This is a genomic window from Mesorhizobium sp. WSM4837 (assembly GCF_055811435.1).
Genome location: NZ_JBVVQE010000042.1, coordinates 1 through 56,313 on the forward strand (window position 1 = coordinate 1; position 56,313 = coordinate 56,313).

General features: G+C 64.3%; 57 protein-coding genes, 1 tRNA gene and 1 pseudogene (1 of these 59 only partly in view). 23 read left to right on the top strand and 36 right to left on the bottom strand.

From position 1 onward, the window contains the following. Positions 1-154: 154 nt before the first annotated feature. Entirely contained in the window at positions 155-787 is a 633-nt protein-coding gene (locus AC0L3D_RS22645) for a LemA family protein (RefSeq protein ID WP_473645862.1), read from the bottom strand. Between the two features lie 161 nt (positions 788-948). On the opposite strand from AC0L3D_RS22645, the gene AC0L3D_RS22650 reads away from it, so the two are divergent. The 6 genes from AC0L3D_RS22650 (at position 949) to AC0L3D_RS22675 (ending at position 6,204) form a co-directional block, all read left to right on the top strand. Further along, positions 949-1,191 carry a hypothetical protein gene (locus AC0L3D_RS22650; RefSeq protein WP_128248090.1) on the top strand — a complete coding sequence of 81 codons (243 nt, stop codon included), beginning with the start codon at positions 949-951 and terminating at the stop codon, positions 1,189-1,191. 7 nt (positions 1,192-1,198) lie between these two features. After that, positions 1,199-2,083, top strand: coding sequence for a pyridoxal kinase PdxY (pdxY, locus tag AC0L3D_RS22655; RefSeq protein ID WP_473645864.1), 885 nt, complete (start codon positions 1,199-1,201; stop codon positions 2,081-2,083). Next, positions 2,080-2,835, top strand: a complete 756-nt coding sequence (locus tag AC0L3D_RS22660) for a DUF429 domain-containing protein (RefSeq protein ID WP_473645866.1) — start codon at positions 2,080-2,082, stop codon at positions 2,833-2,835. Before pdxY ends, AC0L3D_RS22660 begins: the two co-directional genes overlap by 4 nt. 154 nt (positions 2,836-2,989) lie before the next feature. After that, positions 2,990-3,634, top strand: coding sequence for a carbonic anhydrase (locus AC0L3D_RS22665; protein ID WP_473645868.1), 645 nt, complete (start codon positions 2,990-2,992; stop codon positions 3,632-3,634). Positions 3,635-3,643: 9 nt separating this feature from the next. Continuing rightward, positions 3,644-4,054, top strand: coding sequence for a nuclear transport factor 2 family protein (locus AC0L3D_RS22670; protein WP_128181364.1), 411 nt, complete (start codon positions 3,644-3,646; stop codon positions 4,052-4,054). 95 nt (positions 4,055-4,149) lie between these two features. Then, entirely contained in the window at positions 4,150-6,204 is a 2,055-nt protein-coding gene (locus AC0L3D_RS22675; RefSeq protein ID WP_473645870.1) for a M3 family metallopeptidase, read from the top strand. A gap of 85 nt (positions 6,205-6,289) precedes the next feature. On the opposite strand, the gene AC0L3D_RS22680 is transcribed toward AC0L3D_RS22675, so the two are convergent. Continuing rightward, positions 6,290-6,619: a DUF167 family protein gene (locus AC0L3D_RS22680; RefSeq protein ID WP_473476123.1), complete on the bottom strand. Its 330-nt coding sequence runs from the start codon at positions 6,617-6,619 to the stop codon at positions 6,290-6,292. Positions 6,620-6,629: 10 nt separating this feature from the next. After that, the gene (locus tag AC0L3D_RS22685) at positions 6,630-6,920 is read right to left on the bottom strand and encodes a YggT family protein (RefSeq protein ID WP_473630403.1); all 291 of its coding nucleotides are present in this window, start codon (positions 6,918-6,920) and stop codon (positions 6,630-6,632) included. Between the two features lie 161 nt (positions 6,921-7,081). Between AC0L3D_RS22685 and AC0L3D_RS22690 the strand changes: the two genes are divergently transcribed. The 6 genes from AC0L3D_RS22690 (at position 7,082) to AC0L3D_RS22715 (ending at position 13,622) form a co-directional block, all read left to right on the top strand. Next, positions 7,082-7,157, top strand: a tRNA-Ala gene (locus AC0L3D_RS22690). 520 nt (positions 7,158-7,677) lie between these two features. Continuing rightward, positions 7,678-8,592 (top strand): sugar phosphate isomerase/epimerase family protein, encoded by a 915-nt coding sequence (locus AC0L3D_RS22695; protein ID WP_473645872.1) that lies wholly within the window; start codon positions 7,678-7,680, stop codon positions 8,590-8,592. Positions 8,593-8,638: 46 nt separating this feature from the next. Further along, positions 8,639-9,673 (top strand): ABC transporter substrate-binding protein, encoded by a 1,035-nt coding sequence (locus AC0L3D_RS22700; RefSeq protein WP_473629155.1) that lies wholly within the window; start codon positions 8,639-8,641, stop codon positions 9,671-9,673. 208 nt (positions 9,674-9,881) lie between these two features. Next, entirely contained in the window at positions 9,882-11,420 is a 1,539-nt protein-coding gene (locus tag AC0L3D_RS22705) for a sugar ABC transporter ATP-binding protein (RefSeq protein WP_287281918.1), read from the top strand. Next, entirely contained in the window at positions 11,417-12,388 is a 972-nt protein-coding gene (locus AC0L3D_RS22710; protein ID WP_128181350.1) for an ABC transporter permease, read from the top strand. The genes AC0L3D_RS22705 and AC0L3D_RS22710 overlap by 4 nt, the downstream gene beginning before the upstream one ends. Positions 12,389-12,641: 253 nt before the next feature. Continuing rightward, positions 12,642-13,622, top strand: coding sequence for an ABC transporter permease (locus AC0L3D_RS22715; RefSeq protein ID WP_473629154.1), 981 nt, complete (start codon positions 12,642-12,644; stop codon positions 13,620-13,622). A gap of 42 nt (positions 13,623-13,664) precedes the next feature. Here the strand turns inward: AC0L3D_RS22715 and AC0L3D_RS22720 are convergent, their stop codons facing one another. From AC0L3D_RS22720 to AC0L3D_RS22820, 21 genes and pseudogenes are all read right to left on the bottom strand, one after another. Continuing rightward, positions 13,665-14,099 carry an FKBP-type peptidyl-prolyl cis-trans isomerase gene (locus tag AC0L3D_RS22720; RefSeq protein WP_473629153.1) on the bottom strand — a complete coding sequence of 145 codons (435 nt, stop codon included), beginning with the start codon at positions 14,097-14,099 and terminating at the stop codon, positions 13,665-13,667. Between the two features lie 320 nt (positions 14,100-14,419). Beyond that, positions 14,420-14,614: pseudogene (locus AC0L3D_RS22725) on the bottom strand (ATP-binding protein); the annotation flags it as partial. A 936-nt stretch (positions 14,615-15,550) separates the two neighbouring features. After that, complete coding sequence (locus AC0L3D_RS22730) at positions 15,551-16,357, bottom strand: cytochrome c oxidase subunit 3 (protein ID WP_473536414.1); 807 nt, start codon at positions 16,355-16,357, stop codon at positions 15,551-15,553. Beyond that, complete coding sequence (locus AC0L3D_RS22735) at positions 16,354-17,928, bottom strand: cytochrome c oxidase subunit I (RefSeq protein WP_473536415.1); 1,575 nt, start codon at positions 17,926-17,928, stop codon at positions 16,354-16,356. The genes AC0L3D_RS22730 and AC0L3D_RS22735 overlap by 4 nt, the downstream gene beginning before the upstream one ends. Continuing rightward, a complete protein-coding gene (coxB, locus tag AC0L3D_RS22740) occupies positions 17,925-18,749 on the bottom strand; it encodes a cytochrome c oxidase subunit II (protein WP_473645873.1) in 825 nt (274 codons plus the stop codon). The genes AC0L3D_RS22735 and coxB overlap by 4 nt, the downstream gene beginning before the upstream one ends. A 5-nt stretch (positions 18,750-18,754) precedes the next feature. Continuing rightward, positions 18,755-20,368, bottom strand: coding sequence for a GMC family oxidoreductase (locus tag AC0L3D_RS22745; RefSeq protein ID WP_023800498.1), 1,614 nt, complete (start codon positions 20,366-20,368; stop codon positions 18,755-18,757). Beyond that, complete coding sequence (locus AC0L3D_RS22750) at positions 20,365-20,913, bottom strand: sugar dehydrogenase complex small subunit (protein WP_023800499.1); 549 nt, start codon at positions 20,911-20,913, stop codon at positions 20,365-20,367. The genes AC0L3D_RS22745 and AC0L3D_RS22750 overlap by 4 nt, the downstream gene beginning before the upstream one ends. A 323-nt stretch (positions 20,914-21,236) precedes the next feature. Then, positions 21,237-22,367 carry a D-alanyl-D-alanine-carboxypeptidase/endopeptidase AmpH gene (ampH, locus tag AC0L3D_RS22755; protein ID WP_287260860.1) on the bottom strand — a complete coding sequence of 377 codons (1,131 nt, stop codon included), beginning with the start codon at positions 22,365-22,367 and terminating at the stop codon, positions 21,237-21,239. Between the two features lie 487 nt (positions 22,368-22,854). Next, positions 22,855-24,354, bottom strand: coding sequence for a helicase HerA domain-containing protein (locus AC0L3D_RS22760; protein WP_473645875.1), 1,500 nt, complete (start codon positions 24,352-24,354; stop codon positions 22,855-22,857). A 105-nt stretch (positions 24,355-24,459) separates the two neighbouring features. Beyond that, positions 24,460-25,692 (bottom strand): arsenite efflux MFS transporter ArsK, encoded by a 1,233-nt coding sequence (gene arsK / locus AC0L3D_RS22765; protein ID WP_473629150.1) that lies wholly within the window; start codon positions 25,690-25,692, stop codon positions 24,460-24,462. Next, positions 25,689-27,122 (bottom strand): NAD(P)-binding domain-containing protein, encoded by a 1,434-nt coding sequence (locus AC0L3D_RS22770; RefSeq protein ID WP_473645877.1) that lies wholly within the window; start codon positions 27,120-27,122, stop codon positions 25,689-25,691. The genes arsK and AC0L3D_RS22770 overlap by 4 nt, the downstream gene beginning before the upstream one ends. 51 nt (positions 27,123-27,173) lie before the next feature. Continuing rightward, on the bottom strand, positions 27,174-27,494 hold the full coding sequence (locus AC0L3D_RS22775; protein WP_023800502.1) for an ArsR/SmtB family transcription factor: 321 nt from the start codon (positions 27,492-27,494) through the stop codon (positions 27,174-27,176). Between the two features lie 131 nt (positions 27,495-27,625). Then, positions 27,626-28,354, bottom strand: a complete 729-nt coding sequence (arsH, locus tag AC0L3D_RS22780; RefSeq protein WP_473645879.1) for an arsenical resistance protein ArsH — start codon at positions 28,352-28,354, stop codon at positions 27,626-27,628. Beyond that, a complete protein-coding gene (arsC, locus tag AC0L3D_RS22785) occupies positions 28,347-28,769 on the bottom strand; it encodes an arsenate reductase (glutaredoxin) (protein ID WP_023800504.1) in 423 nt (140 codons plus the stop codon). Before arsC ends, arsH begins: the two co-directional genes overlap by 8 nt. Next, positions 28,766-29,455 carry an aquaporin gene (locus tag AC0L3D_RS22790; RefSeq protein ID WP_023800505.1) on the bottom strand — a complete coding sequence of 230 codons (690 nt, stop codon included), beginning with the start codon at positions 29,453-29,455 and terminating at the stop codon, positions 28,766-28,768. Before AC0L3D_RS22790 ends, arsC begins: the two co-directional genes overlap by 4 nt. A gap of 4 nt (positions 29,456-29,459) precedes the next feature. Beyond that, positions 29,460-29,966, bottom strand: a complete 507-nt coding sequence (locus AC0L3D_RS22795) for an arsenate reductase ArsC (RefSeq protein ID WP_023800506.1) — start codon at positions 29,964-29,966, stop codon at positions 29,460-29,462. Positions 29,967-29,982: 16 nt separating this feature from the next. Next, entirely contained in the window at positions 29,983-30,315 is a 333-nt protein-coding gene (locus tag AC0L3D_RS22800; protein WP_077380823.1) for an ArsR/SmtB family transcription factor, read from the bottom strand. A 278-nt stretch (positions 30,316-30,593) separates the two neighbouring features. Next, positions 30,594-31,577: a TonB family protein gene (locus tag AC0L3D_RS22805; protein ID WP_023800508.1), complete on the bottom strand. Its 984-nt coding sequence runs from the start codon at positions 31,575-31,577 to the stop codon at positions 30,594-30,596. After that, entirely contained in the window at positions 31,577-32,035 is a 459-nt protein-coding gene (gene exbD, locus AC0L3D_RS22810) for a TonB system transport protein ExbD (RefSeq protein WP_473645881.1), read from the bottom strand. Before exbD ends, AC0L3D_RS22805 begins: the two co-directional genes overlap by 1 nt. Positions 32,036-32,050: 15 nt before the next feature. Further along, positions 32,051-33,010 carry a tonB-system energizer ExbB gene (exbB, locus tag AC0L3D_RS22815; protein ID WP_287057689.1) on the bottom strand — a complete coding sequence of 320 codons (960 nt, stop codon included), beginning with the start codon at positions 33,008-33,010 and terminating at the stop codon, positions 32,051-32,053. 28 nt (positions 33,011-33,038) lie between these two features. Next, the gene (locus tag AC0L3D_RS22820) at positions 33,039-33,830 is read right to left on the bottom strand and encodes an ATP-binding cassette domain-containing protein (protein WP_473645883.1); all 792 of its coding nucleotides are present in this window, start codon (positions 33,828-33,830) and stop codon (positions 33,039-33,041) included. Between the two features lie 262 nt (positions 33,831-34,092). Here AC0L3D_RS22820 and AC0L3D_RS22825 point away from each other — a divergent pair, with 262 nt between their 5' ends. The 6 genes from AC0L3D_RS22825 to fhuB all read left to right on the top strand — a co-directional run bounded on the left by AC0L3D_RS22825 (position 34,093) and on the right by fhuB (position 39,162). Further along, on the top strand, positions 34,093-34,620 hold the full coding sequence (locus AC0L3D_RS22825) for a TonB-dependent receptor plug domain-containing protein (RefSeq protein ID WP_473645884.1): 528 nt from the start codon (positions 34,093-34,095) through the stop codon (positions 34,618-34,620). Positions 34,621-34,855: 235 nt separating this feature from the next. Next, entirely contained in the window at positions 34,856-35,083 is a 228-nt protein-coding gene (locus AC0L3D_RS22830) for a hypothetical protein (RefSeq protein WP_473629145.1), read from the top strand. 57 nt (positions 35,084-35,140) lie between these two features. Continuing rightward, on the top strand, positions 35,141-36,235 hold the full coding sequence (locus tag AC0L3D_RS22835; RefSeq protein WP_473645886.1) for a TonB-dependent siderophore receptor: 1,095 nt from the start codon (positions 35,141-35,143) through the stop codon (positions 36,233-36,235). Positions 36,236-36,242: 7 nt separating this feature from the next. After that, positions 36,243-36,953 carry an ABC transporter substrate-binding protein gene (locus tag AC0L3D_RS22840; RefSeq protein WP_473645888.1) on the top strand — a complete coding sequence of 237 codons (711 nt, stop codon included), beginning with the start codon at positions 36,243-36,245 and terminating at the stop codon, positions 36,951-36,953. Next, entirely contained in the window at positions 36,908-37,123 is a 216-nt protein-coding gene (locus tag AC0L3D_RS22845; protein WP_473645890.1) for a hypothetical protein, read from the top strand. The genes AC0L3D_RS22840 and AC0L3D_RS22845 overlap by 46 nt, the downstream gene beginning before the upstream one ends. Continuing rightward, on the top strand, positions 37,120-39,162 hold the full coding sequence (gene fhuB, locus AC0L3D_RS22850) for a Fe(3+)-hydroxamate ABC transporter permease FhuB (protein ID WP_473645892.1): 2,043 nt from the start codon (positions 37,120-37,122) through the stop codon (positions 39,160-39,162). Before AC0L3D_RS22845 ends, fhuB begins: the two co-directional genes overlap by 4 nt. A gap of 7 nt (positions 39,163-39,169) precedes the next feature. On the opposite strand, the gene AC0L3D_RS22855 is transcribed toward fhuB, so the two are convergent. The 3 genes from AC0L3D_RS22855 to AC0L3D_RS22865 form a co-directional block, all read right to left on the bottom strand. Next, complete coding sequence (locus AC0L3D_RS22855; RefSeq protein WP_023800515.1) at positions 39,170-40,114, bottom strand: LLM class flavin-dependent oxidoreductase; 945 nt, start codon at positions 40,112-40,114, stop codon at positions 39,170-39,172. Between the two features lie 131 nt (positions 40,115-40,245). Continuing rightward, positions 40,246-40,401 carry a hypothetical protein gene (locus AC0L3D_RS22860; RefSeq protein ID WP_023800516.1) on the bottom strand — a complete coding sequence of 52 codons (156 nt, stop codon included), beginning with the start codon at positions 40,399-40,401 and terminating at the stop codon, positions 40,246-40,248. A gap of 201 nt (positions 40,402-40,602) precedes the next feature. Further along, positions 40,603-40,995, bottom strand: coding sequence for a hypothetical protein (locus AC0L3D_RS22865; RefSeq protein WP_023800517.1), 393 nt, complete (start codon positions 40,993-40,995; stop codon positions 40,603-40,605). Positions 40,996-41,294: 299 nt separating this feature from the next. Between AC0L3D_RS22865 and AC0L3D_RS22870 the strand changes: the two genes are divergently transcribed. Continuing rightward, the gene (locus AC0L3D_RS22870) at positions 41,295-43,445 is read left to right on the top strand and encodes a DUF294 nucleotidyltransferase-like domain-containing protein (RefSeq protein ID WP_473476082.1); all 2,151 of its coding nucleotides are present in this window, start codon (positions 41,295-41,297) and stop codon (positions 43,443-43,445) included. 6 nt (positions 43,446-43,451) lie between these two features. Here the strand turns inward: AC0L3D_RS22870 and AC0L3D_RS22875 are convergent, their stop codons facing one another. Next, on the bottom strand, positions 43,452-44,084 hold the full coding sequence (locus tag AC0L3D_RS22875) for a hypothetical protein (protein WP_473629142.1): 633 nt from the start codon (positions 44,082-44,084) through the stop codon (positions 43,452-43,454). Positions 44,085-44,385: 301 nt separating this feature from the next. On the opposite strand from AC0L3D_RS22875, the gene AC0L3D_RS22880 reads away from it, so the two are divergent. From AC0L3D_RS22880 to AC0L3D_RS22895, 4 genes are all read left to right on the top strand, one after another. After that, positions 44,386-44,640: a DUF4212 domain-containing protein gene (locus AC0L3D_RS22880; protein ID WP_473476078.1), complete on the top strand. Its 255-nt coding sequence runs from the start codon at positions 44,386-44,388 to the stop codon at positions 44,638-44,640. 14 nt (positions 44,641-44,654) lie between these two features. Continuing rightward, positions 44,655-46,643 (top strand): sodium:solute symporter family protein, encoded by a 1,989-nt coding sequence (locus AC0L3D_RS22885; RefSeq protein ID WP_473476076.1) that lies wholly within the window; start codon positions 44,655-44,657, stop codon positions 46,641-46,643. A gap of 108 nt (positions 46,644-46,751) precedes the next feature. Further along, complete coding sequence (locus tag AC0L3D_RS22890) at positions 46,752-47,060, top strand: YggT family protein (RefSeq protein ID WP_128173652.1); 309 nt, start codon at positions 46,752-46,754, stop codon at positions 47,058-47,060. A 4-nt stretch (positions 47,061-47,064) separates the two neighbouring features. Beyond that, positions 47,065-47,385 (top strand): hypothetical protein, encoded by a 321-nt coding sequence (locus AC0L3D_RS22895; protein WP_091592307.1) that lies wholly within the window; start codon positions 47,065-47,067, stop codon positions 47,383-47,385. 20 nt (positions 47,386-47,405) lie between these two features. Here the strand turns inward: AC0L3D_RS22895 and AC0L3D_RS22900 are convergent, their stop codons facing one another. The 8 genes from AC0L3D_RS22900 to AC0L3D_RS22935 form a co-directional block, all read right to left on the bottom strand. Beyond that, positions 47,406-48,350, bottom strand: coding sequence for an ABC transporter permease (locus AC0L3D_RS22900; protein WP_023800524.1), 945 nt, complete (start codon positions 48,348-48,350; stop codon positions 47,406-47,408). Beyond that, positions 48,347-49,402 carry an ABC transporter permease gene (locus tag AC0L3D_RS22905; RefSeq protein WP_473476073.1) on the bottom strand — a complete coding sequence of 352 codons (1,056 nt, stop codon included), beginning with the start codon at positions 49,400-49,402 and terminating at the stop codon, positions 48,347-48,349. Before AC0L3D_RS22905 ends, AC0L3D_RS22900 begins: the two co-directional genes overlap by 4 nt. Further along, positions 49,402-50,913, bottom strand: coding sequence for an ABC transporter ATP-binding protein (locus AC0L3D_RS22910; protein ID WP_473629139.1), 1,512 nt, complete (start codon positions 50,911-50,913; stop codon positions 49,402-49,404). The genes AC0L3D_RS22905 and AC0L3D_RS22910 overlap by 1 nt, the downstream gene beginning before the upstream one ends. A gap of 191 nt (positions 50,914-51,104) precedes the next feature. Next, a complete protein-coding gene (locus AC0L3D_RS22915) occupies positions 51,105-52,136 on the bottom strand; it encodes a BMP family protein (RefSeq protein WP_473645894.1) in 1,032 nt (343 codons plus the stop codon). A gap of 164 nt (positions 52,137-52,300) precedes the next feature. After that, entirely contained in the window at positions 52,301-53,593 is a 1,293-nt protein-coding gene (locus tag AC0L3D_RS22920) for an NAD(P)/FAD-dependent oxidoreductase (protein WP_473629138.1), read from the bottom strand. Further along, positions 53,593-54,945, bottom strand: a complete 1,353-nt coding sequence (locus AC0L3D_RS22925; protein WP_473629137.1) for a glutamine synthetase family protein — start codon at positions 54,943-54,945, stop codon at positions 53,593-53,595. The genes AC0L3D_RS22920 and AC0L3D_RS22925 overlap by 1 nt, the downstream gene beginning before the upstream one ends. 37 nt (positions 54,946-54,982) lie before the next feature. After that, a complete protein-coding gene (locus AC0L3D_RS22930; RefSeq protein WP_128173658.1) occupies positions 54,983-56,266 on the bottom strand; it encodes a glycosyltransferase in 1,284 nt (427 codons plus the stop codon). Positions 56,267-56,283: 17 nt separating this feature from the next. Continuing rightward, positions 56,284-56,313, bottom strand: partial view of a GntR family transcriptional regulator gene (locus tag AC0L3D_RS22935; RefSeq protein ID WP_473524058.1) — the 3' end only. It continues 909 nt past the right edge of the window; 30 of the gene's 939 nt are visible here — the last part of the coding sequence; its start codon lies beyond the right edge, outside the window — the gene reads right to left on this strand; the stop codon is at positions 56,284-56,286.

Consider the following 56,313-nt stretch of genomic DNA (forward strand, 5'->3'; position numbering starts at 1 on the left):
CCCCGCCCCCCCCCCCCGCCCCCCACCCCCGGGCGGCGGGCTACACCCCACAGGCGGGGGGGGGGGGGCGGGCCCCCCCCGTTGATGGCAGCAGGACAGAGGGGGGCGCGACGGAGTGCAAGGCTGATAGGGACCACGCTCACCAGTTGCTCAATCACCCGCCCTGCTGCGTGCCGAAATCGACCTTCGGCGTCTGCATCTTGTCTTCCTCGATGGTGAAATTGGCGAATGGCTGATTGTCGCGGAACCACAGGGTCGCCCAAATCACCGACGGGAAGGTCCTCAGCGTCAGATTATACGCCCGCACCGCCTCGATATAGTCGCGGCGGGCGACCGAGATGCGGTTCTCGGTGCCTTCGAGCTGCGCCTGCAGCGCCAGAAAATTCTGGTTGGCCTTGAGGTCGGGATAATTCTCCACCACTGCCAGCAACCGCGACAGCGCGCTGGTCAGGCCGGCTTGACTGTCCTGGAATCTCTTGACCGCTTCCGGATCGCTCAGCGTCTCGGGCGTCACCGTCACCTGCGTCGCCTTGGCGCGCGCCTCGACCACGGCATCGAGCGTTTCCTTCTCATGCGCCGCATAGCCCTTGACCGTCTCGACCAGGTTGGGAATGAGATCGGCGCGGCGCTGGTACTGGTTCAGCACCTGGCTCCATGCGGCCTTGGCGTTTTCCTCCGCCGTCGGAATTGTGTTGTAGCCGCAGCCGGCCAGCAGCGGCAGCACGATCGCCATCATCAGCAAGGCTGGCAGGTTGCGGAAGACGAAAGGGGAGGAAAGGGCAGGCATGGAAAATCCCTCAACAAGACTGACGGGCGAAGCATTACCACAATCCGCGCGCAAGAACATGACCTCAACCTGGGGCGCTGCTGGTGCTTTGGCATTCACTCTAAGGCCCTGTGATTGACCGGGCGAACAGGTTAAAGTCGCTGCGAAAACAGGGCATAGCCATGGCGGGACGCCAGGACAGCGACGACGAATCGCGCCGCATCATCGAGCGCGTGGCAAGTGAAACCGACCCGGCCTCGTCCGTTGCGCGGACGGCCAAGGGCGCGCGCGATGACGTCACTGCTGCAGACGCCGACCGGGCGGACCCGATCGAATATTGGGGCACGCGCATTGGCCGGGCGCTGGGGCTCATTGTCGGCATTGGCCTGTTGATCTGGCTCGTGCTTTTCATCATCCAGGGTTAGGAACCTCGTGAGCACCGAAGAATCCGACGCGCCGCGCGCGGTCATCGTCATTTCCAGCCATGTCGCGCGCGGCTCGGTCGGCAACCGCGCCGCGGTCTTTGCGCTGGAGACGCTGGGCTTTCCGGTGTGGGCGGTGCCGACCGTCATCCTGCCCTGGCATCCGGGCCATGGACGGGCGACGCGCATCGTGCCGCCGCTCGATCAATTCACGGCGCTGATGGCCGATCTCGAGCGCGCGCCATGGCTCGGCGAGGTCGGCGCGGTTCTGTCCGGCTATCTCGGTGAAGGCGGCCAGGCCGACGCCGTCGCCTCGCTAGTCGGCGCGGTCAAGGCGAAGACGCCGGACGCCGTCTATATCTGCGACCCGGTGATGGGCGATTCGGGCGGGCTTTATGTGCCGGAGACGACCGCCATCGCCATGCGCGACCGGCTGATGCCGATCGCAGACATCGCCACGCCCAACCGCTACGAGCTGGAATGGATGGCGGGAGCGCCGCTGCCCGACCTCAAAGCGGTGATGGCGGCCGCCCTTCATGCCGGGCCGTCGACCATGCTGGTCACTTCGGCGCCGGCGATGATGGCCGGCGGCACCGGCAACCTGCTGCTCAACGGCAACCAGGCGCTGCTCGCCGAGCATCGCCTCATCGACAAGCCGCCCAATGGGCTCGGCGACCTGACGGCGGCCGTCTATCTGGCGCGCATCCTGTCCGGCCAGCCGGCCATCAAGGCACTGCAATCGACCACGGCGGCGGTCTACGAGATCCTGGCGCGCACCGCCAAGCGCGGCGGCGACGAATTGCAGCTCGAAACCGACGCACAGAGCCTGTCGCACCCGATGGCGATGGTGCAGCTTCGCCATCTCCTGCATCCGGGGCGGGACAAAAGAGCGTGACCGTTGTCGGTGTCGACGGCTGCAAGGCCGGCTGGATCGCCGTTCGCCGCGATCCGGGCGCAGCACCTTCGGCAGCCGTTTTTCCAAGCTTCGCAGCACTGCTCGACGCATTGCCGGCCGATGCGACAGTCGCCGTCGATATGCCGATCGGCCTGCCCGATGTTTCGCAAAAGGGCGGCCGCGGGCCTGAAGCTCTGGTGCGGCCGCTGCTTGGCAACAGGCAATCCAGTGTCTTCGCCATCCCCTCGCGTGCGGCGCTTTACGCGCATACGGATGGCTTCACCACGATCGAGGCCTGGCATGCCGCGCATCGCCAGGCAAGCGAAGTCGCCAAGGCGACGTCCGATCCGCCGCGCGGCGTCTCGATCCAGGCTTTTGGCATCTTTGCCAAGATCCGCGAGATCGATGCCGTGCTGATCGCGCGTCCCGAACTGCGCCGCCGCGTCTTCGAATCGCATCCGGAAGTCGCCCTCTGCCGGCTGAACGACGACCAGGCGATGCGCTTGCCGAAGAAGATCAAGGGCGCCGTCAACCCGGCCGGCATGGCGGAACGCAAGGCGCTGCTTTGCCGGCACGGTTATGTCAGGGGCTTTCTCGACCGGACGCCGCCGCCAGGCGCTGCTGCCGACGACTTTCTCGACGCCGCAGCGATGATGCTGATCGCCGGCCGCATCGCCAGCGGCGAGGCAAGGCCGTTTCCGGATCCGCCGCTCGCCGACCGTTTTGGCATCCCTGTGGCGATCTGGGCATGAATTTCTTCTCCCCGTCTATCGGCGAGCCAATCGCATTGGCGAATGGCAACCACGTCCTTCGCGATTCGGCATTGCTCGCCACCGGCTTTTGCCGCTAGAGCCTTCCTGACCTAAAGAGCTGCCGCCTAACCCCGAAAGGCTCCAGACGCCGCCAATGCCTCATCTCCCTGACCATCTGCTCACCGGCTACCGCAATTTCATGAGTGGCCGCTATCTCGCCGAAAGCGGACGCTATCGCTCGCTTGCTCGCGAGGGCCAGGCCCCCGAAACGATGATCATTGCTTGCTGCGACTCGCGCGCGGCACCCGAGGCGATCTTCGACGCTGGCCCCGGCGAACTCTTCGTGCTGCGCAATGTCGGCAATCTGGTGCCGCCCTATGCGCCCGACGACCAGTTCCACTCGACCTCGGCGGCGCTCGAGTTCGCCGTGCAGAGCCTCAAGGTGAAGAACATCGTGGTGATGGGCCATGGCCGCTGCGGCGGCATCCGCGCGGCACTCGACAGTACCGCCGCGCCGTTGTCGCCCGGCGACTTCATCGGCAAGTGGATGAGCCTGATTGCGCCGGCGGCCGAGACCGTTTCGTCCAGCACCTTCATGACGGCGACCGAGCGCCAGACCGCGCTCGAGCGCATTTCGATCCGCTATTCGATCGCCAATCTCAGGTCCTTTCCCTGCGTCTCGATCCTGGAAGGCAAGGGACGGCTGTCGCTGCACGGCGCCTGGTTCGACATCTCGACCGGCGAACTCTGGGTGATGAACAAGGACACCGGCGACTTCGAGCGGCCGGAGATGACGTAGGAGGGTTGCATGGCATGCCGTTCGATCGCTTTGGCCGCAGCGGCGCTGCTGTTTTCAGTCATATCCGCCGGCGCCGACGACGGCGCGCTCATCGGCCGCTGGTATGCGGCGCTACTGGTCGCCGATCGCACGGAACTGTCGGATCTGCTTGCCGACGACGTCCGGATAAAACTCGACGATCTCGGCGTCGTCCAGACCAAACAGGAGTTCATCGCCTCCATCGACGACTGGGAGGGCGCAGTCGCCGGGGCTGAAATCCGGCATCGGATCGAAAAGACCGAGGGCGGCGTCACCACTGTGATCGCCTGTTATGATTTCCCCAACAACGACGTGCTGATGCAGGAAACCTTCGCGATCGCCGACAACCGCATCACTGCCAGCTCGCAGGCGGCGATCGCAGAAAACTGCGACAGCTACTGACCAGTCGCGATATTGCGTGCGGCAAGCCAGCGCCTTACATCGATGACGATCCGCCTCATCGCGCCACGCAGCGAAGGCCCCTCACTTACGAAAGATTGCCCATGCCGTCCGCCGTCGACCTCGCCGCCCATCCGCTGACCACCTGGCAAGGGCCGCTCGGCCTGCCCGATTTCACCCGCATCGGCGACGGCGATTTTTCCGGGGTTTTCGATGCGGCATTGGCGGCGCATGAGGCCGAGATCGAGGCGATATCGGGCAATACCGAGACTCCGACCATCGAGAACACGCTTGCGGCACTCGAGCTTGGCGGCGAGGCGCTCGACCATGTCTCGTCGATCTTCTGGTGCCGGGCCGGCGCCCACACCAACGAGGCGATCCAGGCGCTGGAGCGCGACATCTCGCCAAAGATGTCGCGGCATTTCTCGGCGATCTCGATGAACGAGAGGCTGTTTGCCCGCATCGACGATCTCTACCAGCGCCGCGACTCCCTGAAGCTCGATGCCGAAACGCTGCGGGTGCTGGAAAAGACCTGGAAAAATTTCGTCCGCTCCGGCGCCAGGCTCGACGCCGCGGGCAAGAAGCGGCTGGCGGCGATCAATGAGGAACTATCGTCGCTCGGCACGAATTTCGGCCAGAACCTGCTTGCCGACGAGCGCGACTGGGCGCTGTTTCTTGACGAGGCCGACATTGCCGGCCTGCCGGAATTCCTGAAAAGCGCGATGGCCGAGGCCGCCGAGATGCGCGGCCAGAAGGGCCGCTATGCCGTCACCCTGTCGCGCTCGATCTACGAGCCGTTCTCGACCTTCTCCGAGCGCCGCGACCTGCGCGAAATTGCCTTTCGCGCCTTCACCATGCGCGGCCAGAACGGCGGCGCCACCGACAACACCGCCGTGGTGCGCGACATGCTGCGTCTGCGCGCCGAAAAGGCGAAGCTGCTCGGCTATGCTTCCTATGCCGCGCTGAAGCTCGACGACACCATGGCAAAGACGCCGGAGGCGGTGCATAAGCTGCTCGACCCGGTCTGGGAAAAGGCGCTGGAAAAGGCCGCAAGCGATCAGATCGAATTGCACCGGCTGGCGGCCGAGGCTGGCAGCAACGAAGAATTCGCCGCCTGGGACTGGCGCTTCTATCAGGAGAAGCTGCGCGCCGAGAAGTTTGCCTTCGACGAGTCCGAGCTGAAGCCCTATCTGCAGCTCGACCGCATCATCGACGCCTGTTTCGACGTGGCGACAAAATTGTTCGGCATCAGCTTCGAGGAGAAGCAAGGCATCGCCACCTGGCACCCGGACGCGCGCGTTTTCGTCGTCAGGAATGCCGACGGCAGCCAGCGCGGGCTGTTCCTGGCCGACTATTTCGCGCGGCCCTCAAAGCGCTCCGGCGCCTGGATGAGCGCGCTGAAATCCGGCTACAAGCTTGGCGATGGCTCCAGGCCGGTGATCTACAACATCATGAATTTCGCCAAGCCGCCGGAGGGCGAGGCAGCGCTTTTGTCGGTCGATGAGGCCAAAACCCTGTTCCACGAATTCGGTCATGCCCTGCATGGCATGCTGACCGAGGTCACCTGGCCATCGGTCGCGGGCACCTCGGTCAGCCGCGATTTCGTCGAACTGCCCTCGCAACTGTACGAGCACTGGCTGACGGTGCCGGCGGTGCTGGAAAAGCATGCGCTGCACGTGAAGACCGGCAAACCGATGCCGAAGGCACTGGTCGACAAGATGCTGGCGGCGCGCACCTTCGGCGCCGGCTTCGCCACGGTCGAGTTCACCGCCTCAGCACTGGTCGACATGGCCTACCACGCACGGCCGGACGCGCCGGACGAGCCGCTTCGTTTCGAATCCGAAACGCTCGAGAAGCTCAACATGCCCGACACCATCGCCATGCGCCACCGCACCCCGCATTTCGGCCACATCTTTGCCGGCGACGGCTATTCGGCCGGCTACTATTCCTACATGTGGTCGGAGGTGCTCGACGCTGACGCTTTCGCCGCCTTCGAGGAGACGGGCGACCCGTTCAATCCGGCGCTGGCCGAGCGGCTCAGGAAAAACATTTATGCCGCCGGCGGCTCGAAAGACCCGGAAGAGCTCTACACCGCCTTCCGCGGCAAGATGCCGTCGCCCGAAGCGATGATGGCCAAGCGCGGGCTGGTGTAGAGCGAGGGCCCACGGAGGACCAATCGCCAACCTCGGCGCCGCGGACCGACGATGTCTGATCAAAAGCACCTCGCCGCAGGCCACCTCACCGCGGCGCGCTTGGGCGGCCATCCAGCGCCTCGATGGCTTTCGCCAGCGCAGCTGGATCGCCTGATATGCGCAGCGTCTTCAGCCGCGCCGTGCCGCCGGCGACGACCGAGACGGCCGACCGCGGCACGCTCAGCGCCTTGGCAACAAGCCGTTCGAGCGCCTGGTTGGCGGCGCCGTTTTCCGGCACGGCACGGACGCGGGCCTTCAGATGGCTTCGCCCGTCTGCCGAGATCTCGATCCCTTCGAGCCTGTCCATCGCCGCTTTCGGCGTCAGCCGGACGAACAGGTCGACGCCGTCGTTACGCGGGCGAAACGGCCCGGTCATGGAACCGCCGTCAGACGAGTAGCGGCGCCACCGTGGTGAGCAGGAACTGCCGCAGGAAGAACAGGATCAGAAGCAGGATGATCGGCGAAATATCGATGCCGCCGAGATCGGGCAGGAAGCGGCGGATCGGCCGCAGCGCCGGCTCGGTCAGCCGGAACAGCATGTTGCTGACGCTATCGACGAACTGGTTGCGCGAGTTGACGACGTTGAAGGCGTAGAGCCAGGAGAAAATCGCCGAAGCGATGATGATCCACCAATAAATGTCAAGCGCCAGGACAATGGTCTGAATGAGGGCTATCATGCCGGTCTCCGATTGTTGCCGACATGTAGCCATTGCAGGCGGAGGCGGCAAGAGCCAGCTTCGCGGCACGGCAGGCCGGTGGCTGGCCGCCCGGCTTTTGGGCAAAACGCCGTCTTGACAGGAAACCGCCGCGCCCGATAAATGCGCCCATTCCGCTGGACGGGGCTGTAGCTCAGCTGGGAGAGCGCGTCGTTCGCAATGACGAGGTCAGGAGTTCGATCCTCCTCAGCTCCACCAGCGGAAATTTACTCCAGTAAAATCAAGAAGATAGCTGTAGCGGCGCACCCCGAACGCGCTCTGGCGGGCTTTGAGCTTGGGGCTTTTAAACCTGACCATCAAGCCATTCTCGCAGATCGGGGTCCTCGTGACCTTCAGGGATAGGCGGTCTCGTTCTGACGTACCAGATCACGCCAAATCCAACTGCCGCCCACGCGCCAGCAACCACGAATGTGATGATGTCAGTCACTTCAAACCCCTAAGCCCGACACATCATTAGCTCGACCGAAATCGCCCCACAAGAGCAGAATCAGGTCGTTGCGGGAGTGGGCTGGTGCCTAGCCAAGGGAAGTCCTGCTGTTGTCAGACGCCTAACTAAATCCAGCCGTTCCGCACGGCTGTCACAGCCGCTCACGATGGCCTGCTCTGCGACGATCCGATGGCATTCGTCAGACAGGTTTGCGCATTGCCGGCGGCGACACGGTTGAAGCGGCCTGCACAATCGGCATAGTAGGCCGGTCGTGAACCACGGGAGGGCCACATGAAGCTCGGATTGCTCACCGCACCGTTTGCCGACACCCCGCTTGGCGAGGTCGCCGACTGGGCAAGTTCTGCCGGCTTCGAGGCGCTGGAGATCGCCTGCTGGCCGAAATCCTCAGGCGCAGCCCGGCGCTATGCCGGCACCAGCCATATCGACGCCGCCTCGACCTCGACCTCGCAGGCCAAGGAAATCGCCGCCGCACTGGCGGAAGAGAACCTGTCGATCTCCGGCCTCGGCTTTTATCCCAATCCGCTGCATCCCGATGCCGCCCACCGCAAGGCCGTCGTCGATCATGCGAAGAAGGTGATCGTGCTGGCGAGCCATATGGGCGTGCCTGTCGTCAACACCTTCTGCGGCGGCGACGCCTCAAAAACCATCGACGCCAACTGGCAAGAGGCACTCAAACTGTGGCCCGATATCATCGCCCATGCGCGCGACAACGGCGTCAAGCTGGCTTTTGAGAACTGCCCGATGATCTTCAGCTACGACGAATGGCCGGGCGGCCACAACATCGCCTATTCGCCCTATATCTGGCGCCGCATCCTCGAGGCATGGGGCGGCGACGTCGGCATGAACTTCGACCCGTCGCATCTGGTCTGGCAGATGATCGACCAGGCCCGCTTCATCAGGGAATTCGGCCCGTACATGCTGCATGTCCATGCCAAGGACCTGATGATCGATCATGATGGCCTTTACGAGCGCGGTATCCTCTCGGCCGGCATGGGCTGGCAGGTGCCGCGCATGCCGGGGCTTGGCGATGTCGACTGGAATGTGATCTTCTCCGGCCTCTACCGCGCCGGCTACGACGGAGCCATCATCATCGAACACGAGGACCGGCGCTTTGAGGGAAGCGACGACGACGTCAAGCGCGGCTTTCTGCTCGCCCGCGACGTGCTGCGCCCCTTCGTGAAATGAGGCCCCTTTTCGAACTGAACTGAAAACAAGGTGGAGGAAGACTGAAATGAAAAAATATCTGGCAATGGTCCCGCTGCTTGCCGGCGCGGCGTTTCTGGCTTCGGTGGGCATCTCGTCCGCTGAAGCCAAATACACGATCGGCGTCTCCAACACGGTGCAGGGCAATGGCTGGCGCGAGGAGATGATCTGCGCCATCAAGGCGCAGGCGCTTGCCTCCGGCGAGGTCACCAAGCTCAACATCGCCCATCGCAACACCGACGCCGCCGGCCAGCTCGAGGATATCCGCAACCTGATCAGCGCCAAGGTCAACGCAATCGTCGTCAACCCGGCCGATCCCGCCGGCATCAAGTCAGCGCTTGAGGAAGCCACCAAGGCCGGCATCGTCGTCGTCGCCGTCGACCAGGCGGTCACCGAGCCTTCGGCCTACATCATCTCCAACAACCAGGAACAGTATGCCTATCTCGGCGCCAAATGGCTGTTCAAGCAGATCGGCGGCAAGGGCGACGTCGTCTATATGCGTGGCGCCGCCGGCGCCTCGGCCGACAGCGACCGCGACAAGGGTTTTAAGAAGGCGCTTGCCGAATTCCCCGACGTCAAGGTCGTGCATGAGGTCTTCACCGGCTGGCAGCAGGACCAGGGCAAGCAGCAGATCCTCGACTTCATCGCCACCGGATCGCCGTTCAACGGCATCTGGACCTCGGGCATCGACAATGTGATCGTCGATGCGCTGGTCGAGTCGCAGACGCCGCTGGTGCCGGTGGTCGGCGCCGACAATGCCGGCTTCGTCGGCCAGCTGAACTCGGTCGAAGGCCTTGTCGGCGCGGCGGTGACCAATCCTGGTTCGATCGGCGGCGCTGGCGTGACCCTGGCCCTGCAGATCCTGAACGGCAAGAAGCCGGCGGAGCAGACCGTTCTCGTCGAGCCGCAGCTGTGGGAGAACGCCACCGAAGAGGGCAAGGCCAAACTGAAGGGCGTCGCCGATCCGTCGCTGAGCCCGGAATGGCCGGTCTCGATCTCCATTCCGGAATGGACCACCTACACCAAGGAGCAGATCATCGCCTGCAAGGGCCCTGGCGAGTAATCGCTGCCGCGCTTCTGCCTTCTCCCCTTGTGGGAGAAGGTGGATCGGCGCGCAGCGCCGAGACGGATGAGGGGTGCTGGAAGGAATGAGAAGTTGGTGTTCCCTGGAACACCTCTCATCCGACCTCGCTTCGCGAGGCCACCTTCTCCCACAAGGGGAGAAGGCAGGATCGCCATTTTAGACAACTTGCAACGAGAGCAACGCGATTTTGACCACCAACCCTCTCCTGGACGCCACCGGCGTCGTCAAGACTTACGGCGCAGTGGTGGCGCTGCGCAACGCGTCGCTGTCAGTTCTGCCGGGTGAGGTTCACGCGCTGATGGGCGCCAACGGCGCCGGCAAATCGACGCTGGTCAAAATCCTGACCGGCGCCATCCGCGCCGATGCCGGACGTATCCTGATCCGCGGCGAGACGCGCGACGTGCGCTCGCCCGCCGATGCGCGCCGCGCCGGCCTGCTTCCCGTCTACCAGGAACCGTCGCTCATCCCCGATCTCGACGTCGCCTCCAACCTTCGCCTGACCGACACGCCGGTCGAGCCGTTCCGCGCTTGGGTGCGCGAACTCGGCATTCCCGACCTCGACATCCGCGACATCGCGCGCGACATCCCGCTGGCCGTGCTGCGCGTGCTCGATCTGGCGCGCGCGCTGGCGGTCGAGCCCGACGTTTTGCTGCTCGACGAGATGACCGCGGCACTGCCGGCGAACCTTGCCGAAAAGGTGCTTGAGGTCGTTCGCCGCCAAGGCGACAGCGGCCGTTCGGTGATCTTCATTTCCCACCGTTTCGTCGAGATATCGGCGCTTTGCGACCGCGCCACCGTGCTTCGCGACGGCGAGACTGTCGGCGTCGTCGACATCGAGCCGGGCGTCGAGGAGCGCATCGTCGAGATGATGCTCGGCGCCAGGATCGAAAAGACGCGCGTGACGGCGCGCCAGGCGGGCCAGGCCGCTTCGCCTGGGGATAGCCGTCCACGCCTCGGTGTGGCGAACCTTCGTGTCGGCACCAAGCTCAACGACGTCTCGTTCGATCTGGTGAACGGCGAAGTCGCGGGCGTCGTCGCGCTCGAGGGGCAAGGCCAGGACGAGCTGTTCGCCGCGCTTGCCGGCTCGATCCGGCCGTCCGGCGGCACCATCGAAGTGGACGGGCAGCCGGTGAAATTCGCGCATCCGGCCGATGCGATCCGCGCCGGCATCGCCTATGTGCCCGGCGACCGCACCGAAGCGCTGACCATGCAGCGCTCGGTGCGCGAAAACATCGCGCTCCCGTTCAGCGCCGCCTTGCGCAACTGGGGACCGATCAACATGGCGCAGGAACGCTCAAGGGTCGTCAGCGCGATCGAGCGTCTGCAGATCGACACCCGCGCCCAGCGCGAGGTGCAGCGCCTGTCCGGCGGCAACCAGCAGAAGGTGACGATCGCCCGCTGGATCGCCGCTGAAGCACAGACCATTCTCTGCTTCGACCCGACGCGCGGCATCGATGTCGGCACCAAGCAGGAGATTTACAAGCTGCTGCGCGAACTCGCCGACCAGGGCAAGTCGGTGCTGTTCTATACATCCGAACTCGAGGAGGTGCAGCGTGTCTGCGATCGCGTCATCGTCATCTTTGGCGGGCGCGTCGTCGATGTCTTCCCCGTCGAACTCGCCGACGAACCGGCACTGATGCGCGCCGCCTACGGCTTGCCGCGCGGCGCCAAGGTGGACGTCGGCATTCTTGCCGATATCCACTCGAGCCCGGTGGCGAAACCTTGACCCGCCTCGTCCGCCGTCAGGGCTGGGTCGCCGGCCTGCTCGTCCTGTTCGTGGTCCTGTTGGTGATCACCAGGCTCATCCAGCCGGGCTACGGCAGCGGCGATTTCGGCTCGCTGGTGCGCGCGGTGCTGCCCTACGCCTTTGCCGTGGCCGCCCAGACGATTGTCGTCATCGCCGGCGGCATCGACCTTTCCGTCGGCGCGATGATGGCGCTGACCAGCGTCACCGCCGCCACGATGATGGACGGCGCCAGCGAGGAATACGCGCTTTTCGTCGTGCCGTTCGTGCTGGCCATGGGGTTGGTGCTGGGCGCCGTCAACGGCATGCTGATCGTCGTCACCCGCGTGCCCGATATCGTCGTCACGCTGGCCACCCTCTTCGTCCTGCAGGGCGCGGCGCTGCTGGTGCTCGGCGCGCCCGGCGGCGCGGTCGCCGAATGGCTGCGGGCGACCATCGTCGGCACCGTCTCGATCCCGGGCTTGCCAGAAATCTCTGCCTGGATTCCGAAGGCGCTGGTGCTTCTGGTCGTCTGCCTGTGCATCATCTGGATACCCCTGAAGCGCTCAAAACTCGGCTTGTCGATCTACGCCATCGGCAGCAGCGAGCTCGCCGCATTTCGCAGCGGCGTGCCGGTCGCGCGCACCAGGATCATTGCCTATGCACTGTCGGGGCTTTTCGCTGCCATGGGCGGGCTGGCGCTGACCATGAGCACCGGCATCGGCGCCCCCATTCCCGGCCCCTATCTTCTGGCCAGCGTAGCGGCGGTCGTGCTCGGCGGCGTCGCACTTGGCGGCGGCAAGGGCGGACTGCTCGGCCCGATCGTCGCCGTCTTCGTGTTGCGGCTGGTGCGCACCGACCTGACGCTGCTGGCCATCGATCCCAACGTCACCGCAATCATCGAGGGCGCGATCATGGTCGCCGTCGTCATGTTCGGCGCCTTCATCACCATGCGGAGCCGCCAATCATGAGCAATGGCGTGAGGCTGGTTTATGGGGTCGGTGCTCGACGGCGCCCCCCTCTGTCCTGCCGGACATCTCCCCCACTTGGGGGGAGATCGGACGGCGCGACGGCTTTCGCCAATTGTCGGCGTTCCAAGAATAAGCGAGGCGCCGAAGCTGCCAATCTCCCCACCCGTGGGGGAGATGTCCGGCAGGACAGAGGCGGGCGCCGTAGAACGCCATCCTGTCCCGGCATCGCGCCACCCCAATCGCGAGCAACCTCATGAGCACAACCGCGATCCAACCCGTCCCCTTCGGCCGCCGCCTCAAGCGCTTCATGGCCGACCGGCCCTTGATCCCGCTGATCATCCTGCTGGTCCTCCTGGTGCTGGTGCTGCAGATCCTGCGCCCCGGCATCGTCAACGAGCGCTGGCTCGCCAACACCGTCAAATTCGCCATTCCGCTGGCAATTCTCGCCGGCTGCCAGACCATGACCATGCTGACCGGCGGCATCGATCTGTCGGTCGGGACCGTGGCGACGATGAGCGCCTTCATCATGGCGACGCAGGTCGTCAATCATGACCCGGCGGTGGCGATCCTCATCGCCTTGGTGCCGGCGGTGCTGATCGGCCTGGTCAACGGCATCGGCGTCGGCGTGTTTCGCGTGCACCCGCTGATCATGACGCTCGGCACCAGCCTGATCGGCACCGGCTGCCTGCAGGTCTATCAGCGCACCGTCATCGCTTCGGGCGCCAAGATTCCGCCCTTCCTGGCCTGGTTGGGCACTGGCCTCACCTATGGCGTGCCCAACGCGCTGCTGCTGTTCGTGCCCATCGCCGTCCTCATCGTCTTCACCTTGAACCGCACCGGCTTTGGCCGCCTGCTTTACGCAGTCGGCGACAATGAAGGGGCGGCACGCCTGTCCGGCGTCCGCTACTGGCAGGTCATCACAGCGCTCTACGTCATCTCCAGCGTGCTCGCCGGCATCACCGGGCTGCTCTATATAGGCCTGATCAAGGCGCCGTCGCTGTCGCTCGCCGAGCCGCTGGTGCTGCCTTCGGTAGCGGCCGCGGTGATCGGCGGAACCTCGATCTTCGGCGGCCGCGGCGGCTACACCGGCACGATCATCGGGGCGCTGATCCTCACCGTGCTGACGACCCTGCTGACCATCCTACAAATGCCGGAAGGCGCGCGGCGGATACTGTTCGGGCTGATCGTGCTGTTCGTGACGGCGGCGTATTTGCGGATTATTGAGGATCGGTAGGGGAAGCGCTGGAGCCGGGGCCTCTTTTGACCGAAGCATAGTCTACGCCGCCTGAACGATCTCGACCAGTTCAACGTCGAACACCAGATCCTTTCCGGCCAACGGATGATTGACGTCGAGCTTGACGCTGGCGTCGTCGACGCCGACGACCGTCACCTGCATGGGGCGCCCTTCGGGGGTTCTGGCCTGCAATCGAGTACCGATATCGAGGTTGAGGTTGTCCGGCACCCTGGCGCGGTCGACGGTCATGACCGCTTCGGGGCGGTGGAGGCCATAGGCAGCGTCGGCGGGAACGGTGACGGTGCTTTTCGCGCCTACCTCCATGCCCTCGACATGGGTCTCAAGGCCGGGGATCACTTGCCCTTCACCGAGCTTGAATTGCAGCGGTTCGCTGCCGGAAGAATCGAATTGAGTGCCGTCGGCTAGACGTCCAGTATAATTGATGCGCACGGTGTCGCCATTCTTGGCCTGTGTCATGGCAGTCATCCTTTGGGAGTTTTTGAGGGACCGGCCAGAGTTCTCGGTCCGTTTTCGATCATCTACGCACTAAGGTGCGCGGCGCGAAACTCTAAAACTAGGGGCTTGTCTGCCGATGTAAACCCACAATGCCGATTGAGCCCCCTGCGTAAAGACAGGTCGCGGAGGAGGACGGGGATCTGTTCGCCAAGGGCGCGCATTTTTCGAGCATGTCGTGGCGACAGAGATTGCGAAGACTCTGATCGGCCACCCACCCCGGCGGCTCTTGGCGCTTTGCTGATGTTGAGCGACGTCAGTTTTCGCCCAAATCGCATCAGCCTTCACACAGCCAAGCTCCCCTGCTCCACCTCCTCCGCATTAGGATCCCCCGGTGCAGTCGCCCAGGCCAATTCCACCAGCGTCACCGTCCGCCTTCCAACCCCGTCGAGCTGGCAGACGATCAGCCCCTGCTCCTCGATATAGGTCAGTAGGCGCCGGGCGCGGCGCAGCGAGTGCGAGCCATAGGCGCGGGCGATCGGCCAGCTTCTCGCGCCACGCGTCCGTGCCCTCTGGCGTGTCAAGTTCCTCGCCAGAGTCGACGCGCCGGTCGGGGGCGACAGGTGTCGTTGCATCGATAATCACCTTGGACGAAATGCCGTTCGGCACGCCGGCCGGGTCGAGCAAGTTTTCCGACAGGTTCGGAATGGTCACGATGCCGCCCGACGGGTTGACCTTCACCGAGATCGCCCACATGGACAGGCGCGGGTTTGCCGCTCTCGACGAAACGTTTGAGCTGGAACAGCATCGCGCCCCACAGCGTGTTGCACTTCTGGAAATGCCCCCCGCGGTGCGGCCAGCCGCCATGCTTGAGCGAGATCGCGCGTTCGCCCGTCCGGCATGTCCTCAAATACGTATTCCACCATGGTGCCGACCGAGTCGCCTGGACCCTGCGTGCAGGTCCACAGCACGCCCGACGCGTCGCTACGGTCAACGCGCCAGCTGAAGTCCGGCGCACCTTCATAGGACAGCGTCCATTCGCTCCCCACTTTGCCGTCGCCGGTCACCTGGCTCGTGTTCCCTCCGCGCAAGCCATGGCGAGTCGCTATGGCATCGTGCACGGAAGACGCCACCGCCTTTACGGCAAGTTCGTGATCAATTGAATGACCCTCTGCCATTGCGGCCCTCATCCTGAAACGCAACTTGCCTTTAGGCAAAACCACGGCCGCAATTCTTTTGCAACTACAGCTTGAGATGTGCTTGGTCATTGATGATCGAGGACGGGAGCTACTACACTACTTGATCCTGCAGGAAACTGATCGATCATGGAGTAAGGTCACTTCCGCCAGAGGCAGCTCTTCTGGGTGCTTTTAAGTTTGCTTCTATGCAACTTTGAACCGCGAAGGCCGCCCTCAGCCGGCTCCCAGATATGTTTCAGCAATGCCGATGCTAGTCGACGTCGCGTCGGTACGCTCCTAGCTGGCCCAAGCGTAGAAGACGGCGAACAGCAGAAGCCACACCGCATCGACAAAATGCCAGTACCAGGATGCCGCCGTCGTGATGAAGCCGCCGCCGCCGGCTGAGCGCGCGCGGATCACCCGATATGCGGCGATCGACAGCAACAAGATGCCGATAACGACGTGCAGGCCGTGGAAGCCAGTCGTAAGGAAGAAGATCGAGGGATAGACACCGTCGCGGAATCCCACCGAGGCGAGGCTGAATTCCCGAAGCTGAAGGCCGACGAACACGCCGCCGAGCGCGATCGCCACGGTAAGCCCGATAGCCGAAAGCTGCCATCGCTCTTTCAGAAGCCAGTCATGCGCCGCTGCGACGCAGACCCCCGACGCGAGGAGGATCACTGTGTTGAGAAGCGGGCCGCCCCAAGGGTCGTCGGGGCGCATCGGCGTAGGTGGCCATGAGTTGAACCCCGCGATCTCCGGATAGATCGCGTATCGTAGGTAGACGGCGAACAAGGCGGCGAAGAACGCTACCTCGGACGCGATTAAGGCGATGATCGCGATCCTCGGGCCAAAGGTGTTTTGCGGACCATTCGCACGCTCACCACTCGTCGCCCGCGACCACGCTGTCAGAGCGATGAACAATGGCAGAAGCCCCACCGCGATCACGAGCGGACCGAGTACCGCGATGCTGCCGGCCAGCGTGCCGAACAGCGACGGGTGGAAGAGCGCGAGACCGGCGCACGCTAGCAGGAACAGCGAGACAGCAATCGCGACAGGCCATCGGCCATCCGTGCCGCCGACCTCGGTGACAGTCTTGCTCACGCGCCTGCCTCCGCGCCCGCCGTGCCACGCGGACGCGCCATCTCGGGATCGTCATCCCATTCATGCGTGAAAGCCGGGCCCCACACATCGCGGGGGGCCGGCGCGCCACGCCGCAGCGAGACCGCAAGCATCACCAGGAACAGCAGCGTGGAGGCGAGCGCGAGCACAGCGCCGAGCGACGCAATCATATTCCAGCCCAAGAAACCGTCCGGATAATCCGCGATGCGCCGTGGCATTCCTGCCAGTCCGAGGAAATGCATCGGGAAAAACAGAAAGTTGGTACCGATGAAGAAGCACCAGAAATGCAACCGTCCAACCCACTCCGGGAACATGCGTCCGGTCATGCGCGGGAACCAGTAATAGAAGCCCGCGAAGATCGCATAGGTCGCGCCGAGGCTCAGCACATAGTGGAAATGCGCGACGACGTAGTAGGTGTTGTGCAGCACTTGATCCGCGCCGGCATTGGCAAGCACGATCCCCGTCGTGCCGCCGACCGTGAACATGATGATGAAGCCCAGCGCCCACAGCATCGGCACGGTGAGGCGGATCGACCCACCCCACATCGTGGCAATCCAGGCGAACACCTTGATGCCGGTTGGCACCGCTATTACCATCGAGGCCAGCGTGAAGAAGGCACGCGGCGCGAAGCCTACACCGACGGTGAACATATGGTGCGCCCAGACGATGAAACCCAGCGCCGCAATTGATGCCATCGCCAGCACCATGCCGGGATAACCGAAAATCTGGCGACCTGAGAACCGCGAGACGATCTGGCTGATGATGCCGAAGGCCGGCAGGATCATGATGTAGACCTCCGGATGGCCGAAGAACCAGAAGAGGTTCATGAACAGCATCGGGTCTCCGCCGCCGGCTGGATCGAAAAAGGCGCCGCCGAAATTGCGGTCGGCAAGCAGCATCGCCAGCGCGGCCGCCAGCACCGGCATGGCGAGAAGCAGCATGAGCGACGAAATCAGGATCGACCACACGAACAGCGGCATGCCGAACAGCGGCAAGCGATCCTCGCGCATGTTAAGGATGGTAGTGACGAAATTGATCGCGCTGATCACGGAAGAAATGCCGGCCAAGTGCAGCGCGAGGATCGTCATGTCGACCGACGGTCCGGGCTGGCCGTCTATGCCCGACAGCGGCGGATAGAGGCTCCAGCCGGTACCCGTTCCGTCGCCGACCAGCAGCGACCCGATCAGCATGATCAAGGACAGCGGCAGCAACCAGAAGCCGAGACTGTTCAGTCCCGGAAAGGCCATGTCGCGCGCACCGATCATCAGCGGGACGAACCAGTTGCCGAAGCCGCCGATCAACGCCGGCATCACCATGTAGAAGATCATGATTAGGCCATGCGCGGTGATCAGCGCGTTCCAGGACTGGCCGTTGACGACATAGTCCATGCCCGGCTGCGCCAGTTCGAGCCGCATGTAGCCCGAGATCGCGCCGCCCAGGGTCCCCGCCATGATCGCGAATCCGAGATAAAGCGTGCCGATCGCCTTATGGTCGGTGGTGAACAGCCAGGCCGCAATCGACCGGCACTCGGGCCTATGTTCGGTGGCGCTCATTTCGCCACCTGCGCTGATATAGCGGCGGCGCTGACGACCGGATATCGCGTTGCAGCGTCCCGCACCCAGGCGTCGAAATCAGGCTGCGCCATGGCCTCGATCGCGATCGGCATGAAGGAGTGATTCAGACCGCAGATCTGGTTGCACTGCCCGTAATAGACGCCCGGCTTCTCGACGCGTGTCCAGGTTTCGTTGAGGCGCCCGGGCATGGCGTAAATCTGTAGGCCCAGTGCCGGCATGAAGAAGGAGTGCACGACGTCCGACGATGTCACCTGTATGCGCACGACAGCGCCGACCGGGACAACCATGCGATTGTCGACCGCTAGCAGACGCGGTTCACCGGCCGGAACGGAGGCCGGCGGCAACATGATGGAATCGTATGCGAAGCCGCCATTGTCGGGATAGGAATAACGCCAGAACCACTGATGGCCGCTGGCCTTTATCGTCAACTGTGCGTCGGGAATATCGCTCTCATAGGCGAGCAGCTGGAGCGACGGGGCGGCGATCGCGCCCAGCACCAGCACCGGCGCGATCGTCCAGCCGAATTCCAGCCAGGGCATGCGCGTGACTTTTGACGCCGTGGGGTGCCGGCTCGCCCGGAAGCGCAAGAGCGCGAAACCGATCAGCATGGCGACGAGCGCGACGATGCAGACGCCGATCAGCAATATGTGGTCGTGCAGCGCAACGATCCGCTCCTTCGTCTCCGAGGCTGAGACGCCGAAACTTGTCTGCCAGTTCGCCGGCGCCTGCGCCAAGCCGTGCCGTGCGTCGAGCATCATTGCGGAGACAAAAAAGAGGAAAACAGTGCCCCGCCCGCGCATGACATTTACGCCTTCAGCAGGGAGATGAGATGCGCGCCGAGGCGCGCACTGAGCGCCGCAATGGTGAGCGTGGGCGCATTCGCCGTGATGGACGGGAAGACGGACGAGCCAACGATGTAGAGGTTTGGATGGTCGTGGCTCTTCAGGTCCCTGTCGACGACCGAGGTGAGCGGGTCATCTCCCATGCGTGTCGTGCCGCCCATGATCGCGCTGTCAGCGATCGGGCCGAGCTGCTTGATCTGCGTGGCACCGAGTGCAGCCATGAGCTTGTTCTGCACATCGCGCGCGACCGCCAGCCCGCGCGCCGTGTAATCGTCAGACTTGAAGGCGATGTTCGGCCGCGGAATGCCGATCCCGTCCATCTGATCGCTCAGCGTCACGCGATTGTCCGGATTGGGAAGCATTTCGGCAGAGCTGCCAATGATCAGCTCCCGCGCGACGTGCGAACGGACTGCCGCCTTCAGCGCATCGCCGCGCAGGCCCTGTTTGATGAAGGTCGTCGCAGCCTGGAACGGACCGACCGCCCGCGCCCAGCCCTCATTGGAAGGCGAGATGCCGATGGCCGCACGCTCGTTGCGGAAATCGCCGTCCCGAAGCTCGGCAATGCCACCGGTCGAGACCGGTCCGCGATAGGTGAACACGGGATCCCTGGTCAGTCCCTGAATGCCGACATCGATCTGCGACAGCAGATTGCGGCCGACCTGGTCGGAACTGTTCGCCACGCCCGTCGGCGCATTGTCTCCCGTCGAAAGCAGTAGCAGCTTTGGCGTCTCAATAGTATGCGCCGCGATGACCACAATTTTTCCGGTCGCGCTGCCCTCGCTGCGATCCGGGCGACGGTAACGCACTTCGGCAATGCGTTTGTCCGGACCGACGACTAGCTCGTGCACCACGGCCTGCGGCTCGACATGCGCGCTGGCGCGCTCCGCGATGGCGAGATGATGCGTCGCGTCGTACTTCGCCTGGATGGGGCAGATCGGCACGCAGCTCGCATTGCCGCAGCATTGCGGGCGGCCATCCCGCCACACCGAATTGCGCGCCTGTGGAAATGGCAACACCGAGTAGCCGAGCGCCTTGGCAGCGATGCCGACCTGCTTGTCGGCATAGGTCATGGGGATCGGTGGCATCGGAAACGACTTTGAGCGCGGCGCGCCGAAATCGGCGGTGTCGTCGCCCGCGACGCCGATCTCTTCCTCGGCGGCCTGATACCACGGCTCCATGTCGCCATAGGCGATAGGCCAATCGACGCCGACGCCGAACTTCGAGTGCATCTTGAAATCGTTTGGCCGGAACCGCGCGGCGAGCCCGCCCCAGTGCCACGTGGTGCCGCCGACGATCCTCGCCTGCTGTCCCCTAAAGGTGTCCGGCCCAGCCTCGACATAGTAGGCGGAGAAGTCGGATTCTTCCGGCTGCGGCGCATAGGGCTGGTCGGGGTAAGGCGAATTCTGGCCCTTCGCGGACGAGTACTGGAATCGTGTCACAGCGGTGCCGCGATCGACGCGCGGTCCCGCCTCGAGGAACAGCACGCTGAAGCCTGCTTTCGCGATAGCCGCGCCGGCAAGCGCCGCGGCTACGCCTGAACCGACAAACACGACATCGGCGGACGCCGGCGCGGTCATTCGGAAAACCGTCCGGGCGGCGGTGCGTTCGCCCACGCGCCAAAATTCGTGTCGCATCGCGTCGGCGGCTTGGTGTAACCGCAGGCATGCCAGACGAACGCATCGAGATAGGTAAGGACGCGTTCTTCCGAGCCGTGCATGATGCTACCCGTATACCAGGCTTGGATGAGCGATTCCGACAGCGGTTTCAGCCCCGCCGACGCAACCGCGCTGTCCCATTCTGTCTCGGGCTGTTCTGTCACGATCGCATGCAGTTTTCCGAGATCGGCGGCGTCAGCGGAGAATGCCTGCAGGAACAATTCCGGAAGCGTGGCGTCGCTCGGCGACATGCCCGTCAGTATGCCTGTCAATTCGCGAAACGCGCCGAGGTCGATCGCGCTGCTCAAGGCGACCTGGCTACGGGCCGCGGCGGGCAATCCGAAGAATGCGGCGAGCGTCGAGACGGCAATGAGAAGCTCGCGTCGCCGCACTGTTGCCGGCGCAGAATGATGCGGCGCCGGCTCACCTACCTGCTTGGGCAGACGCGCATCGTCACTGCCAGCCATCGGTACCCTCGAGGCGAGCCTCTGCTGAAACAACGAGGCCGCACGCTTATCTGAAGCTACGGCTCAATCTGAGCTTGGTCAATCGACCCTTTCAAGCTCAGAACAGTCGAGCCAGAGAGCTCCACATTTGAGATCAAAAGCGCCGCTTGGGCCTGACTTTGCACGCGGCGACCTATCATGCGGTGGTCGTCCTCAGGAGGGGATAGCTAAGCCGTCGGCCGGAAATAGCCGATGTCGAGCTTGCCTTGCCACCAAACACGCGGTCCGTCAGGCCCCTCCCCAGCGTTAATCATCGCGCACGTTCCCCCTGATCAGCGCGAAAATCAGCGTGGAGCGATCTCTGCGACGAGATCGTTCGTCGTCTTGACCCCCGCCATGAAGCCGGCGGCATTGAATTCGTTCATGACGAAGAAAGCGCCGACGCCGCGTGTCGGTGCAATCGCAACATAGAGAAACATCCCTTGCAGGCCGCCGCTCTTCTGGAGGATGAGCGGGCTATGCTCGGTGGGGAGCATGATGACCCATCCGAGACCCATGGCGTCCATCGGGCCGCCGTCATCCAGCCCCACCACCGACGCGAGCCCGTCCCGGTACAAAAAAGCCGCGTGGTTCAAAAGCCGCAGCTCGGCATCGGCCGCAGAAGGCTTGTTCTCGACATGCCAGTTCATCCAGCGCAGCAGGTCGTCCGCGGTCGAGTACAATCCACCGGCGCACTCCATGGCTGTGCTCGTCGGCACGATGGGCATGGCGCTGCCGTCGAAGTTATGGCCCTGCATCAGGCGCGGCTCGTCCTCCGGTCTTGCGTTGAAAACCGTGTCTTTCATGCCGAGAGGATCGAGGACACGCTCCCGAAGGAGCTCGGCATACGGCTTTCCAGAGACATTCGCGAGCGCCGCTCCAAGGAGGTCGTATCCGAAGTTCGAATAGAGAACGGCGGTGCCCGGCGCGAACAGCAGCGGATTGTCCTTGAGGGCGGCAATCTGCGCCTCTTTGGTGTTCGTAGAGAAGGGGTCGGAGGGGGGCGCCTCGGCCACTGGCACCTCCCGCGGAAGGCCGGAAGCTTGCGCGACGAGATCGATCAGGCGAAGGGCGCGGCCATCCTTCTCAGGGAGCGTGACGTCCCAGCCAAGGCGATCCTGCAGCCGGTCGGTGAGCTGTACCTTGCCGTCGATCGCCAGCGAGGAAAGCACACTGCCGCAGAACACCTTGCTCACGGATGCGATGCGGAACATTGTGTCGCCGTCGGGCACTTTTTCACTCCCGTCGGCAATCTTGCCGAAACCGGCCAGGGCCGTCTCGCCGTTGCGCACGGCGCCGAAGATCAGGCCAGGCACTTCGGTGGAGAGATACAGGATCGTACCGTTGAACTGCACCGCTTCCGTCAGCAGCTTGTCCTCGGTATGTCCATAAGAGGGAAGGGTGACGGCTGCGATTGCCGTCAAAGCGATGGCCATAAGTCGGCGCGATCGAGACAAACGCATTGCCGAAATCCTTTGAGGAAGCTGCAGAATAAAATCTTCGGAAAAAGGGCCGCCGCGTAGTATCTTACCATCTCTCCAGAAGCAGGAGATGTCAACAGAATGAACCGAAGGGGTAATCGGCGGCGGTAGCGTAGTTTCGGCGGCTATTTGCGCTACAGTCCTGCCGTATTTCTTGTCCTTCGTCAGTTGATCGGGGCTGATCTCTTCATTAGCAAACCGACTCGCGGGTAATTTAGAAGATATGTGAAGCGCCGTCGGCAGGAGGGAGTGCTGTAGCGTCGAACAATTTACAATAGGCGGATCTGCGTCGCGCCAATCGTCGGCGTATGATGAAGACCGGGCAGAAGAGCTGTGGCGGGCCAAGGCCCTAGCTGCGCAAAAAAGACTCGCCGCTGTACCTGCCGCTTGGCCATACATCGCCTTGATGCGTGGCATTTCCCTTGCGCGCTCGGCCGCCGCCTCACACAGCCAAACGCCCCTGCTCCACCCCCGCAGCACCGGGATCCCCCGGCGCCGTCGCCCAGGCCAGTTCGACCAGCGTTACTGTCCGCCTTCCAACCCCGTCGAGCTGGCAGACGATCAGGCCTTGCTCCTCGATATAAGTCAGCAGGCGCCGGGCGCGGCGCAGCGAGTGCGAGCCGTAGGCGCGGGCGATCGCCGCGTCGCTCGGGCAGGGCCAGCCCTCCTTCGCCGCGCGGGCGATCATCATGAACACGCCCTGCATATCCTCGGGCAGCAGCGAGGCGCGCGCCGAGACGTCTTGCCAGGCGTCATCCCCTGCCATGTCGGAGCCGAGGCCGGCGCGGGCGCGCGTCAGCATGCGGCGAAAGGCGGGCAGGTCCGGCACCACCGAGGCGAGGCCTTCTATCCGGCAGCGGACCACGAACTCCTGATAAAGCACGCCGATGACCCGGAAGCCCGCGTCGGGCTGCGCCAGAACGGCGTGCAGGACACGGTCGACGCGCTCACGCCGCTCCGCCAGATCCTCGGCGCTGATCGGCGGCTCCGACGGTTCGGGGCGGATTTCCAGCGCCGCCGACTTCGCCGCCATCAGCTGATCGAGAAGGTCCGGCGACGACCGGCGCTGCGGCCGGACAGTTTCCGGCGGCGGTGCTGCCAGGATGATGGCGCGGGCGTCCTCCAATGCCGCTTCCGGAAGCGGCATCAGCCGCGGGGTGCCGTTGCGCGGACTTGTATCGGTCGGGCCGATGCGCAAGCCGAGCGGACGGCGCGACAGCGCCGGGCCGAGCGCCATGAACTGGCCGCGCTCCAGGTCGCGAAAAGCCTCCGCCTGTCGCCGCTCCATGCCCAAAAGGTCGGCGGCGCGCGCCATGTCGATGTCGAGAAAGGTCCGCCCCATGAGGAAATTGGAAGCCTCGGCGGCGACGTTCTTGGCGAGCTTGGCCAGCCGCTGGGTTGCGATGATACCGGCAAGCCCGCGTTTGCGGCCACGGCACATCAAATTGGTCATAGCGCCGAGCGAGAGTTTGCGCGCCTCGTCGGAAACCTCGCCGGCCACTGCCGGCGCGAACAGCTGCGCCTCGTCCACCACCACCAGCATCGGATACCAGTGGTCGCGGGCGACCTCGAAAAGCCCGCCGAGGAAGGCGGCGGCGCGCCGCATCTGGTTCTCAGCGTCGAGCCCCTCGAGATTGAGAACCGTCGAGACGCGGTGGATGCGAGCCCGCTCGCCGGCGCTCTGCAGGCCGCGCTCGGTATGCTCCTCGGCGTCGATCACCAAATGGCCGAAACGGTCGCCCAGCGAGACGAAGTCGCCTTCCGGGTCGATGATGGTCTGCTGCACCCAGGGCGCACTCTGCTCCAGCAGCCGGCGCAGCAGATGGGATTTGCCGGAGCCCGAATTGCCCTGCACCAGCAGGCGCGTCGCCAGCAGCTCCTCAAGATCCAGTGCCGCCGGAGTGCCTGCGGTCGTGTGGCCCATCTCGATCGCAACGGTCATGTCTCGACTCTCCTTGAGGAGAGGGCTTATCAACCGCATCACAGCCCGTCGAGCGCCGATGGCCGGCGGCTCGGTGTTGCGCACAGCTCGACGCGGCGCGCGGCGTCAGTTCGTTGACGTAAGCATCACAGGCGCGAGGGGCTGCCGTCTGATCAGGATGATGGCGAAAAAAGCCAGTATGCCGAGCATGCCTGCTGCAGCGGTGAACCAGAGCGATGGCTGGACGCCCAAGCCTGCCATCGCCATCGCAAGGGCAAATGGCGCAAGGGCTGAAGAGAACTGACGCGCGGCCGTCACCCAGCCGAGCCGGGCGCCGTAGCGCTCCCGTCCGAACAGTTCCAGCGGCAGCGTGCCGCCGACGATGCTGGCGAGGCCCGAGCCCAATCCAAACAGGATGACGAAGGCGATGGCGCCGGCCACCGACGGTGTCGTCGCCAGCAGGACGACAAGGCCGAGCGGCAACAATGTCGCGCCGATCACCGCGAGCCAGGTCTGCGCAAGCCGGCCGCCGAACAGCATGTTGATCAGCCGGCTTGCCACCTGGGACGGGCCGAAAAGCGTGGTGACGACAAGCCCGGCGGAGCCAAGCCCGAGCGCCGCCGTCAGCGGCACCATGTGAACGAGGATCGACGACAGCACGAAACCCTCGATCGCGAAGCCGCCAAGCATGAGCAGAAACACTCTGCTGCGGTCGCGCGCGGTGAAGGCAACCGGTCCGCCCGCCGGGCCGGCGGCAGCAGGTGTCGCCGAAGCGTTTTTGTCCGCCCGACGCGACAGCCGCGCCAGCCAGGCATGGATGGGCAGGCAGATGGCGACATTGATGAACGCAAAGGCCAGATAGACCTCGCGCCAGCTCAGGTATTCGTGCAGTGCTGCCGTCAGCGGCCAGAACAGGGTGGAGGCGAAGCCGGCGATCAGCGTCAGATGGGTGATGCTGCGCTGCGCCCTGGCGCCGCCGATCTGGACGATCGCGACAAAAGCGGCGCTATAGAGCACGAAGGCGGACGCCAGCTCCATCGCCATCAGCGCCAGCACGAAGCTCACCCGGCCGGGTGCTATCGCGCAAGCGACAAGCGCTGCTGCGGCCGCAAGCGAGCCAAAGGCCATCACCCGGCCGGCGCCGAAACGATCGGCCCAGCGCCCGGCTGTCGGCGGAAACAGGCCACCCGCCAGCAGCGACGCCGACAGGGCGCCGAAAACCCATTGTTCCGGCCAGGCAAACTCGAGCGCGATCGACGGCACCAGGATGCTAAAACTGTAATAGAGCGTGCCGTAGCCGATGATCTGCGTCAGCCCCAACGCCCAGAGTGCGGCAGCCGGGATTTTCCGGTCGCTCATGGAGCGGCGATCTCGAGATCGTCGCTGCGCACTGCTGCGATCGCTTGCGTGCTGTCACAGCCGCACCCAGACTTGCCGCTCGCCTTTGCCTTGGCGTCTTCGGCACAGCAGGCATCGACAGCAGCCGGCGCCGGTCCGCCGCAGCAGCCCTGGGACAACGCGCCTGAAAGTGACACCGGCACCGTGCAGACGCCGGTTTTGGGCAACACCAGCTGCACGGCATCGGCGGCAGTCATGTCGCCGGCAAGCGCCGCGGCGACCGAGCGGACCTGCTCATAGCCGGTCAGCAGCAGGAACGTCGGCGCCCGGCCATAGCTTTTGACGCCGACCGTGTAGAAATCGGGCTCGGGGTGGCTGAGTTCGCGATGACCATGCGGCGGGACATCGCCGCAGGAGTGCTCGTTGGGATCAATGAGCGGCCCGAGCGCCTTGACGCCTTCGAGCCATGGATCGAGGTCCAGCCGCAGCTCCCGGGTCAAGGCGAGATCGGGGCGCTGCCCCGTCGCGGCGATGATCCGGTCGACGGGTCCGAGCGTGCGCAATCCGTCTTCTGTCTGGCCTTCGACCATCAGCCGGCCGTCGATCTCGCGAATGGCAACAATGGCAAAGCCCGTGACCAGCCGCACGCGTCCGCTCTCGGCAAGCTGCCGGACATCCGAGCCAAGTTCGCCGCGCGCCGGCAGGGCGTCGGCATCGCCGCCGCCGTAGATGCGGACAAGGTCGGTGCTGCGCGTCACCCATAGTGCCGAGGTGCCGGGCTCGGTTTGCGCGAGCTCCGCCAATTCCAGCAAGGCGTTGGCGGCGGAATGGCCGGCGCCGGCCACCAGTGTCGTGCGGCCCGCATAGAGGTGGCGGTCGCGGCCGAGAACATTTGGTATGCCGTAACCGATGCGATCGCCAAGTTCCGTCTCGCCTTCGGCCGGCAAGCCGCCGGCACCGAGCGGGTTCGGCGTCTGCCAGGTGCCGGACGCATCGATGACGGCACGAGCGCTGTCCCGGCGCGTGCCGTTCGCCGTTTCGACCAGCAGCATGAACGGCCGCGTCTCCCGCGCCTTGCTCAGAACCTTGTCGGCTCCCCAGCGGGAAATGGCGACAACGCGGGCACTGGTCTCCATCGACGGCGCAAGTTCGGCAAGCTTTGCCAGCGGCGCGAGATATTGGTCGACGATTTCATCCGCTGTGGGGAACGCCTCCGGCTCGGGCATTTGCCAGCCGTGGCTCTCGAGAAGTTTTCGGGCGACCGCATCGACACAATAGCGCCATGGCGTGAAAACCCGGACATGACCCCAATCCCGAAGGCTCGAGCCGACAGAAGAACCAGCCTCGTAAACCCTAACCGGAAGGCCACGGCTGACCAGTTGGGCGGCCGCCGCCAGGCCAACAGGTCCGCCGCCGATGATAGCGATCGGGAGATCGTTTTCAGAAACCATGACACCCCTTCTATGTTTCTAGGATTATAGAAATACCAGTCAAAAAAAGAGTTACGCAGCAGCCTCGCCGACAGCAGGGCCGCATGCGGCATCGGCACAACATTCATCGGCAAGAAAGCCAAGGAGATCGTTCATCACAGGGTAATTGGCACGGCAGATCAGCGTCGTTGCCTGACGTTCCTGGGTGACCAGGCCGGTCAGGATAAGCCGGTGGAGATGATGCGACAGGGTCGACGCAGCGATGCCGAGGGCTTCCTGCAGATAACCGACCGGTCGTCCTGTTTCGCCTGCCCGCACCAGCGTGCGATAAAGATTGAGCCGCGTCGGATTGCCGAGCGCTTCGAGCTGTTTTGCTGCTTGTTCGAGTTTCATGGAAATAACGTAGCGCCGAGACAGCGCCGCGTCAATATTATTTCGAAAATTTTCGAATTAATGCATGTCGCGCAAAAGTGTGCAGCGGTTTTGCGATAACGACATGCATAAAACAAGCAGACGCACCCCCCTCAAATCGACCGCTGATTGATCCGCTTGGCAACCGCTTCGGCGCTTTCGACGCGCTCGGAATAACGATCCGTGAGATAGGCGGACCGATCACGCAGGAGCAGCGTGAACTTCACCAGCTCCTCCATCACGTCGACGATCCTGTTATAGTATGGTGACGGCTTCATGCGGCCAGCCGCGTCGAACTCGTTGAAAGCCTTGGCTACCGACGACTGGTTGGGGATGGTGACCATCCGCATCCAGCGGCCGAGGAGACGAAGCTGGTTGACGGCGTTGAAACTCTGCGAGCCGCCCGACACCTGCATCACCGCCAGCGTGCGGCCCTGCGTCGTCCTGACGCCGCCGGCCGAGAGCGGCAGCCAGTCGATCTGCGCCTTCATCACTCCGGTCATCGAGCCATGCCGCTCGGGCGAGCACCAGACCTGCGCTTCCGACCAGATCGACAGGGCTCGCAGTTCCTGGACTTTGGCGTGCTCGGCCGAGGTCGAATCCGGCAGCGGCAGGCCGGACGGATTGTAGATGCGCACCTCGGCGCCGAGGCGGCGCAAAATGCGAGCCGCCTCCTCCGTCGCGAGCCGGGAGTAGGACCGCTCGCGCAGCGAGCCGTAGAGCATCAGCACGCGAGGTTTTTGGATCGACCGCGGCACATCGAGCAGCGCCTGCAGGTCGATCGGCCGGAACTGGTCTTCGTCGACGTTCGGAAGCGAGTCTTCGGGCACCAGGTCAGGCAACGCGCTTGCCCTGCGCGTCGATGACGACCTCGCCGTCTTCCTTGGTGAACGGCCCGATATCCGGATTAGGCAGGATGTCGAGAACCGCTTCGGACGGCCGTGCAAGCATGGTGCCGAGCGGCGTCACCACGATCGGCCGGTTGATCAGGATCGGATGCGCCAGCATGAAATCGACGATCTCGTCGTCGGTCCATTTGGGGTCACCGAGATTGAGTTCGGCGTAAGGCGTACCCTTCTCGCGCAGCAATTGGCGGGGCGTCATTCCCATCGCCTTGATCAGCTCGACCAGCCGTTCGCGCGACGGCGGGTCTTTCAGATATTCGATCACCTCAGGCTCTTCGCCGGACTGCCGGATGATGGCGAGCGTGTTGCGCGAGGTGCCGCAGTCGGGGTTGTGATAGATGGTGATGGTCATTTCGCGGCTCTCATCTGTCTGATTGGCTTGGGCTCAGCGAGCAGCCATCCTGCCAAGGCCATGGCAAGCAGCGCACCCAGCAGCTCGGCGACGATGAACGCCGGCAGGTCAACTGGACGGATGCCCGCGAAGGTGTTTGACACCGCCCGCGCAATGGCGACTGCCGGATTGGCGAACGAGGTCGAGGCCGTGAACCAATAGGCCGCGGTGATGTAGAGCCCGACCAGCCAGGGGATGGCATCCGAACGGAAGCGAAGGCCGGCCAGAATAGTGAAGACCAGGCCGAAAGCAGCCACCAACTCCGCAATCCATTGTCCGTTTCCGGTCCGCACAGTTTGCGAGATCTGCAGAATCGGCAGTTCGAACATGGCGTGCGCCAGCAGCGTTCCGGCGACGCCGCCGACAATCTGTGCGACGACATAGGCCAGTGCAGCGTTGGCTTCGATTTCGCGCCGCAGCGCAAAAACCAGCGTCACCGCCGGATTGAAATGCGCCCCGGAAATCGGTCCCAGTATAGTGATCAGCACCACCAGGATCGCTCCAGTCGGAAGCGTGTTGCCGAGCAAGGAGAGACCCACATCATCCGTCAGACGATCCGCCATGATGCCGGACCCGACGACCGTCGCGACGAGCATCGCCGTGCCGAGCGCTTCCGCGACGATGCGGCGGGACAGGTCTGCCGCCATGATATCAGCCGGCCTTCGGCAGATCGCGGCCGATTTCATCGAGCCGTTTCTGCAGGGCGAGCTTGTCGATGGTGTTCATCGGCAGGCTGACGAAGATCGAGATCCGGTTGTTGAGCATGCGATAGGCTTCGGCAAAGGCCAGATGCTTTTCGGCGTCGGTGCCGTTCACGGCGGCCGGGTCGGGCACGCCCCAATGCGCGGTCATCGGCTGTCCCGGCCAGACCGGGCAGGCTTCATTGGCCGCGTTGTCGCAGACGGTGAAAACGAAATTCATCTCGGGGGCGCCAGGAGCCGCGAATTCCTGCCAGTCTTTCGAGCGGGCGAAGGATGTGTCGTGGTTGAGGGTTTTCAACAGCTGGAGCGCGTAGGGATGGACCTCTCCCTTCGGGTGCGATCCGGCCGAATAGGCCCTGAACCTGCCGGCGCCGACACGGTTGAGGATCGCTTCGGCGAGGATCGACCGTGCCGAATTGCCGGTGCACAGGAAAAGCACGTTGTATGGGTCATTCATGGGGTGGTCCTCCCTTCTAGCAGTTGCAAGTCACGGCCTGAATGACCGGCTGGCAGAGCTCCGGCGCGCCGTTACAGCAATCCTCCATGAGATAGGCAAGCAGATCGCGAAAGCCGGTCATGTCGGCAACGTAGCGGATCGTCCGGCCGTCGCGCTCGGCGCGGACCAGGCCGGCATGGTCGAGAACCTTCAGATGCGCCGACATGGTGTTCTGCACCGCACCGAGGCGCGCGGCGATCTCGCCGGCGGGAACACCATCTGCGCCCGCCCGCACCAGCAGGCGAAACACTTCGAGCCTTGTGTCCTGGCCAAGCGCTGCCAATGCGAGAAGAGCGGTGTTCTTATCCATGTATCCTGGAATCCGGAATTATCGATGTATATGGCCGGCATGTGACAGTCAGATGACATAGGCAAGAGGCCGGCCACTTCTGAGCCGCTGCATTCTTCGGCTGATGTCACGGAATGGATCCCAGGGTCTGCGCCGCGTCGCTTCGCTCCTTGCTCCGCCCTGGGATGACGAAGTGGAGGATGATTCGGCTAATCCTAGAGGTTGGCGGTTTGCCACTGGACCGAATTGTCGACGTTCGCTGCCGGCCCAGACCTGTCAAAATCACTGTGCCGAGGAACTTAGTTGCGCAGGGCGAACGAGAATGGCGCGGTGCGGGTTATGCGGGAGCCGAGTTCCGGCGGCGGCTCCGGCACCGACGCGCCCTGTAATGCGCTGAGCGCCGCGCTATCGAGGTCTGGATCGCCAGAGGAACGAGCCAGCCGGGCGGACAGGACCCGGCCGGATCCGTCGATCGTGAAGGTCACGCTCGGACTGCCTTCAGCGCGCCGGGCCTTCGCCGCCCTTGGATAGTTTGTGTGCCGTCTTATCCATGCACGCAACCGCGAATTCCACCTGTCCGGACTCACGCCGGATCTCGCAGCCGCTGCTTTGGTCGATTTCGGGGCGGCCGCCCTGGCTGCGGATGTCGCAGCGACACTGGCCGTCGTCCGCGGCGGTGCGGCCTTTTCCTTTTTCGGACGCTTTTTGGCTTCTTTGACAGGCTTCTTCGCCTTGACCTCAGCCGGCTCCTTTACCTCAGTCTTTGCCTGTTTCTTTGGCTTGGCCTCGACGGGTTTGTCGACCGGTTTCGGCTGCGGCAGCGGAACGACCACTTCCGGCGTGACGGCTTCGGCAATTTCGGGCACGACCTCCTCGAGCGGCGGCTGGTCGACCCGTTCGGCCACTGTCGGCGGGGTCGGCTCGACCGTGTCGGCCGGAGCGGCCTCCGATGGCTCGGTGACCGGCTCGGCCTGCTCGACGGGTGGTTCGGGCGGAGGCTCCGTTTCGGTTATCTCGGGCTCCTCGGCCGGGCCCGGCTGATCGGGCGCTATCTCATCCGATATCGGTGCCGGCTCGGCCGGCGTGAGCGCCATTGGCGACAGCTCGATCACCTGCGCCTGCGGCGGCCCGCCATCGGGCTCGGCCGGGCGCCAGCTCTGCATCGCATAGCCGACCGCGGCATGCGCCATCAGGACCAGCGCAGCCGCGCCCGCCCACCAGGCGATCTCGCGCGCGCCGAAACGCCGCTGATCGGCCATCGGCAGGGCGGCCGCCGGCGACATTATTGGCCGGTTCCGACTTGCGGCGCCGCGGCATCGCCGGGCGCTGTCTCGAGGCCAACCAGCGCGATCTTCAGATAGCCGGCGCCGCGCAAAAGGTTGATCACCTCCATCAGCTCGCCGTAGCCGACCGCCTTGTCGGCGCGCAGGAAGATGCGCGTCTGCCTGTCGCCTTTTGTCCTGCCGACCAGCGCGGCGGCGAAGGCTGCGCGCGGCACGCTGTCGTTGCCGATCGCCAGGCTGAGATCGTTCTTCAGCGTCAGGAACAGCGGCGTCTCCGGTCGAGGCGCAGGCGTTGCGGTCGAGCCCGGCAGGTCGACATTGACATCCACGGTCGCCAGCGGCGCCGCGACCATGAAGATGATCAGCAGAACCAGGATCACGTCGATGAACGGCGTGACGTTGATCTCGTGATTTTCCTCGAGATCGCCGTCGATGTTCTCTCGAATTCTAGCCGCCATGGCGTCGCTCCGTGTTCATTCCGCGGCCATCTGCTTTGCCGGCGCGACCGTGCGGAAATCCAGATCCCGGCTGACCAGCCGCTCGACCCCTGCCGACGCATCGGCAAGGATCTGCCTGTAGCCGGCTATCGATCGCGCGAAGACGTTGTAGATGACCACCGCCGGGATCGCCGCGACAAGGCCCATCGCCGTGGCCAGCAAGGCTTCCGCAATGCCCGGGGCAACGACGGCGAGGTTGGTGGTCTGCGCCTGCGAGATGCCGATGAAGGCGTTCATGATGCCCCAGACGGTGCCGAACAGGCCGACGAAGGGCGCGGTCGAGCCGATTGTCGCCAGCACGCCGGTGCCGCGCGACATGCGCCGCGCCGCCGCCGCCTCGATGCGCGACAGGCGCGAGGTGACCCGTTCCTTCAGCCCGTCGCCGGACACATGGTCGAGCGAGCCGGCCGAAAGCGCGGTCTCTTCCTCGGCTGCCCGCACCAGCAGGGCGCCAGGACCGTTATTATGGCCAAGCGCGCGCCCGGCCTGGTTCAACGTCGCGGCATTGCCGATCGCTTGTGCCGCGCGGCGGGCGCGCAGCTTGCCGCCTAGGATCTCCAGCGATTTGGCCAGCCATATCGTCCAGGTGACGAAGGACGCAAAAGCCAACCCGATCATCACCGCTTTCACGACGATGTCGGCCGCCATGAACATGCCCCATGGCGACAGGTCACGCGGCAGGGTCAGGGACGTTGCCGTCGAAGGGCCAGTCTCGGTAGGCGTTGTCTCGATAGGTGTTGTCACGCCGGGCTGCGTCGCCGGTGGCGCGGCGGCGTCTGGCGCAGCCTGCCCAGGCACTGGAGCCGGCGCCTCGATCGCCGGGGCCGCGCCCGGTTGCTCCTGGGCGGCTGCCTCCGGTTGCTCCTGGGCGGCTGCGCCGCCGGCCGACAGGATGGCGGATGCGAGCAACGCCGCGAACAAACCATGTCTGGACAAGGGCTTCTTCCTTATTCTCACGGTGGCCTCATTGCACATAGCCGATGCGCTGGCCGGTGACGGGGTGCGCGAACACGCCCATCTCGACACCGAAAATTCCTTTGAGCACGTCGCCCTGCATGATCTGGTCCGGCGTGCCGCGCGTCAGCAGCCTGCCGTCCTTCAGCGCGATCAATTCGTCGCAGTAGCGCGCCGCCATGTTGGGATCGTGCAGCACGACGACGACGCACAGGTCGCGCTTGCGGCTGAGGTCCCTGACCAGCCCCAGCACCTCGACCTGATGGGCGATGTCGAGCGCCGAGATCGGCTCGTCGAGCAGCATGACGCCGGCATTCTGCGCCACCAGCATGGCCAGCCATGCGCGCTGGCGCTCGCCGCCGGATAATTCGTCGACCAGCCGGTCGGTGAAGTCAGCCATATCGGTCAGGACAAGCGCCTCCTCGACATGGCGCCTGTCCTCATGCCCGAAACGACCGAGCGCGCCATGCCAGGGATAGCGGCCGAGCGTCGCCAGTTCGCGCACCGTCAGGCCGGTCGCCGCCGGCGTCGTCTGCGGCAGATAGGCGAGCGCGCGCGCCAGTTCGCGCGCGCCCCACTGCACCAGCGGCCGCTGCGCGAAGGTTATGCCGCCCGAGCTTGCCGGCTGCTGGCGCGCCAGGAGCTTGGTCAGCGTCGACTTGCCCGAGCCGTTGTGCCCGATCAGCCCATAGACGCGCGAGCGTTGCAACTCGAGTGTAACCGGACCGAGCAGCGTCCGCTCGCCGACGGCGAACCGCACCGCTTCGACATGGAAGGCAGTCTGGGCATGAATTCCTGCCACGGTCTCGGCCTCACTCCAGCTTTGCGCGCATTTCGAAATCCGGTTTTCGGCAATCCGGTTTGCGGGCGCCGATGTCCGGTTGACTATGAAACATGAGTTTACTAGTCAACAATGAAGATGACTTTTGAGTCAACAAAATGTCGTGACGCGCCGGATTTGCGTCGAAACACGAAATGTGGAGCGCGCCGAGATGGTCGTTGGTTCAGGTCGCGGAAGAACTTAAAGCGAAGTGACTGCGCGCCGAAACCTGCTGGTCGCGGCGATGTCGCTGCCGGTGCTGCTTGGCGGCGGTCACGCCGTCGCGCAGGAGGCGACCACCACTCTCGACCCGATCAATATTCAGGAACGCGTCGAAAGCGCCTTTGGGACGGTCGACGGCTATGTCGCCACCCAGGGCTCCACCGCTACCAAGACCGAAACACCGCTGATCGAGACGCCGCAGTCGATATCGGTCATCACCAAAGACCAGATGGAAGCGCAGGCGGTGGACAGCCTGAACAGCGCGCTGCGGTATACGCCAGGCGCAACCGGCAATCTCTACGGCACCGACAATCGTGGCCACGGCTTGCAAATACGCGGCATTTCGAACTCCAGCGGCGTTTTCTACAAGGACGGGCTGCAGCTCAAGGAAAGCAATTTCACGCCTGTTCACGGCGCTCGATTCCTACGGTGCCGAACGCTACGAAATCCTGCGCGGGCCGGCATCGGTTCTTTACGGCTAGGCAAGTCCTGGCGGCATCATCAACTATGTCAGCAAGCGTCCGACCGAGGAGAACCTCCGCGAGGTTGAGCTCGGCGCCGGAAGCTTCGACCGCTATGAAGGAAAGTTCGACTTCAGCGGGGCTGTCAACGCCGACAAGTCGCTGCTGTTCCGCCTCACCGGCGCCGCCCACACCGGCGATACGCAGACAGACTTCGTCGAGGACGACCGCATCTTCATCGCGCCGGCGCTGACCTGGCAGCCCGATGCCGATACCAGCCTGACCATCCTCGCCAACTATCAGCGCGACCGGTCCGGCTGGGCGATGCAGTATCTGCCGGCATACGGCACGATCAGGCCGGGCAGGGACGGAAAATACCTGCCGAACAGCATGTTCGTCGGCGAACCGGGCTTCGACACCTACGACAACGACCAGGCGTCGATCGGTTACGAGTTGGATCACCGCCTCAACGAGACGTGGCAGGTTCGCCAGCATGTCCGCTACGTCTATCTGAAGACTATGAGGAAGGCGTCTTCGGCGGCGGGCTTCTGAAATGATGAGGGCGATTATTCCCGCTATGCCGATGCCGGCGGCAGCAGGCTCAGCGGCGTGACCATCGACAACCAGGCGCAGGCCGATTTCGACACTGGGCCGCTCGCCCACACGCTGCTTCTCGGCCTCGACTACAAGCGCTACACCTACCGCGACTATGCCGCCAGCAACGATATGACCGACGATGATTTCAACATATTCGACCCGGCCTATGGCTACCCGGTCGGCGAAATGACGCTCTATACCGACACCGACACCACCCAATCGCAGGTCGGCCTCTACGCACAGGACCAGATCAAGCCGGGCAACTGGCGACTGACGCTGGGCGGCCGCCAGGACTGGGCCGACGCGAAAGTCCACGACAATCTGGCCGGCGCTTTCGGTCCCCGCCAGAAGGACGACGCCTTCACCAGCCGCGCCGGTCTGCTTTATCTCGCCGACAATGGCCTTGCCCCTTATGTCAGCTATTCCGAATCGTTCCAGCCGGTGTCCGGCCCCGACAGCAACGGCAATCCGCTCGTGCCCGAAACCGGCAAGCAGTACGAGGTCGGGCTGAAATACCAGCCGGTCGGCTGGAACGCCTTCGTCACCGTTTCGGCGTTCGACCTGGCCCGGCAGAATGTCGTACGCTATGGCGGTGTTGGCGCGCCCAACGACATCTTCCAGACCGGCGAGATCAGGTCGCGCGGCATCGAGCTGGAAGCTGTTGCGAGCCTCGATTCAGGCTTCGATTTCCGGGCGGCCTATACATATCTCGACACCGAGATCACCAAGGCCACCTCGATCACCGTCGATGACGATAGTGGCGAGACAATCAGCGATGAGGGCAACACCCCATTCGGCGTGCCGGAGCATGCGGCCTCGCTGTGGGCGAATTACACCGTCGGCAGCGGCAAATTGGAAGGCTTCGGGCTCGGCGCCGGCATCCGCTATGTCGGCTCGACCTTCGGCGACGACGCCAACACTTTCAAAGTGCCGGCAGTCACGCTTGTCGATGCCGCACTCCACTACGAATGGAGGAACGCCGAGCTGAACCTCAATGTCAGCAATCTGTTCGACAAGCGCTATGTCGCCTCCTGCTACGCGGAAAGCTTCGGCTGCTTTTATGGCGAGGGTCGCCGGATCAACGGCTCGGTGAAGTACACATGGTGACCCGCGCGTGCAGGCCCGGACCCAATTGGCGCCACTGACGCGGCGCCGGTGCCTGGCCGGCCTGGCCGCGACGAGCCTAGGCCTGCGCGGCGGCCCGGCGCATGCCGCTCCGCCGCCGCGCATCGCCTGCCTCGAATGGACCTCGGCCGAGATGGTCATCTCGCTCGGGATCGGCCCGGTGGCGGTCGCCGACTCAAAAGGTTACCGCGACTGGGTCGCGGGACCGGCTCTTCCTGCCGGCTGCCTCGATCTCGGCTCGCGCGGCGAGCCCAATCTCGAACTGCTCCTCGAACTCAAGCCCGACCTTATCACCGGTGCCTATGGCTATGGGCTGGACGAATCTCCGTTCAGGCGGATCGCGCCGCTGCATACGGTGCCCTTCTACGATGGCACCGCAGCGCCTTATCGCCAGGCCGAGAATGAGACGCTGAAACTTGGCTCAAAACTCGGCCGCGAGGCTGAAGCTCAGCGCCTCATCCAGGCGACGGCGGCGGCCATCGCCCAGATCAGGGCACGTTTTTCACAACGGGCAAAACAGCCGCTCGCGGTGATCAGCATGTTCGACGACCGTCACGTCCGTGTCTACGGCAAGGGCAGTCTGTTCCAGGACGTGCTCGACAGGTTGAGCCTCACCAACGCCTGGACGGCGCCGACCGATAGCTGGGGCTTTCCATGCTGGGCATCGAAGAGCTGGTTGCGATCGGCGAGGCCCGCGTGATTTCCCTCGATCCGATCCCGCCGCATGTGAAGATCAGGATCGACCAGAGCAGCCTCTGGGCGAACCTTCCCTGTGTCAAGGCCGGCAACGTCAGGACAATCCCGCCGGTATGGCCGTTCGGCGGGCTGGCCGCCGCTGCCCGTTTTGCGACGGTTTTGGCCCGGGCATGACCATCATGCAGTCCACGGCCAGCCATCGTGCTCGTTTCAAGGCAGGGATGCTCGTCGCCCTCGTCGGCCTGCCGGCGGTGCTCGCCGCCTATCTCACCGCTGCCGGGCTTTTGCGCCTGTTGCCCGCCGACATGTGGTGGCAGTCGCTCGTGGCGACCGACTTTTCCGATCCGCGGCAGCTGCTTTACCGGCATGCCTTCCTGCCGCGCCTGGCGATCAGCCTGCTGGCCGGCGCGGCGCTCGGCCTGACCGGCGCGCTGCTCCAGCAGCTGCTGCGCAATCCGCTCGCCGAGCCGACGACCATCGGCACCAATGCAGGCGCCACCGTCGCCCTGACGATCGCCACGCTCTACGCGCCGTGGCTGCTGGAGCAAGGTCGCGAATGGATGGCGCTCGCCGGCGGCGCCCTGTCGACGCTGGCGGTTTTGGCTCTGGCCCGGGGCCGGAGTTTCTCGCCGGTCGCGATCATCATTTCCGGCCTGGTGGTCAGCCTCACATGCAGTTCGGCGAGCGCCCTGCTGATGGCGGCCAACCGCGAATATTCCGAGGAACTCTTCCTCTGGCAGAGCGGTTCGCTGATCCAGAACGGCGATGCCGTAGTGCTCGGGTTCGCGCCATGGCTGGCGATGGCCGGCATTGCCGCCTTCCTTCTGCTCCGGCCGCTGCGGCTTCTCGACCTGAGCGACGAGGGAGCCGAAAGCCTCGGAACGAATCCCGCGATGACACGGCTGGCCGGGATGACCGTCGCCGTCGCTCTGAGCAGCATGGTGGTCGCAGCCGTCGGCGTCATCAGCTTCGTGGCGCTTGCGGCGCCGGCGCTGGTCAGGCTCGCCGGCGCACGGACCCTGCGCCAGCGCATGATCTGGGCGCCGCTTGCGGGCGCCATGCTGTTGTGGCTGACCGACCGGCTGGTGCAGGTCCTGCCGTTTACCTCCGAAATCCCGGCAGGCGTGGCGACTGCTTTCCTCGGTGCGCCGCTGCTGTTTCTTCTCCTGCCGAAATTGCGCACCAGCCCGGATCGGGACGGCACCATGCTGGCTTCCGTGCGCAGGCGCAGCGGGTGGCCCTGTCTGCTGCTCGGGCTCGTCGCGATGGCGCTTCTTCTCTGCGCCGCGCTTGTCATCGGGCGAGGCGCGACCGGCTGGCACGTGGCCTCGGCCGCCGAACTTGCCGACCTGCTGCCGCTCAGAGCGCCTCGCATCGTCGTCGCGGTTTGCGCTGGCATGATGCTTGGCGTGGTCGGCACGCTGATGCAGCGGATGACCGGCAATCCGATGGCGGCGCCCGAGGTGCTGGGTATCTCAGGCGGCGCCTCGCTAGGCATACTGCTGCTCTTCGTCGCGACTTCTGATGTCAACCGTCCGGCGATGATCGCGGCCGGTCTCGTCGGGGCGCTGGTCAGCCTGGCGATGGTTTCGCCGACCGCCCGCCGGCAGCCCCTCGCGCCTGATCGGTTGCTGCTTTCCGGGGTCGCCGTGGCGACGATGGCGTCGGCATTCTCGGCGGTGATGCTCGCCAGCGGCGATCCTCGGCTCGATACGCTGATCGGCTGGCTGTCCGGCTCCACCTACCGAGCCACCGCCGCCGATGCCTCAATCGCTGCCGTGACGGCGACTGCTCTGCTCGCCATCGTGCCCCTCACCAGCCGCTGGCTGGAAATCCTGCCGCTTGGAGAAGCCGCCTCGCGCGGGCTCGGGCTTGGCCTGTTTCGCGTGCGGGTCGTCCTCCTGGTGCTTATCTCGGTGCCGACGACAATAGCCACGCTGGTCATCGGGCCGCTGAGCTTCGTCGGATTGATGGCGCCGCACCTGGCCCGCATGCTCGGTCTTCAACGCGCGTTGCCGCAGCTTTTCGCTTCCGCGATGCTTGGCGGGATGATGCTTGTCTCGGCCGACTGGACCGGCCGGATGCTGATTTTCCCGTGGCAGATTCCGGCGGGTTTGCTTGCTGCCCTGGTTGGCGGGCCTTACTTCATGGTGCTGATGTGGAAAGGCCGGCAATGGCCACGCGCTTCGGGTTGGCGACCACAAAGCGCATAGCACGCGCTCAGCCGGCGCGTGCTTCGCGGATCACGCGAGGCGCAAACGCGCCGGGCTGAGGGACATCGGCCTCGCGGCGCGTCAGCGAATTGCGCAGCAGCGCGATCACCTCGCGGCCCGCCGCCGCGATGCCGCCCGGCCTGTCGACACCGACGATCATGAACTCCTCGATTCCCAGGGCAGCATAAGGAAGCAGGGAAAGCGCGACTTGTGTCGGCGGCCCGACAAATTCGACCGCCTTCTGGCAGGAAGCGTTGCCCTCCGAACGGATCCGGACGGGGAGCGCGAAACGCAGCTTGCCGGCCCGACCGTGTTCGGCGGCGGCATTGCGAACCCGCTCCATCAGTTGCCGGATCTCGTCGAGCGAACCCGGCGTCAGCTCGAAGACATCGGCATGCCGCCCGGCGACTCTGAGCGCCGTTCCGGACCGTCCGCCCATGCGGATGCTCACCCCGGCGCTACGCGGCCCCTTGCGCGGCACATAGCCGCCGCTGACGCTGTAGAAGGCGCCTTCATGGTCGAACGGCCTGTCGTTCGACCACAACCGTTTCAGCAGCACCAGATATTCATCGATGCGCTGCCAGACAACCGTATGACCGACCGGGCGTGTTTCGGCATCGTCGTCGTTCAGCGGCTCGCTGAGCATCCTGAGCGACAGCCGACCGCCGCTTTTCGCGTCGAGGGCCGCCAATTGCCGTGCCGCCACCGTCGGGTCGATCACACCAGCCCAATGCGTGAGAACGATCTCGAGCGAAGAAGTGCGGTCCAGCGCCCGGGCGGCAATATCCATATTGGTCAGCAGCCCGGCCGGATCGTCGACGACGATTTTCTGGAAACCGATGTCCTCGATCAGCGACAGCTTTGTCGCGGTTTCCGCGAAATCGTAGAAAAACGGCGCGGTTGGGTCGGCCGGGTGAGTTTTACCGGGAACATGCGTGAACTCGAACGGCATTGCCATCTCCTCCATCACGTTGGGGTCAAGCGCGCGAAAGCGCACCGGGACTCGGTTCATTCAACTCCGATATCGCGAAACGGCAGACAGCTATCCCTTTAGTCAGGCCCGATGACTCGCGGGCTCCAAAGTCAGGGAACAAAACCCAGAACGACCGCCCCGGTGAACACGAACGCAAGGGCAAAGACGAGATAGGCAAAGGCGCCCGCATAGGCCGGCCGCCAAGTCTGCTCGGAACCGAGACTTTGGCCTTTGCGGGCAGTGTGGGTGTTCTGGAAATAGGACATATCGACCTCCGTCTCGGCAGTTAATCTATTAAATCAGTAGACTTTGTCGAGTGCTATTTTCCAGCGATCCTTAGAATGTTTTTCTCCAACCTGAGCACAATTTGGTTTGTTTGCTGCTTAGCGCGGCACTTTCCGAGGCCGATCGGCTCGATGGCAAAACGCCCGGTCGTGCGGGCGGGCAGGGATGGGCGGAGCGGCCGCCTAGTTGGCGGGCGGCCTGTAAGCTTCCAGGCCGAACAGCATCAGCACGAGCGACACAAGGAAGAACCCGACCGCGACGCCGAGCGCGATCCGGGCGTAGAGTCTATAAACGTCGCCCATGATGGTGCCGAACACCCGTCGTGCCGAGGCATCGGCTGGGCGCGATTTCTCATCGAGGTAGAGCCAGACTTCGGTGTGCTTGGGATTTTTGAAGGCTGCGGTCGTGGCTTTCCACATCAGCGCCAGAACCATGGTCAGCGTGAGGAACGCGCCGGAGCGAAATGCAGACACCGGGTTGAAGGAGAATCCGACCATGACACAGCCAATGGCAAGCGAGCCGAACATGACGGCGCGCCCGATGCACCCCACAGCAACCCGCCTGATCTCATCCATCGGCGCCCTCGGCAGCAAGCTCGCCGACAATGTGCGAGCGCTGCGACCGTATCAAATCACTTTAAGGCGAATGTGCCGCCAGGACGGGTATACCTCTGGGAATTCAGCATGGGCGTGCAGGCGCGCGACTCCCCAGCGCAACTTTGCGAACGCAACAGCCTGAAATACGGCCATCGACGCGGCCGGCCGGCGCCCTCTATGTTGCATGGCAAGCCGGATCGAACCTTTCCGCACCGACAGGCGCTGCCTCGGACAGGCATTGTCTGGGCAAGACATCCGGCAGAGGAAGGCTATCGGCTATGCCGAAGGAGACGGAATTGAAGCCGCCGAGCGGCGCGACACCGCTGATAGCAATTGCGGCTGCCGCCGTCGACACCGAAACAACCGGGCCCGACGCCACCAGGGCGCGCGTGGTCCAGATTGGCGCGATCGGCATCGCGCATGGCAAGGTCGTCCGGGAAACTCAGCTCGATCTCCTCATCGATCCCGGTGAAGCAATCCCGTCCGAGGCTTCGCTCGTCCATGGCATCACCGATACCGATGTTGACGGAGCCGGCAGCTTCCCGGATGCATGGGCACAATTCCAGGAGTTCGTCGGCGACCGCATCCTCGTCGGCCATTCGATCGGCTTCGACCTGGCGGTATTGGAACGCGAATGCCGACGCGCCCGATTGCCCTGGAAAAAGCCTCGGGCGCTGTGCGTCCGGCTTCTTGCAACCATAGCAAATCCCAATCTGGCAGACCATTCGCTGGAAACGATCGCCGGATGGCTTCGCCTGGAGATAACCGGCCGGCATTCGGCTCTGGGCGATGCGATTGCGGCCGGAGACATCTTTGCCGCGTTGATTCCGGAGTTGCGCAAACGCAACATCCGAACACTTGGAGAGGCCGAGGTTGCCTGCCTTGCCCTTTCGGACGCTCTCGAAGCCGGCCATCGCGCCGGCTGGGCCGAGCCGGTGTCGCGACCCCAGGCTCCGGCGTTTCAGCCGGTTGATCCCTATGCCTATCGCCATCGCGTCGGCAGCCTCATGAGCAGCCCGCCAGTCGTGGTGAAGTCGACCAAACCGACAAGGCAGGTCATCGACCTCATGGTCAAGCGCAAGATCAGCTCGGTCCTCGTGTCCGAGCGTGGAACGCCGGATCAAGCGATTGAGGCGTATGGCATCGTTACCGAGCGTGACCTGCTGCGCCGCATATCGTCCGACGCCGAGCGGGCTTTTGACATGCCGGTCGGAAAAATCGCGACGCGACCGCTGATAAGCATCCGCGCCGCCGCCTTCGCTTATCGGGCGATCGGCCGCATGGATCGGCTGAAGGTCCGCCACCTCGCCGTCCGCGACGAAGGCGGCATGCTGGTCGGCGTGCTTTCGGCGCGCGACCTGCTGAGGCTTCGCGCCGCCGCTGCCATCGATCTCGACGACACGATCGAACATGCCAGGGATGCCGCCGAACTGGCGGCCAGCTGGTCGATGCTGCCGGGCGTGGTACGATCGCTCATCGGCGAAGCAATCGACCCGCGCGTGGTGGCGGAAATCATCAGCGACGAACTTTGCTCGCTTACCCGCCGCGCCGCGGTGCTTGCCGAACAGCAGATGCAGATAGAAGGTCACGGCCCGCCGCCCTGCGCCTACGCCGTGCTTGTGCTCGGCTCGGGCGGCCGTGGCGAAAGCCTGATGGCCCCCGACCAGGACAACGCAATCGTCTTTGCAGATGGCGAGCCGGATGGGCCCGAAGATCGCTGGTTCAAGAATCTCGGCGCCAGGCTCGCCGACATGCTCGACATCTCAGGCGTGCCGTATTGCAAAGGCGGGGTAATGGCCTCGAATGCCGCATTCCGCGGTAGCCTCTCCACCTGGAAGCGGCGCGTCGAGGATTGGGTTCGCCGCCTGCGGCCTGAGGACCTGCTCAACGTCGATATCGTCTACGACCTGCGACCGGTGCATGGCGACACCGCACTGGCCGCGCAGTTCATCGAATATGCCTATGACCGTGCCCACGCCGAGCCGGTGTTCGCGAAGCTGCTCGGCGAGCAGATGACGACCGGCAGTCCCTTCACTGTCTTTGGCGGCTTTCAGCTTGAAAATGGCCGGCTGGACATCAAGAAGCATGGCCTTTTTCCAATCGTCGCGACCGCACGCACGCTTGCAATTCGCCAAGGCATCCGCGAGCGGAGCACCCGTGCCCGGCTCGAGCAACTGATCGCCCTGGATATTGGCGGCGAGCCCGACATGAAGGCGATGCTGGCCGGCCACGCCATGCTGGTCGGCTTGCTGCTCGCTCAGCAGACGCATGACATCTACGCCGGTATACCGGTATCCAACCGCGTCGAGATCAATGCGCTGGCGCGCGAGCAGCAGGCACAGCTCAAGAGCCTCATCAAGCGCCTTCAGTCGGCACCCGACCTGGTGCGGGACCTGCTGTTCGCATCGCCGGCGACGCTCGGACAGTAAACAAACTCAGCTGCGCGCGGCGCCAAGCAGTTGGTCGACGAGGGCGCTGCGGTCGGCCTTCACCAGGAAATCCTCATGCGCGCGCAGCAGATTCATTCTCAGGAAGTTGAAGATATAGTCGTAATCGTTGGTCAGCAGATTGGGGTGGATCGGTACCATCTCGAAAACCGTTCGCGCCAGCGGCTCGGGGATCTCGCGCACCGGCCGCGGCGGGCCGATCTGGGTGGCGGCGAGGCGCTGGCGGGTGAGCTCGGCGGCGTCCTCCCAGAAAGTGGGGGGCGAGCCCGCCGGAACGGCATATTTGGAGAAGCTTGCCAGGGCGACTTTTTCCAGCGCCGCCGGCAGGCCCCGCTGGCGCAAGCCGGCGGGTTCGCGCAGCGCACCCTCCACCATTTCCGCCATCATGGCGTAACACGCAGGGTAGGCGCGCCAGCGTGAATGGTTCAGCGCCGCCTGGAACTCCTTCTCGCTGAACAGCTTCTGCCAGTAGACTCCTGCCCTGACGCGGCAGAACTCGACGATGCTTTTCTGGGCCAGGAAGGCGGCGCGAGAATCCATGAAGTCAGCCAGTTCGCCGACGCTGACGATCGGCTGCGGCTTGCGCAGGAACTCGGGCAACAAATTGTTCAGCAGGCCCATGGCGCTCTCCTTCGGTCTTGTTTCCAACCGATATTGACCGTTTAGCCCTCGCGACGCCGCACGGCCAGCCCTCTTACCGATTCAAGTCCTCCCACCGATTCTCCAGTCCTCTCACCGATTCTAAAGTCGTATGAACAGGCGCGACAAGAAGTGATACTCATACAAAGTTACGGTCGGCTGATTCTATACCTGGCCGCGACCTATGCCGGAGGGCTTCCGCGTCAGCGGAAGAGGCAAGCTTTAAACGGCGCCTTGCGGTCGAGACGGTTCGCAAGCTGCCAATCAAGGGAGGGTTCAAGCTATGGCGACGCCAGACCGCGTAAGTTATTGGAACAAGACCAGGGGCCTCATGTTTACCATGCTGGGTCTGTGGGTATTCTTCGGTTACGTCATCCACATGTTCGTGGAGCAGCTCAACACCATCGTCATATTTGGCTTTCCGCTCGGCTTCTACATGGCCGCTCAGGGTTCGCTCATCGCCTTCGTCGTCATGCTGTTCTGGTTCGCACGGCGCCAGAACGCAATCGACGAAGAGCATGGAGTCCATGAAGAATGATCGGGGGAACTTCAATGGCTAACACGACAGCGACTACGGCAGGCGGACGCGACTTCACCTCCAATCTCGGCCGCATCTACGGCATCTACACCGGCGGCTTCATAGCTTTCATCATCCTGATGGCGATCATCAGCGCGATGGGCGTCCCCAACAGAATCATCGGCTATCTGTTCGTGGCGTTCACGATCACAATCTATGCCGTGATCGGCATTCTCAGCCGCACCATGCAGGTCGGCGAGTACTACGTGGCGGGGCGCAGGGTCCCGGCGATCTACAATGGCATGGCGACCGGCGCTGACTGGATGTCAGGCGCATCCTTCGTCGGCATGGCCGGCACGCTCTATCTGCTCGGCTATGACGGCCTCGCCTTCGTGCTGGGCTGGACCGGTGGCTACGTGCTCGTGGCCATCCTTGTTGCGCCCTATCTGCGCAAATTCGGCGCCTATACTGTTCCAGACTTCCTGTCGGCGCGCTATGGCGGCAATCTGGCACGCTTTATCGGCGTGGTCGTGCTGTTCTCCTGCTCATTTACCTATGTGGTGGCGCAGATCTACGCGACCGGCATCATCTCGGCACGATTCCTCGGCCTCGACTTCAACGTAGCAGTCTATGTCGGCCTCGCCGGCATCCTGGTCTGCTCGATGCTGGGCGGCATGCGCGCCGTCACCTGGACGCAGGTCGCACAGTACATCGTGCTCATCATCGCCTACCTGATCCCAGCCATCTGGATGTCCACCGTGAAAACCGGCGTGCCGATCCCGCAATTGATGCAGGGACAGGCACTCGCAAGCATCACCGCGCTTGAAACGGCGCAGGGCATCGCGGTGCATCACATCACGCCGTTCGTGCATGGCGGCTACAACGCGCTCAACTACTTCCTGCTTATTTTCTGCCTGATGGTCGGAACGGCATCCCTGCCGCACATCCTGATGCGATACTTCACCACCCCGTCGGTGCGTGAAGCGCGCGTCTCGGTCGCCTGGTCGCTGCTGTTCATCTTCATCCTCTATTTCACCGCGCCCGCCTATGCGGCGTTCGCCAAGTTGACGATGCTCGACCTGGTGGCGTCGGGCCTGACGCCCGAGAACATCGGTGAGAAAGCCGGATGGATGATGCGCTGGGCGGCAGCGGACGGCACGCTCGTACAGATCTGCGGCAAGGCTGCCACTGACGCGGCAGCAATTGCAGCGGCCTGCGCCGAAAAGGGCGTGACAGCGCTTTCGTTTGCCGACATCAACCTCAACGCCGACATGATCGTGCTGGCCACGCCGGAAATGGCCGGCATGCCCTACGTCATCTCGGGCCTCGTCGCCGCCGGCGGACTTGCCGCCGCGCTGTCGACTGCGGATGGCCTGCTGCTGGCCATCGCCAACGCGCTCAGCCACGACATTTACTACAAGATGATCGACCAGAATGCTCCGACCGCCCGCCGTCTGGTGGTGTCGCGTATTTTGCTCGTGCTCGTGGCCATCGCCGCCGCCTACGTGGCGTCGACCAAGCCGGGCGACATCCTCGCCATGGTGTCTTGGGCATTCTCGCTTGCCGCCGCGGGTCTGTTCCCTGCGCTGGTGCTCGGCGTTTGGTGGAAGCGCACAAACTCTGCCGGCGCTGTCGCAGGCATGATCGCCGGTTTTGGCATCTGCCTCTATTATTTGCTCGGCACCCGCTACGGCGCAGTAGGATTTTACGAGACGTGGAGTGGCCTGTCCGCGGCACCGGCTGACGCCGTTGCAAAATATGCGGAGCTGAAGGCGGCTTGGGCTTCTGCTGCTCCGGACGCTCAGGCCGCTGCATGGGCGGCACTCGACAAGCATGCCCAGACCATCGCCAACTGGTGGGGCGTCAAGAACCTGTCGGCAGCCGCGTTCGGCCTGCCTGTCGGCTTCCTGGTCATGATCGTTGTCTCCAGGCTGACCAGGGAACCATCTTTGGCAATGCAGGAGTTCATCGAGGAACTGCGTGTGCCGCGTGGCAAGCAGATGATGGAAGAAAAGACTGCCTGATCGCGCATAGCGATCGGCGCTCAAGGCGGGGTCCGGTGACGGACCCCGCTTTCATTTTGGAGGCGTCGCTGGCATAACGCGGCGCCGCCGCTGCTTGGAAACTCCCCCATGAACGATTTCTGGTCCTATTGGTATTTCCACATCCCGAATTTCATCCTTGCCGCGGTGATGTACACTCTGATGGGGCGTCTCCTGCTCGGCCTCTTCGTGCCCGAAAGCTGGGACAACTACATCTGGCGCTTCTTCAAGAGTGTCACGGACCCGTTCCTGCGGGCCGTGCGGAGCATTACCCCGTCGATCCTGACCCAGCCGGTGGTGATCGTCTTCAGCGTGCTCTGGCTTATGGCCTTGCGCGTGTTCTACCTCGTCTTTCTGATCAATTTCGGCATTGCGCCGATGGCTTCGCAGGGGGGTTGAGGCAATGGACAGAAACGGTCTTGTCCCGGTCATGGCGGTCGCCATCGTCAACGGCATCTTTTCGCCGTGGGTGCTGATGGTGTTCCTGTTCTATCCGATCTGGTATCCGGGCTGGGCGCCTCCCCTGAGCCAGATCGTCTACATGGCAAGTGCGCTGATCCTGTCGACGATGACCATCATGCTCGCCGGCGTGCCGGCCGCTCTCTATGAGCGCTGGTCGGCGCGCCCCAGGAGCATCGTCGTCGCGTCGATCTGGCTTGCCGGCACGGTTTTGCTGACGCTGCCGGCGCTGCCGAATGTGATGCGGGCGCTAAGCGGTGGCTGAGAATTCCCTTCCCCGCCCTGTCAGCGTTCTTCGCGGCGGAACGGCTTGAGGAGCGCCGAAGGCGCGACGGCGTTGCGTGACATCACCGCCATGGCGACGATGGTGAAGATGAAGGGCAGCATCAGGAACGCCTCATAGGGGATATGGCCGAGCCCGCTCGCCTGCATGCGCAGTTGCAGGGCATCGACGAAGGCGAACAGCAGGGCGGCCCCTGCCGAACGCCAGGGATCCCAGCGGCCGAAGACGACGAGCGCGATCGCCACCCAGCCACGCCCGGAGACGAGGCCGAAGGTGAAGGCGTTGAACTGCACCATCGACAGGAAAGCCCCGGCCAGCCCCATCAGGGCACCGCCAAGGATCACCGCCTGGAAGCGAGTGGCGATGACGCCGACGCCGGCCGAATCGGCGGCGCGCGGATTTTCGCCGACCATGCGCACCGACAGGCCCCACGGAGTCCGATAGAGCACGAAGGCGGCAAGGGGAACAGCTGCCATCGCCATGTAGACCAGCGAAAACTGGTTGAACACGGCTGGTCCGAGCACCGGGATGTCGGAGAGAACAGGGATCGGCAGCGTTTCGAAACTCTTGATGCTGGGCGGCACCGATTGCTGGCCGAAGATCAGCCGGTAAAGGAAATAGGCGAGGCCCGACGAGAACAGCGTCACGCCGATGCCGCAGACATGCTGGCTGAGGCCGAGAGCCACCGTGAACAGCGCATGCACGGCACCCATCAGCGCACCGGTCAGCACCGCCGCAAGCACGCCGAGCCACAGGCTGCCGCTGAGGCTGGTCGCGGTGAAGCCGGTCATCGCCGACAACAGCATGATGCCTTCGATGCCGAGATTGAGCACGCCGGCCCGCTCCGAGAACATCTCGCCCAGCGTCGCGAAAGCCAAAGGCGTGGCGATGCGGATGATCGCGGCGAGGAAGCCGACTTGAAAAATCTGTTCGAGCACGACGCTCATCGTGCGGCGCCGACGCGGCGGATGCGATAGGCCGTGAACAGCAGCGCCACCAGCATGGCGAGCAGCGCGGTGCCCTGGATAACGTCGCTGAGGAAGGCCGGAACGCCGGTGGCCCGCGACATCGCCTCGGCGCCGGTCATCACGGCGGCGAGGAACAGCGCCGCCGGCATCACGCCAAGTGGATTGAGCCTCGCCAGCATGGCGACGACGATGCCGGAATAGCCATAGCCCGGCGAGATGTCGCTCATCACTTGGAAATGCACGCCGCCGACCTCGCTGACGCCGGCAAGCCCGGCGAGCGCCCCGGACAGCAGCGCCGTCGAGATCAGCACCCGTTCGACATGGACGCCGCCATAGCGCGCGGCCTCGGGATTTTCGCCGATGACCCTGATCCTGAAGCCGAGCGTCGTGCGCATGATCAGGAACCAGATGACCGGCGCGGCCACGAAAGCCGCCACGACGCCGAGGTGCAGCCGCGTGCCTTCGAGCAGCACCGGGAAATTGGCTGAATCCTCGATCGGCGGCGAGATCGGGTAGCCGCTGAAACTGTCTTTCCACGGGCCTTCGATCAGCGCCATCAACGCGTAGAAGATGACCGAGTTGAGCAGCAGTGAACTAACGACATCATCGACTTTGAATTTCACCCGCAGCGTTGCCGGGATCAGGGCGACCCCAGCACCGGCGGCGGCGCCGGCGAGCGCCATCATCAGCATGGCAAGCGGCCCCGGCATCGGAATGGCGCCGACGGCACAGCTCGCCACCGCACCGGCAAGCAACTGCCCCTCGGCGCCGATATTCCAGAATTTGGCGCGGAAGGCGACCGCCACGGCAAGCCCGGTGAAGATCATCGGTGTTGCGCGCACGAGCGTTTCGGTGATCGCGTAGCTGTCGCCCAGCGACGCCGAGAACATCACGCCATAGGCCTCGATCACCCCGGCACCGGCCAGCGCAATGAGGCCGCTGCACAGCACCAATGTCGCGCCGATGGCCAGCAACGGCAGAGCCAGGTTGAACCAGGCGGGCGTTGAGGTGCGGGCTTCGAGGCGGAACATCAACTATGGCCCTCCGCTCCGGTCATCATCAGTCCGAGCCGCGCGATCGTGGCGTCGGCGCTGTCCAACGTGCCGGCAATGCGCCCCTCATACATCACCGCGATGCGGTCGCAGAGCATCAGCAGCTCTTCGAGGTCTTCGCCGATGACGACGATGCCGCAGCCCCTGGCACGCATGTCGAGGAACTTTTCGTGGATGAAGCGCGCCGCACCAATGTCGAGGCCGCGCGTCGGCTGCGACACGATCAGCACCTTGGGGTCGAAGGCGAGCTCACGCGCCAGCAGCGCCTTTTGCAGATTGCCGCCGGACAGCGCTCCGGCCCGCGTCATCGGCCCGGGGCAGCGTATGTCATAGGCCTTGATCTGTTCTTCGGCGAAGGCGCGGATCGCATCGGGCCTGAGGAGACCGTTGCGGCTGAACGCCCCGGTGCCGATGCGCGGCAGCACCATCGAATCGGCAAGCGGCAGGTTGGTGACCAGTCCCGTCGTCATCCGGTCTTCCGGGATGCGCCCGAGACCGAGCGCCTGCACCTCGCGCGGCGAGAACCGCGAGACAGCTTTGCCGGCTATCGTCATCCGGCCGGCATCGGGCGCGCGAACGCCGGAGATCACCTCGGCAAGCGCCCGCTGGCCGTTGCCCGAGACACCGGCAATGCCGAGGATCTCGCCGGCGCGCACCAAAAGCGAGACATCGCGCAGCGCCATGCCGGAATGGCGCGACGTCGAGATGCCGTCCAGGGTCAGCACCGCGGCACCCGGTGTCGACGGTCCCCTGGCCGGCGGAACGATCTCGTGGCCGCACATCAGCCGCGCCATCTCCGAGGATGTCGTGCTGGCAGGTGCGTCGACGCGCCCGGCCACGCGGCCATGCCGCAGCACGACGCAGCGATGGGTCAACGCCCTGACCTCGTTGAGCTTGTGCGAGATGAAGATGATGCCGAGACCCTGGGCAGCCATCGACCGCAGCGCCGAAAACAGCCCGTCGACCTCTGTCGGCGCCAGCACCGCCGTCGGCTCGTCGAGGATCAGCAGCCTTGCACCGCGAAACAGCGCCTTGACGATTTCGAGCCGCTGCTGCTCGCCGATCGACAGCGCCGAGACGGGAAGGTCCGGATCGAGCGTGAGGCCATGCTGGCGGCCGATCTCCGCCAGTCGCGCCAGCCCGCCGGCGCGGTCGATCCGGCCCGATTTGCCGGGAATGCCTATCAGCAGGTTTTCCAGCACCGAAAGCCGCGGCGCCAGATGAAAATGCTGGTGCACCATGCCGATGCCGGCGGCGAGCGCATCGGCCGAGTTGTTGATCGTCACCGGCCGGCCCTGAACCAGGATCTCGCCGGCGTCGGGGGCATAGGCGCCGAACAGCACGTTCATCAGCGTCGTCTTGCCGGCGCCGTTTTCACCCAGCAGCCCGAGAATTTCGCCGGGTGCGACGCTAAGATCGACGGCCTCGTTCGCCATGACGGCGCCGAAGCTCTTGGAGATGCCGCGCATTTCGATGAGAGGGGCGGGCAAAGGCGAGGGTGCTCCTGGTGGGAGATGGCGCTGATATCCCTCCCCCTCGAGGGGAGGGTGGCCCGAAGGGCCGGGTGGGGTCCGCTGTGACGCGCTCCATCCTTATCGGTCTAAAGCTCGAGGCAGCTGAGATCACCCCACCCGCCTCGCTTCGCTCGGCACCCTCCCCTCAAGGGGGAGGGCTGCGCCGCTCAATCCGAAACCGGCGTGTTCTCGTCGACGACGACACGGAAATTGCCGTCGAGGATTTCGGCCTTCTTCTTCTCGACCAGCTCCTTGACGTCGGCGGGCAGCGTCTTGTCGAATTTGTGGTAGGGCGCCAGAAAGGAGCCGCCCTTGGCCATGCGCGAGAAATCGCCATAGTCCTGCGCGGTGAAGACGCCGGCCTTGACCAGTTTGATCGCATGCTCGACTGTCGGATACATGTCCCAGACCGGGCCGGTGATCACCGTGTCCGGGCCGAGGTTGGACTGGTCGGACATGTTGGAGATGGCGAGGATCTTCCTCTCGACTGCCGCTTCGATGACGCCGAAACGTTCGGCATAGATCACGTCGACGCCGGCGTCGATCTGGGCGATAGCCGCTTCCTTGGCCTTTGGCGGGTCGAAGAAAGAGCCGATGAATGCGACCTTCCTCTTGATGTCAGGATTGACCTCGCGGGCGCCGGCAAAGAAGGCATTGACCAGCCGGTTCACTTCCGGAATGCCCATCGCCGCAACGGCGCCGATCGTGCCTGATTTCGACATCTTTCCGGCGATCAGGCCGGAGAGATAGGCGGGCTCGTGGATCCAATTGTCGAAGACAGCGAAATTCGGCTCGGCCGGCCCGGCGCCGGAGCCGAACAGGAAGGCGACTTTCGGAAACTGCTTGGCGGTGCGGCGGGATTCGCGTTCGGCAGCGAACGCATCGCCCAGCACCAGCTCATAGCCGCCTTGCGCATATTCGCGCATCACACGGCTGAAATCGGCCGTCTGCACCTTCTCCGACCATTTGTATTCGATGCCGAGTTCCTTCTCGGCCCTCTGCAGGGCGACATGGATCTGGTGGACCCATGGCTCCTCGGTCGGCGTGGCGAAGATCGCCGCCACCTTCAGCTTCTTGTCCTGCGCCAAGACCTGGCCCGGCAGCATGGTTGCCGCCAGGCCGAGCGCGCCGAGTTCCAGCAAATCGCGTCGCGAAAGCCCTTCGCGTTTCGATTGGATTTTGCTCTTCCCGTTTTCCATTGCATGCCCCTCTGATTGGCGCCGTGTCGAGCCGGCTGTTTCTTTGGATATCAGGCGAGGGAACTATGGAACGGCATCCGACCTTTGTCCACATGGTCAAATTTGTCGGGAAGCTGCAGCCGGCTGCCCTCCTCGCAAGACCACGGCGGCAGTGGACTGCTTGCTCAATGCTTGATGCGATCGCGCATGGCGTACCAGAGCATGCCGAGCACATAGAGCGGGCCGCGCAGGGCGGTACCGCCGGGAAATGACATTGGCTTCAGCGTCGAGAACAGATCGAGCCGCGACGCATCGCCGGTGATCGCCTCGGCAAGCAGCTTTCCCGACAGCGTCGACAGGATCACGCCCTTGCCGGAATAGCCATGCGCAAAATAGACTTCGCCATAGTGGCCGACATCCGGCAGGCGCGATGTCGTCACCGAGACCAGCCCGCCCCAGGCATGCTCGATGCGGCGGCCGCGCAATTGCGGAAAGGTCTTTTCCATATGCGGCCGCACGAAGCCGGCAATGTCGGCGGGCGGCGACGGCGTGTAGCGCTCGCCACCGCCGAACAGCAGGCGGCCGTCCGCCGACAGCCGGTAGTAGTTGACGACGAAGCGTGTGTCGGAAACGGCGGCATTGCTTGGGATGAGGTCGCTGGTGTCGTCCAGCGGCTCGGTCGCGATGATGTAGTTGCCGACCGGCATGATGCGGCTGTTGACGCGCGGTTCGAGCCCCTGAAGCAGCGCGTCGCCGGCCAGCACGACATGCCGGGCCCGGACCGAGCCCTTGGCCGTGGAAACCCGGATGGAAGGTTCCCGCTCCAGCCGCAGCGCCACCGAATTCTCGTGGATGGTAACGCCTGCCGCTGCCGCGGCGCGAGCAAGACCCAGCGTGTAGTTCAGAGGATGCATATGGCCGCCGAGCTTCTCGTACATGGCGCCGTGATAGGGCGTGTTCACCATTTCACGCGCCCGCGCCGCCGACAGCATCTCGACCTCATGAAAGTTCATTACTGTGGCAAGGCACTCGGCCTCTTCCTCGAGATCGCGCAGGTCGGAGCCGTTTATCGCACCGGCCAGATGGCCGGTGAGCCGGAGGTCGCAATCGAAGGCATGGCGCTCGATCAGGTCGAGCACCAGCCCGCGCGCCTCGAGGGCGAGATCAAAAAGCGCCCGCGCCCGTTCGGGCCCATAAAGCTTGGCCAGGCCCTTGGCGCCCTTGCGCAGGCCTGGAATGATCTGGCCGCCATTGCGCCCCGACGCCCCCCAGCCGATCTTGCCGCCTTCGAGGAGCACCACCTTCAGCCCGCGCTCGGCGGCATGAAGGGCTGCGGACAAGCCGGTGCAGCCGCCGCCGACCACCACCAGATCGGCGTCGACGTCGGCCTGCAGCGCCGCCGGATGATCAGGGGCTGGATTGGCGGTCGCGACATAGTAGGATCTGCCGATGTCCAGGCCGGAATTGAAGCCCATCATCAGACCTTGAGCAGCAGGTGGTCGCGTTCCCAGCTGGTGACGACGCTCTGGAACAGGTCGAGCTCGACGCTTTTGACGCGCAAATAGGTCTGGACGAAATCCTCGCCGAGCAAGTCCCGAACCGGACTGCAGGCGGCGAAACGGTCGAGCGCCTCCTCCATGGTTTTCGGCAGCGTGCTCTTGCTGCGATAGGCGTTGCCCGATGCCTCGGGCGAACGCGAGAGCTTTTCCTCGACGCCGAGATAGCCGCAGAGCAGCGAGCCGGCCATCGCCAGATAGGGGTTGGCATCGGCGCCGGGCAGCCGGTTTTCCACCCGCCGTGCGGCCCGCCCGCCGGCCGGCACGCGCAGGCCGCAGGAGCGATTGTCATGCGACCACTCGATGTTGGCGGGCGCGCTGTGGTTCGGCCGGATGCGGCGGAACGAATTCACGTTCGGCGCAAACAGCGGCATCACCTCCGGAATGTATTTCTGCAGGCCGCCGATGAAATGCCCGAACATCTCGGTGTCGGCATCGTCACGCCCGGCGAACAGCGTATTCCCGGCCTCGTCGATGACCGACATGTGGAGATGCATGGAGCTGCCGGCCTGTGCGGCGATCGGCTTGGCCATGAAGGTCGCATGCATGCCATTATCCTGCGCGGCCCGGCGCGTCATCCGCTTGAACAGCAGCACCTTGTCGGCCAGCGGCAGCGCGTCGCCATGCAGGAAATTGATCTCCAACTGCGCCGTGCCTGACTCGTGGATCAGCGTATCGAGCGGCAGCCCGGCCTTTGCGGCATGGTCGTAGAGCCGCTGGATCACCGGCTCGAATTCCTCCAGCGCCGCCATGTCATAGGGGTGCTGCACGGTTTCGGAGCGGCCATTGCGCCCGACCGGCGCGATCAACGGCCGATCGGGATCGGGATTGGGCGCGGTCAGGTAGAATTCGAGCTCCGGCGCCACCACTGCCCGCCAGCCGCGCTGGTGATAGAGATCGAGCACGGCCCTCAACACATGACGTGGCGAGGCCATCCACGGCCGGTCGTCCATGTGAAACGCATCGGCGAAGACATAGGCCTTTTCAGCTCCAGCGCCGGGCGCAAGGCAGAGCGTCGCGACATCCGGCACCATCCGCATGTCGGGATCCTGATAGGCGAAGCCCTCGTCGTTGGAACCGGAATAGCGGCCGTCTATGCAGACCAGGAAGGCGCTGCTCGGCAGGTAGAGCGCGCGGTCTTCGAGCGACTTCAGGAACTTGGCCGTTGGCAACGCCTTGCCGCGCAAGACGCCGTTCACGTCCGGCACCAGGCACTCGACTTCCCTGATCCCCTGCTGCTCCAGCCATCGCTTCGGATCGTCCGTCGGGGTCATTTGCGGTGCATCCGTTGTCGTGGTGTTGAGCATCAGGTCACGTCCTTGCGAGGGCGAGAATGGCTTCGGCGGCGGCGTCAGTTCCCGGCGCCCGCGCCATGGTGGCCGCATTCTCCTTGAGGCGAAAGCGCATCTCGCCGTCGGCCATTAGGCCAAGGATAGCCTGTTCCAGTTCGTCGTCGCTCCAGCCATCGCGGCTGAGGTAGCGGCCGACGCCGGTTTCCTCGGCGCGTTGCGCATTGTCGTGCCCGTCCCAGCAATAGGGCATGATCAGCGACGGCACGCCGAAACGCAGCGCTTCGCAAAAGCTGTTGTTGCCGCCGTGATGGATGAAGAGATCGGACTTGGCGACAACCGACGGTTGCGGAAACCAGGCGTCGAGATAGACATTGTCCGGAACCGCGCGATAGCTGTCGCGCAGACCGCCGACATTGACGATGAAGCGGGCCGGAAGCCGGTCGAACACGGCGAGCATGCGCTCGATCAGCCCGACATCCATCGCGCCCAGGCTGCCGAAGCTGAGATAGACCAGCGGCCCGTCATTGCGTGGAAAGACCGGCACGTCGAACGGCCCTTCCGAACGGACGCAGCCTTCGAGATAGACGAAGCGGGCCGGGTCGAGCGGCTCGGCGCGCTGCCTGCGCACGATGGTTGGGGTCAGCAGCAGATTGAGATCGGGCGAAGCTTCGAGAAAAAGCCCCTCCGGCAAGGGCGCAAGGCCGGCGTCGGTCCGAAGCCGGTTGAACCGGTCATGTGCCGGAGCGACGGCTGCCAGGTAGCGCGCCTCGAAGGCCGCGCGACCGGGGTCGTCGGCGGCGAGACCGGACAGATAGGGCGGTACATCGGCGTCGGGCAGTTCGGTCTCGGCGCAGGAGACGACGCGCACCCATGGGCAACCGGCGGCAGCAAGTGCTGGAAACATGACGACGTTGTCGAGCACCACGGCGTCCGGCTTCAACCGGGTCAGCAATTTGCGCAGCGGCGCCTCGGCATTGACCGCGGTATCGACGATCGCTTGCCAGGTCGGGGCGACGTAGGTTTCGAGCTGGTCGATCGGGCTCAGCCTGAAATGCGGCAGATGCCGGCGCACGAAGGCCTGCCAATAGCTCTGGCGTTCGCTGTCGGTCAGCGGATCGTCGGTCGGCAACTGGTATTCCTGAAACCCGTAGTCGGCGAACACGCCGGAAAAGCCGGCGTGACAGATGAACACCGGCCGCGCACCCCTTGCGCGCAAGGCCTGCGCGATGCCGACGCAATTGAGCGCGGCACCGAAGCTCGCTTCGGGAAACAACGCGATAGTCGGGCTGGTTTTGCGCGTCACTGTTCTCGTGGTCCTCGTCAATCCGGCCGGCTGATCATGCCGAACAA

Bases quoted from the DNA above. Each gene is read 5' to 3' on its own strand.
- AC0L3D_RS22875 (WP_473629142.1), bottom strand. From the start codon at position 44,084: ATGGGCCTGCTGAACAATTTGTTGCCCGAGTTCCTGCGCAAGCCGCAG.
- fhuB (WP_473645892.1), top strand. From the start codon at position 37,120: ATGACCATCATGCAGTCCACGGCCAGCCATCGTGCTCGTTTCAAGGCA.
- AC0L3D_RS22760 (WP_473645875.1), bottom strand. From the start codon at position 24,354: ATGACCGTTGCGATCGAGATGGGCCACACGACCGCAGGCACTCCGGCG.
- AC0L3D_RS22885 (WP_473476076.1), top strand. From the start codon at position 44,655: ATGGCTAACACGACAGCGACTACGGCAGGCGGACGCGACTTCACCTCC.
- AC0L3D_RS22900 (WP_023800524.1), bottom strand. From the start codon at position 48,350: ATGAGCGTCGTGCTCGAACAGATTTTTCAAGTCGGCTTCCTCGCCGCG.
- arsK (WP_473629150.1), bottom strand. From the start codon at position 25,692: ATGAGCGACCGGAAAATCCCGGCTGCCGCACTCTGGGCGTTGGGGCTG.
- AC0L3D_RS22680 (WP_473476123.1), bottom strand. From the start codon at position 6,619: ATGACCGGGCCGTTTCGCCCGCGTAACGACGGCGTCGACCTGTTCGTC.
- AC0L3D_RS22905 (WP_473476073.1), bottom strand. From the start codon at position 49,402: ATGTTCCGCCTCGAAGCCCGCACCTCAACGCCCGCCTGGTTCAACCTG.
- AC0L3D_RS22770 (WP_473645877.1), bottom strand. From the start codon at position 27,122: ATGGTTTCTGAAAACGATCTCCCGATCGCTATCATCGGCGGCGGACCT.
- AC0L3D_RS22870 (WP_473476082.1), top strand. From the start codon at position 41,295: ATGCCGAAGGAGACGGAATTGAAGCCGCCGAGCGGCGCGACACCGCTG.
- AC0L3D_RS22715 (WP_473629154.1), top strand. From the start codon at position 12,642: ATGAGCACAACCGCGATCCAACCCGTCCCCTTCGGCCGCCGCCTCAAG.
- AC0L3D_RS22700 (WP_473629155.1), top strand. From the start codon at position 8,639: ATGAAAAAATATCTGGCAATGGTCCCGCTGCTTGCCGGCGCGGCGTTT.
- AC0L3D_RS22790 (WP_023800505.1), bottom strand. From the start codon at position 29,455: ATGGCGGCAGACCTGTCCCGCCGCATCGTCGCGGAAGCGCTCGGCACG.
- AC0L3D_RS22880 (WP_473476078.1), top strand. From the start codon at position 44,386: ATGGCGACGCCAGACCGCGTAAGTTATTGGAACAAGACCAGGGGCCTC.
- AC0L3D_RS22860 (WP_023800516.1), bottom strand. From the start codon at position 40,401: ATGTCCTATTTCCAGAACACCCACACTGCCCGCAAAGGCCAAAGTCTC.
- AC0L3D_RS22650 (WP_128248090.1), top strand. From the start codon at position 949: ATGGCGGGACGCCAGGACAGCGACGACGAATCGCGCCGCATCATCGAG.
- AC0L3D_RS22670 (WP_128181364.1), top strand. From the start codon at position 3,644: ATGGCATGCCGTTCGATCGCTTTGGCCGCAGCGGCGCTGCTGTTTTCA.
- AC0L3D_RS22855 (WP_023800515.1), bottom strand. From the start codon at position 40,114: ATGCCGTTCGAGTTCACGCATGTTCCCGGTAAAACTCACCCGGCCGAC.
- AC0L3D_RS22925 (WP_473629137.1), bottom strand. From the start codon at position 54,945: ATGACCCCGACGGACGATCCGAAGCGATGGCTGGAGCAGCAGGGGATC.
- AC0L3D_RS22825 (WP_473645884.1), top strand. From the start codon at position 34,093: ATGTCGCTGCCGGTGCTGCTTGGCGGCGGTCACGCCGTCGCGCAGGAG.
- AC0L3D_RS22920 (WP_473629138.1), bottom strand. From the start codon at position 53,593: ATGATGGGCTTCAATTCCGGCCTGGACATCGGCAGATCCTACTATGTC.
- coxB (WP_473645873.1), bottom strand. From the start codon at position 18,749: ATGCGCGGGCGGGGCACTGTTTTCCTCTTTTTTGTCTCCGCAATGATG.
- AC0L3D_RS22720 (WP_473629153.1), bottom strand. From the start codon at position 14,099: ATGACACAGGCCAAGAATGGCGACACCGTGCGCATCAATTATACTGGA.
- AC0L3D_RS22805 (WP_023800508.1), bottom strand. From the start codon at position 31,577: ATGTCGCCGGCGGCCGCCCTGCCGATGGCCGATCAGCGGCGTTTCGGC.
- AC0L3D_RS22745 (WP_023800498.1), bottom strand. From the start codon at position 20,368: ATGACCGCGCCGGCGTCCGCCGATGTCGTGTTTGTCGGTTCAGGCGTA.
- AC0L3D_RS22775 (WP_023800502.1), bottom strand. From the start codon at position 27,494: ATGAAACTCGAACAAGCAGCAAAACAGCTCGAAGCGCTCGGCAATCCG.
- AC0L3D_RS22645 (WP_473645862.1), bottom strand. From the start codon at position 787: ATGCCTGCCCTTTCCTCCCCTTTCGTCTTCCGCAACCTGCCAGCCTTG.
- AC0L3D_RS22915 (WP_473645894.1), bottom strand. From the start codon at position 52,136: ATGGAAAACGGGAAGAGCAAAATCCAATCGAAACGCGAAGGGCTTTCG.
- AC0L3D_RS22795 (WP_023800506.1), bottom strand. From the start codon at position 29,966: ATGAATGACCCATACAACGTGCTTTTCCTGTGCACCGGCAATTCGGCA.
- AC0L3D_RS22830 (WP_473629145.1), top strand. From the start codon at position 34,856: ATGCAGTATCTGCCGGCATACGGCACGATCAGGCCGGGCAGGGACGGA.
- ampH (WP_287260860.1), bottom strand. From the start codon at position 22,367: ATGGCCATCGCTTTGACGGCAATCGCAGCCGTCACCCTTCCCTCTTAT.
- AC0L3D_RS22895 (WP_091592307.1), top strand. From the start codon at position 47,065: ATGGACAGAAACGGTCTTGTCCCGGTCATGGCGGTCGCCATCGTCAAC.
- AC0L3D_RS22890 (WP_128173652.1), top strand. From the start codon at position 46,752: ATGAACGATTTCTGGTCCTATTGGTATTTCCACATCCCGAATTTCATC.
- AC0L3D_RS22665 (WP_473645868.1), top strand. From the start codon at position 2,990: ATGCCTCATCTCCCTGACCATCTGCTCACCGGCTACCGCAATTTCATG.
- exbD (WP_473645881.1), bottom strand. From the start codon at position 32,035: ATGGCGGCTAGAATTCGAGAGAACATCGACGGCGATCTCGAGGAAAAT.
- arsC (WP_023800504.1), bottom strand. From the start codon at position 28,769: ATGACCATCACCATCTATCACAACCCCGACTGCGGCACCTCGCGCAAC.
- AC0L3D_RS22695 (WP_473645872.1), top strand. From the start codon at position 7,678: ATGAAGCTCGGATTGCTCACCGCACCGTTTGCCGACACCCCGCTTGGC.
- AC0L3D_RS22685 (WP_473630403.1), bottom strand. From the start codon at position 6,920: ATGATAGCCCTCATTCAGACCATTGTCCTGGCGCTTGACATTTATTGG.
- AC0L3D_RS22800 (WP_077380823.1), bottom strand. From the start codon at position 30,315: ATGGATAAGAACACCGCTCTTCTCGCATTGGCAGCGCTTGGCCAGGAC.
- AC0L3D_RS22750 (WP_023800499.1), bottom strand. From the start codon at position 20,913: ATGGCTGGCAGTGACGATGCGCGTCTGCCCAAGCAGGTAGGTGAGCCG.
- AC0L3D_RS22845 (WP_473645890.1), top strand. From the start codon at position 36,908: ATGCTGGGCATCGAAGAGCTGGTTGCGATCGGCGAGGCCCGCGTGATT.
- AC0L3D_RS22735 (WP_473536415.1), bottom strand. From the start codon at position 17,928: ATGAGCGCCACCGAACATAGGCCCGAGTGCCGGTCGATTGCGGCCTGG.
- AC0L3D_RS22865 (WP_023800517.1), bottom strand. From the start codon at position 40,995: ATGGATGAGATCAGGCGGGTTGCTGTGGGGTGCATCGGGCGCGCCGTC.